Raw genomic sequence first — 57671 nt, 5'->3', positions numbered from 1 at the left:
TCTCATTTTGAGACATCCTCTTTTTTTGGGGGAGAGGCGATACTTCGTATTGTAGCTGTTTTTACTGTTTTGTTCATAAAGTGTGGGGATTTGTTCATAAGATGATTTGGCCACTAAATCCCTGCTTTTATTATTTTGAAAAACACGAACACTATGTGAACTATATTGAAATAGCTGTGAACTCCGTTGATATAACACTAATTCTCGTTGATATACTGAAGTTACTCGTTGATATAAATCAGTTACTCGTTGATATACTGCTTTTTCAAATGTTAAATCCTAAAAACTTGGGAGAATAATGAACTCCATTTAATAAAAGGCACAAAAAAACCCGCAAGGAATCCCAATTTCCTTGCGGGTTTAGTACTAATTTTTCACTAGAACATCATTTACAGGTGAGACTGGTGTTCGACCAGCCATGACCTCGATAATATTTTTAGCAGCGATCTCTGACATAGCATCGCGTGTTTCATATGTTGCATTACCGATATGGGGTGTTAAAACAACATTTGTTAGTGATTTTAGTTCTTCTGTGATTTTTGGTTCGAATTCGAATACATCTAATGCAGCACCGGCAATTACGCCGTCTTTTAAAGCAATTACTAATTCCTGCTCGTTCACTAATGGGCCTCTAGCAGCGTTTATAAAAAATGCAGTATCTTTCATTTTTGCGAACTCTTCTTTACCAAACAAATGGTGTAGCTCCTGTTTATAAGGGCAGTGAAGTGTTATATAGTCAGAAGTCTGTATTAATTCTTCTAATGATACATAAGTTGCATTTAATTCTTGTTCAAGCTCTTTACTTAATCTTCTTGGTTGATTATAAATAATATTCATATTAAATGCCTTAGCACGCTTAGCTACTGCTTGTCCGATATTTCCAAAACCAAAAATTCCAATCGTTTTTCCGGAAACTTCTGTTCCTCTAAAAAATAATGGAGCCCATCCTTCGAAACCTTTTGTGCGGCAAAGTTCATCTCCTTCGACTATTTTTCTAGAAATAGCTAAAAGAATTCCAAAAGTTAACTCCGCAGTTGCGTCCGTAGAAACCATAGGGGTGTTTGAAACATGGATTCCTTTACTAGATGCATAATCAACATCGATATTATTAAATCCTGCTCCGTAATTAGCGATAATTTTTACATTTTTAGCTGAATCAATTACTCTTTTTGTAATAGGAGTAGATAGCAAACTTAAAATTGCATCAACCTCACTAACTAATTCACACAATTGGTCCTCAGTAATTAATTGCTCGTTTTCAAAAACAGTAACATGATGATCTTTTAAAAGTTCCTCAGCCTTTTCTGGAATTTTACCTGCTACTAAAATATGTGCCAAAATAGAAACCTTCCTTCAACAATTTAATTTTATGGATGTTAACTTTTTAATTATAAATGAAGTTTTAAGTTTTTGTTTATTTAGTATTTGGCTGATTAGAGAATATATTTACTTTTTAGTTTGTTTAGTAAAAATCCACATTTATTATTTGGAGACAAAAAAAGCAGACAAAGGTCTGCTTTTTATTAATATCTATTATGATTTAAACTTGCGGTAGAGGGCGTATGGTTTACTGAATAAAACTTATTTAAAGATCGATCTACATATACCCAACCCTTCCAGCCTAAGTGAATTGTGTCTTTTAGGAAAAACTTATCGTAATCATGAGAAGAAAAATCAGCTACATGGAAACCTGCATCTCCAATTTGTTTTTTTACCTTTTTGTAATAAACCTCTCTAACTTTTTTAGGGAATCCGGCGTAATCATACCAAGGTCCATTTACTGGAACGGAAATAAACAACGCTTTAGTATGCTCTTGCTTTAATACCGCTAATACCATTTGAAGGTCATCATATTCTGGTGATACGCTATAGCTTTTATTTCGTTTAGAATTTTTAAATGTAACAAGGCGATTTTGTATATATTTTTTATAGTATTTATTATTAATCCCAAAATGGTTCGAACTGGATTGACTACGACCTATTTTATCGGCGGCTTTAGCAACTTTATTCCAGGGTAAATCTTCATACTTTGATTTTGTTAAGTGGAAATTTTTATCTGGATCCATAATAACAGTTTCAAAAAGATCTTTCTTTTCAAGTATTTTAAAATATGTGTAAGCTAGAGGCTTTTCAACAAATGCCTTGAACTTAATTTTTTTGTTAGTTGAAGTTAATGCTTTTAATTGTGTTACTAACAAAGAGTCTTTTTTTATGATAGATAGTGTTAAAAGCCTCTTTGCAGCCTGTTTCTTTACTGAACGATTAATTGTATTATTAAGAACGAATGAATAAGTTTGAAGCGCAGAATAATTTGGTGAAAAATGAGTATTATTAATTCCACGTCGAATAAACCATTGTGGAGACAAGACAAATACGATTTTTTTATTTTTTATTCCATCACCTAAAGAGGCTAAATCAAGAAAATGAACGAGACTTTGTGATCCTCCTCTACCAATTAAATATGGGGTGAATTCATTTTTTTCTCCCATAAAAAATCTAGAAGGATGGAAGGTGTCTCTTCTGGCAAGTTCAGAAGACCCAAAAATCGGTAAAAATTTCGGGTCGGTTAACATTTTATCTTGAAGTAAAGTGCCTTGAAATGTTTTAGGGTTTAAAGATGCTGCTGTGTTATTTAAACGCTCTTTTGTAATAAAAAGTTCATAAAAAGAATTTGGAAGATATAGGGCAAGTAAAAATATGAAAATAGCCGTTATCATACCAAAAAATTGGACCTTTTTCATCTTCTAGCCTCTAGAATTGAAATAATCTTATTTGGTGTTGCCCACTCCTCGCGATCAAAGTCAGAAATCGTTACGTTAATACCGATTTGTTCCTCAATTTCGACTAATAAGCTAACCGTTCCAAATGAATCTAATAATCCATCTTCGAAAATAAGTACATCTGGGTTTTCGATGACTTCATCCGTATTACATAAATCAGCTAAAATTTTTAAAACTTCTTCTCTTAAATTTTCCATTATATAGATGGCTCCTTTAGTTCACTAGATGTCCTGAAAATATTAAAAATCCAAAACAAATAAAGTGAAATGTAATAATGATCGCTAATACATGTGTTAGTTTATTATTTTTCCAAAGCTTTTTTTTCTTATTGAACTGTTCAAACCAATCAAAACTACACATCAATATTGCTTGATATAAGCCATAGAGTAGATAATTTATTTGAAGTCCATGCCATGCACCCATTACTAAAAATAGGGTGGTATATCCGATATATGAGATATTTCTTCTGTTTTTAATGATTTTTTTCTTTGTAAGTAAGAATACAATTCTCATATATATATAGTCTCGAAACCAAAAAGATAGGCTCATGTGCCAGCGATTCCAAAAATCTTTTATATTCCGGCTAATAAATGGCATATTAAAGTTTTCAGGGGTTTTAATACCTACTAAATAGCTGACACCGATCGCAAATGCACTATAGCCTGCAAAATCAAAAAATAAATACAAACTATATGCATACATATACGTCAGATTTGAAACAAATGTATGACCTAATGCAAACTGAGTTTCAAGGATGTGTGTGTTAATTAAATATCCAATTATATATTTATAGAGAAAACCAATGAATATTTTATGAATTCCAAATTGAAAATACTCACGATATTCACTAGCTGTTAGTACCTTTTGAGAATCCTGTTGAAATCTTCTAAATCGATCGATTGGACCAGAAGAAATAGTTGGGAAAAACAATAAAAACCTCAAGAAATCAGCAGTTTTAATTTCCTTTATACTTTGGTCACGAAGTTCGATAATTACTTGTGTTGTCTTAAACGTTAAATAGGATATCCCTAAAAAACCTAAGATTGTAGTACTTTCAAAGAGTGGTGATACCTTTACAATAATTAAAGGTAAAATCGATAAAAATACACTTGAGTAATAAACAAAGGAATGGTTCGCTTTCTTTCGATAAATACCATAACCTTTTATTAAAATGACTACCCAGAAGATATAGCCAACTAAATAGAATGTTTGTATTTTAGAAGAGGAAAAGATTATTAATAAAAACACAAAAGTAAGAAACGATGTGTAGTTAGTTAATCTTTTTCCTAAAAAGCCTATTATGACCGCTGGGATTAATAGAACAAATAAAATACCAAAAAACGTAAAAGTACCATATGGAATCATTGGTATACTTGCTCCAATAATTTTTTTCGATCTACTTTACCATTAGTAGTCATTGGCAAACTTGATTGATAGCTAAATTTTCTTGGTATCATATAAGTTGGCATAAATTTAGTTAATTCTTCTTTTAAAAAACGTGTTAAGTGATATTCCTTTTCGAAATTATGTTCTTTAACGACTACTAGGCAATGTAAATTTATACATTTACCATCCTTCATTTCTGGAAATACAACTGCAGAATGAATTAATGGTAATTTTCTAATGTTATTTTCAATATCTTCAATTTCAATGCGATAACCGTGTAGCTTTATTTGGAAATCAATTCTACCTTTATAGAATAGTAAACCATTTTCAAAGTAACCCGAATCACCAGTTTTATAGGCGTTCATTCCATTGATCTGGTCATAAGCTGCTTCAGTTTTTAATTGATTATTAAGATAGCCTTTACTAACACTTGGACCTGCTATAATAATTTCTCCAGTTGAACCTTCAGGTAGTGGATTTCCCAATTCATCCATAATGTAAATAACAGTATCGTCTTTTGGAGCACCAATCGGTAACGGTGAATATTTGTTGATCACTTCTTCAGTAATTTTTACAAATGTTACTGCAACAGTTGCTTCCGTTGGACCATAAGTATTATAAATCTCCGCATTAGGAAATCGAGATAAAAGCTGTTTAGCGCTATTATTCGAAAGTACTTCACCACAAAAAAGAAAAGTCTTTAATTTAGGTAGGAAGGCTTCGTTAAAATCTGGATTCATCATGCACATCTCTATAAAGGACGGTGTAGATGTCCAAACTTCGAGATTTCTTTCCATTAAATAATCGAATAATAATTTTGGTCGTTCAATCAATGATTTTTCAACAGCGATAAGTGTTCCACCTGATAATAACGAAGGATATAAATCCATCACTGATAAATCAAAAGAGAAAGGTGCTTGATTCAAAAAGCGTTGACCTTTTTGTAAATTAAAATCATTTAAAATCCATCCGGAAAAGCTGCGTAAGTTTTTTTCTGTAATTTGAACTCCTTTTGGATCGCCAGTACTCCCAGAAGTATAAATAATGTAAAATGTTTCATCGTCTTTAACGTAGAAATCAGTTAAAGAATCAATTAGATTTGTAGAACGAATAATCTTTTGTAGTTCGCCAAGATTTATGACTTTAATTGCTTCAAATTCTAATGAAAATTCCTTTGGAGTAATCAATAAAGTTGCTCCAGAGTTAGTTATCATTTTTTTGAGCCTTTCAAAAGGAATCGACTCATCAACCGGGATATAGGCACAACCTGCTTTTACACATCCTAAGAAAGTTGAAATCATCTCTAATTGCATGTGACCATACACAATAATTGGCTTATTTGTAAAATTATTTTTAACAATCCAACTAGCAATGGCATCTGATTGTTGTTTTAAAGTTTTATAAGTTAATGAATAATCACTATTTTGAAAAGCAATCGTGTCTGGGGTATTGATAGCCCATAAATCTATTTGTTCAATAATTGATTTCATCTTTTCACGTCCTAAAAATCGTTATATATATAGGTGCCAGTAAAAGCATCTTTAAATCCATACAAGTACAGTAGTGCAAGTAAAATTGATAAATAAAATGCAGTATAAAACAAAAATCTTAAGGTTTTTGAACGAAAAATATGGATTTTGTCCATTTGTTTTCACCTTTCCTAATTTTTAGCTAGACGTATTATAACACCGTAGAAAAAATAAAAAATTAACCAAACACCCTTTTAATTAAGTGTTAGATAATAAATTATTAAAATTAAGGTAAATTTTTTCTAATGAAAATATAAAGATTAATGGACGAGTTCGTTATTACAATTAAGTAAAGGTGATTTTTGTTGAAGAAGGATAGTGGTTCCTAAAAATCTCTACTCTACAGGGATGGTGGATTGATGAAAAAGTTTTATCTATTAGTGATAACTTGTTTTTTTATTGTAATGTTTCCTCTTTGTAGTTTTATCTGGCATAAAAGCCCTACTAAGGCAAAGGTTTCGAGTCACTTTAAAGAGGTTAAAACGGAATTTTCTACTAACAAAAATAAGAATACGAGAGCAATGGATACCTATTTACGGCAGATTCATTTTAACGGAGTGGTACTTGTTAGAAAAAATGAAGAAAATATTCTTAAAAAGGGATATGGATATCGAAATGTCACTAGTCAGTTACCGAATACACCAAATACTTATTATCCAGTTGCTTCGATTTCTAAATTTTTTGTTGCCACATCGTTAATGCAATTAAAAGAAAAAGGTTTGATCTCTTTTAACGATCCAATTTCAAAATACATACCGAATTTTCCGAATGGATCAAAATTAACTTTATTTCATTTAATTTCACATACTTCTGGAATTAAACTGCAAAAAGAGTTATTTAATACGATTTCATCAACCAATCTAATTAAGGAAATAGTTAAATCAAATAGTCAGTATAAACCGTTAAACAAATGGGACTATAATGACGCAAATTATATGTTACTTGCTTACGTTATTGAGAAAGTAACTGGAAAATCATATGGAGAAAATGTTAAAACAAATATTTTTGATAAAGCGAATATTACTGAAATTGGACAAGGGAATGATTTTTACAAAAATGAGAATCATGCAATAGGATATAAATTAATTCAAACTAACAGCGAACCGAAGCAATTACGACTTCCGAATTTTAGCTACCTACTAGGCTGTGGTGATATTTTTTCAACAGTTACAGGAATACAAAAAATGGACGAGGCACTCTTATCGCATAAACTAATATCCAGTAAAAGTTTTGTTCAATTTACTAAGCCATATCAACATCATTATGCTTTCGGAATTTATATTAAAGGGGGATATGTATATAATCATGGAGTATTTCGTGGAATTGATTGTATAAATGTCTTCGATCCAATCTCAAAAACAATTGTAATCGTCTTTTCTAATAGTCAAAAAATGAAACCAAATACACTTAATGTAGCAATGAAATTGTTTAAATTAGTGTAATAGAATTTGATGATTACTAGAATACTCTTATATAGATAGCAAATTATTTCATAAATCCTTTAAAAGATACTCATACTATTTTTTGATAAAGAAAGTAGGAGGAGTCTAGTGAAAAAACTTGTTTATTATTTCTTATTATTACTAATGATTGGTAGTATTAATTTGAGCTTTACTTTGTCTAGTAATGCCGAAACAAAAACACCAATCAAGGAAAATGCATTAACTCGACATATTAAAATCAGTGAACAAAAATTAAATGATGCACCTATTAAATATCCACAAATCAGTGGAGCACCTAATTCAACAGCTCAACAAACGATAAATAATCTTTTAAAACAAGGGGCAGATACAGCCAATAATAATCGTTTAAAACTATTGGAAGATGAGAAAGAAGCAAAGGCAAAATGGGATTCTAGCCAAGGTCCATGGAGACCTTATGAATATGTTTTTACTTATAAAGTACTTTATAATAATCTTGATAAATTAAGTATCATATATAAAGAATATTCATACACAGGTGGAGCACATGGAATGACAACAGGAACTACATATAATTTTGATGTTAAAACCGGTGAAATAGTTCCACTATCTAAATTAATTAACGAAAATACAAAATCAGTCCAAGAATATGCATATCAACAATTGCAAAAGAAATATAAAGGATATGTTTTAATAAAGTCGCCAAATGAGATTGACTTAAGTGATAAAAATCGACTATGGGCATTTGACCATGCAGGAATCAAGTTGATTTTTAAAGAATACGAAGTAGCTGCATACGCTGCTGGCATGCCTGAAGTCTTTATACCTGTTCAGGTTTATCAATAAACTTCACCACGAAAAAAGAACCTTCATTTTTAGACGAAGGTTCTTTGTGTTTTGTGGTGAAATATACAATGTTCAATATTGGAAAAGGGAATCTCGCCCCATGGAAAGCGAGAATTTGAACAACATACAGCTTTTATTACATTGAAACTATATTGCTGATCGATTGACAAGTTCATTTTTCAACAGCGAAAAAAGAACCTTCATTTAATAGAAGGTTCTTTCCCTTAATTATTTACTAATTTGATTTATGAAATTAGGCTTTTTCGTGAATAATGGTATAGTCTGCATTAAATCATAGTTTTGTTTTAACAATAAAAAGAATAAATTGAACAACTATATAAATAATGAATAATCTAAATTAAGTATGTACGACAGAGTGTGTAAAATCTAATCTTCAATCTGTTCTTTTAATAATAGTGCGTAAAGATCTTCAACTCGTTCGGCCATGAATCTTTGTGAGTCTTCGATTCCTTTGTTGTAAAACATTGGCCCAAGTTTTTGTGATATAAAGTCTAATAGCAGCATTGAACTTAACTCACTAAGTTCTTCGTCTCTTTCGTTTAAGAAATATGTTTGTAGTTGGTTTATCGCAAATTTCTGTTGATCAGGTGAGAGCTTTGTTGATTTAGACATAAAATTCTCCTTTTTATAGATGTAATATTAGATTTTTTATTTCCTATATATATAGTATCTTTATTTATTCTTTTTTTGTGAAAAAAAGTTACACGGAATAAAACTTTTTTGGTAAAATAGTGCACAGCTTGAAAATACTTTTTAATTGCTTTAAGATTAGAATGAGAATAAAATGAGAATGAACTTAAAATAGCCATTTTCTATTTTATAGAATTTTATTTGTATTATTATGGAGGGTGTAAAATGGGAGCTTCTACATTAAAAATAAAAGACCTTCAAGTAGCTATTGAAGGAAAGCAAATTCTTAAGGGTGTAAACCTTGAAGTAAAAGGTGGAGAAATTCACGCAATCATGGGACCAAATGGTACTGGTAAATCAACTTTATCATCTGCTATTATGGGTCATCCTAAATATGAGGTAATTGGTGGTAGCATCGAGCTTGATGGCAACGATGTATTAGAAATGGAAGTTGATGAGCGCGCTCAAGCTGGTCTTTTCCTTGCTATGCAATACCCAAGTGAAATTAGCGGTGTAACAAATGCAGATTTCTTACGTTCTGCAGTGAACGCACGTCGCGAAGAAGGCGATGAAATTTCTTTAATGAAATTTATCCGTACTTTAGATAAAAACATGGAATTCTTAGAAATGGATCCAGAAATGGCTCAACGTTATTTAAATGAAGGTTTCTCAGGTGGAGAGAAAAAACGTAATGAGATTCTTCAAATGATGATGATTCAACCTAAGATTGCAATTCTTGATGAAATCGACTCTGGTTTAGATATCGATGCGTTAAAAGTTGTTTCTAAAGGTGTTAACGAAATGCGTGGAGAAGAGTTTGGTTGCCTAATCATCACTCACTACCAACGCTTATTAAACTACATTACTCCTGACTTCGTTCACGTAATGATGCAAGGTCGCATTGTAAAATCAGGTGGTCCTGAATTAGCTGCTCGTTTAGAAGCTGAAGGATATGACTGGATTAAACAAGAGTTAGGTATCGAAGACGAGACTGTTGGGCAAGAAGCTTAATCGGATAGGAGGGATTCGCATGACAACTGGTACTACAATTCCATTTAGTCAAGAAACAGTAAAGCAGCTTTCTGCACTGTTAAACGAACCTGCATATTTCACAGAGTTCCGTTTAAATGCACTTGCAAAAGCTGAATCACTTTCTCTTCCAAAGCCAGATAAAACAAATATCTCTAAATGGGATTTCTTTGGAAAAGAATTTAATGTTACAACTGGCAATGTTCCTACGAAGGAACAATTACCGGAATCAGTAACAGCTTTAATGAATGAAGACGCTGATCAATCAGTTTACGTACAATATAATGGGTCTGCAGTATATCACTCTCTTTCTTCAGAAGCGAAAGAAAAAGGTGTAGTATTCGTAGATTTACACACTGCAATTAAAGATCATGAAGAGCTTGTGAAAAAATATTTTATGACAGAGGCTGTTAAAGTCGAAGAAAATAAATTAGTTGCTTTACATGCAGCATTAGTTAACGGTGGAGCTTTCTTATACATTCCTAAAAATGTAGTATTAGAAAAACCAGTCCAATCTATTTTCGTAGTAGATGGCGAAACTGTTCCTGCATATAACCACGTTCTTGTCGTTGCAGAAGCTAACAGTGAAGTTACTTATGTTGAAAACTATGTTTCTACATCTGCTGATTTAGATGCGGCTGTTGTAAATGTTGTAACAGAAGTAATCACTTTAGATAATGCAAAAGTTCGTTATGGTGCTGTAGATACTTTAGCTAAAGGCGTTACTGCATATGTTGTTCGTCGTGGACACGCAGGTCGCGATAGCAAAATTGAGTGGGCACTTGGACTTATGAACGATGGAAACTCAATTTTTGAAAATGTTACAAACCTAATTGGAGACGGATCTTTCGGTGACTTGAAAATGGTAACTGTAGGTCGTGGAGAGCAAACTCAAAACTTTACGACAAGTATTATCCACTTTGGTAAAGGATCTGAAGGTTGGATCTTAAAACATGGTGTATCAAAAGATGCTGCTACTTCAATCTTTAATGGTATTGGTAAAATTGAACATGGTGCTTCTAAGTCTAATGCACAACAAACTTCTCGTGTATTAATGCTTAGTGAAAAAGCTCGTGGTGATGCAAACCCAATTCTATTAATTGATGAAAATGATGTAATGGCAGGTCATGCTGCTTCAGTTGGTAAAGTAGATCCAACTCAACTTTACTACTTAATGAGTCGCGGTATTCCGAAGAAAGAAGCAGAGCGCTTAGTTATTCACGGATTCTTAGCACCTGTAGTTTCGGAATTACCAATTGAAGAAGTTAAAAAAATGCTTGTTGATGTAATTGAGAGGAAAGTTAAGTAATGGATGTTAAAGCAATCCGTGAAGCCTTTCCGATATTAAATCAAGAAGTAAATGGACATCCTTTAGTATATCTGGATAGTGCTGCAACTTCACAAAAACCAGTTCAAGTAATCGAAGCTGTTGCTAACTATTATAAAGAAATTAATTCAAACGTTCATAGAGGTGTACATACTCTAGGAACGAAAGCTACTGATGCATACGAGGGAGCTCGTGATAAAGTTCGTAAATTTATAAATGCATCATCGATTGAAGAGATTATTTTTACTAGAGGTACTACTACAGCAATCAATACAGTTGCTGCTAGTTACGGAAGAACGAACCTTGAAGCTGGAGATGAAATCGTGATTTCTTATATGGAACATCACAGTAACATTATTCCTTGGCAACAGGTTGCTAAAGCTACTGGAGCAATATTAAAATATATTCCATTAGAAGAAGATGGAACAATCAGCGTTGAGCAAGCAAGAGCTACAATTAACTCTAATACAAAAATAGTTGCGATTATGTACGTTTCAAATGTACTTGGTTCAATTAACCCTGTTAAAGAGATTGCAGCAATTGCTCATGAGCATGGAGCAATCATGCTAGTTGATGGTGCTCAAAGTACGCCACATATGAAGGTAGACGTTCAAGATTTAGATTGCGATTTTTACGCTTTTTCAGGTCATAAAATGTGTGCACCTACAGGTATTGGGGTACTTTATGGTAAAAAACAACTTCTTGAAAATATGGAGCCAATTGAATTTGGTGGGGAAATGATTGATTTCGTTGACTTACAAGATTCTACTTGGAAAGAACTACCTTGGAAGTTTGAAGGTGGAACACCAATCATTGCTGGTGCGGTTGGTTTAGGAGCTGCAATTGATTTCTTAACTGAAATCGGTATGGATAATATCGAAAAGCATGAACATGAGATTGCGAATTACGCACTTGAGCAGTTATCTACTGTGAAGGGTGTAACAATTTATGGTCCAAAGCATCGTGCAGGTTTAGTAACGTTTAATGTGGAAGATGTTCATCCACATGATGTTGCAACTGTATTAGATGTAGAAGGAATTGCTGTTCGTGCAGGACATCATTGTGCTCAACCATTAATGAGATGGTTAAAGGTATCAGCTACTGCTCGTGCAAGTTTTTACCTGTATAATACAAAAGAAGACGTAGATGCTTTTGTAAAAGGACTAGTAAAAACGAAGGAGTACTTTAGCGATGTCTATTAATCGAAATATTGATCTTGATGCATTATATCGTCGTGTGATTATGGACCATTATAAAAACCCTCGTAATAAAGGGGTAGGGGCTATATCAGAAAACGATTTAACAGTAAACATGAATAACCCGACTTGTGGTGATCGAATTGAGCTTCGCTTAAAAGTTGATGATGGAATTGTATCGGACGCTCGTTTCGACGGTGAAGGTTGTTCAATTTCAATGGCATCAGCTTCAATGATGACTCACGCAATTAAAGGTAAAAAAATAGAGGAAGCTTTAAAACTTGCTCAAATATTTTCAGATATGATGCTTGGAAAAGAATATGATGAATCGATTGATTTAGATGATATTGAAGCATTACAAGGTGTTTCAAAGTTTCCAGCTCGAATTAAATGTGCAACACTTGCATGGAAAGCGATGGAGAAGGGCTTAAAATCAGAGGAATAATCCTCTGAGCTTAATCCTACTCTTCTATTAGAAGGGAGTATGAATAATGTCTACTAATTTGCCAGATATTAGTGATTATAAATATGGTTTTCATGACCGTGACGTATCGATCTTCCGTTCAGAGCGTGGTTTAACGAGAGAAATTGTTGAAGAAATCTCACGTATGAAAAATGAGCCACAATGGATGTTAGATTTCCGTTTAAAATCTTTACAATTATTCTATGATATGCCAATGCCTCAATGGGGTGGAGATTTAGCTGATTTACGCTTTGATGAAATTACTTATTATGTAAAGCCATCAGAGAAAACAGAAAAATCTTGGGATGAAGTACCTGAAGAAATCAAAAACACTTTTGATAAATTAGGTATTCCTGAAGCAGAACAAAAGTATTTAGCAGGTGTATCTGCACAGTATGAGTCTGAGGTAGTTTACCACAGCATGAAACAAGATTTAACTGATCTTGGAATCTTATTTACTGATACAGATACTGCATTACGTGAGCATGAAGAAATTTTCAAAGAGCACTTTGGAAAAGTAATTCCACCAACAGATAACAAATTTGCTGCATTAAACTCAGCTGTTTGGTCTGGTGGATCATTCATCTACGTACCAAAAGGTATTAAAGTTGATACGCCATTACAAGCATATTTCCGAATTAATTCAGAAAATATGGGTCAATTTGAGCGTACATTAATTATCGCTGACGAAGGTGCACACGTACATTACGTTGAAGGATGTACTGCTCCTGTTTATACAACAAACTCTCTTCACTCTGCAGTAGTAGAAATCATCATTAAGAAAGATGCTTACTGCCGTTATACAACAATTCAAAACTGGGCGAATAACGTATTCAACCTAGTTACGAAACGTGCTGTTTGTGAAGCGAACGCAACAATGGAATGGATCGATGGAAACATTGGTTCAAAATTAACAATGAAATACCCAGCAGTAATCCTTAAAGGTGAAGGTGCTCGTGGTCTTACACTTTCTATTGCAATCGCTGGTAAAGGACAACACCAAGATGCTGGTGCTAAAATGATTCACTTAGCTCCAAATACTTCATCTACTATTGTTTCGAAATCTATTTCTAAACATGGTGGTAAAGTAACGTACCGTGGTATTGTACACTTCGGACGTAAAGCAGCTGGATCTCGCTCGAATATCGAGTGTGATACGTTAATTATGGATAATGCATCAACTTCTGATACAATTCCATATAACGAAATCTTAAACGACAACATTTCTCTTGAGCACGAAGCGAAAGTTTCAAAAGTGTCTGAAGAGCAATTATTCTACTTAATGAGCCGTGGTATTTCTGAGCAAGAAGCTACAGAAATGATCGTAATGGGCTTCATTGAGCCATTTACAAAAGAACTACCAATGGAATACGCAGTTGAAATGAACCGTCTGATTAAATTCGAGATGGAAGGTTCAATTGGTTAATCCATTGAATAAAGATAAACCCTGTTGCCAATTGGTAGCAGGGTTTTTTTGAGGATAAATTTTATCTTAAATGAAGTAATAGGAAAAGAACCATTGGATGCATTTGTTTTGTTTTCAGTGGTTCTTTTAGTCGTGTTAATAATTGAAAGAATCATGTCGAGTTCTGTTAAAAGTCCTCGAATTGTTAGCATTTTATGAGAATATTGACCTTAAAATAACACGCCTTCATACGATTGAGAGACATAATAATTATCTATATAATTCGAATTGTATGAAAAATCGAATGGAAGTAATTTCAATTAGAAATAGCTAAGCTTCAAAAGAAGTAATTAGTAACCGGCAATTTCAAATTGAGCCATTCAATTTTCCTCATCATTATTTTTATTATCGAGGAGTGGATTGAAAGGATGAAAAAGAAATTAAAAAAAGTTTCAACCGTTGCTCTAGGAGTAGGATTAGCTTCTAGCAGTTTACTAGCTTCATATTTGAGTACCTCTTCTAAAGTCCATGCAACTACGACAACTCAAAAAGTTATAATCAGCAATTCACCACTAGAAAATTCATCTAGAAGTTTGAATCAATCAGAGAAATTATTTAATAATTTAACTCCTGAGCAAAAGAAAGCTCTAGTAAGCTTACAATCAATTAACGATACGGGCTTACACTTAGCACCAAATATTGACAAAAATAGTTCAGAGGAAATCTCCATCATTGTTGAATTTAAACAACCTACATCAAAAGCCGCTGTATTAGAAGCAGCAACAGAAGGTAAAGTTTTAGACGAAAAAGAAGCAGATCAACTAGTAAATGATTCACATGCTTCTTTTAAAAATGATTTAGCAAAAGTATTTTCAGCAAGTGGAGCTAAGAAAGCCTCTACATACAAAGTGAATCGTACGTTTAAAACAACATTTAATGGTGTTTCGATGAAACTGCCTGCAAATCAAGTTGAAAACTTACTAAAATCCGAAACTGTTAAAGCGGTTTATAGTGATGTAGAAATTAATGCAGAACCGGCAGTTCAGACTAAAGATATTGCTCCAGAACAGATGGGGTTGGGAATGGCTGATGAGCGCTCTTATTTACAAGTGGACAAGTTACATGCTGAAGGTCATACAGGTAAAGGAATTAAAGTTGGAATTTTAGATACTGGTATGGATTATAACCATCCGGATTTAAAAGGAGCCTTTAAAGGTGGATACGACTTTATAGATAATGATAATGATCCAATGGAAACGACATACGAGGATTGGAAGAAATCAGGAAAGGTAGAAAAAAACTCAAGTGGTAATACATATTACACTGAACACGGTACGCACGTTTCAGGAACAATTGGCGGTCGAGGTGCAAATAACAGTAAATATGCAACAACAGGTATTGCCCCGGGTGCTGATTTATATGCATATCGTGTATTAGGTCCATATGGATCGGGTGTAACTAATGGAATTATCGCTGCACTTGATAAAGCGACTGAGGATGGTATGGACGTTATTAATATGTCATTGGGCTCCGCTACAAATAATCCGATGGATGTTTTAAGTATAGCGGTAAATAATGCTGTATTAAATGGGGTCACAGCAGTTTTATCTGCAGGTAATTCTGGTGATGGGATGTATATGTTAGGTACGCCAGGTGCTGCGGCATTAGCAATTACTGTTGGTGCAAGTGATGTACCTCTTACTGTGGCAAACTATAAAGGGACAATAGACACAGTCACAGCAGATTTACGTGCAATGGCGCTTGGGTATAATGATGATATCAAAAACCTAAAAGGACGATCGCTTCCAGTTGTTTATGCAGGAATGGGCGCAGCAGCTGATTTTACAGGAAAAGATGTAAAAGGAAAAATTGCTCTAATAAGCCGTGGGAATAATATTCCACTTGTTGATAAAATTACGGCTGCAAAAAATAATGGAGCAACTGCGGTGCTTTTATTCAATGATAATGCAGCAGAGGGACATATTCCTGCTTATTTAGCTGAAGGACAAAATTACATTCCAACATTTTCATTAAGCAATGTGGACGGATTAGCATTAAAAGAGAAGGTAGATGCTGGTAAAACTAGTTTCACTTTTGGTGAGATGAAGGAACTAAAAACCCAAGGTGATAATTTGGCTACATTTAGCTCTAGAGGACCTAGCCTAACTAATTATGATATAAAACCAGAAGTAGTTGCACCTGGAGTGACGATGATGTCTACGGTTCCATCTGATGTGGTAAACGGTGATAAAGGAGATAATTATGATAATGCTTATGCACGCTTATCAGGCACATCAATGGCATCTCCAGTTGTTGCTGGTATATCTGCACTTTTACTAGAATCAAATCCTAATTTACAGCCATCTGACGTTAAAAGTATTTTAATGAATACTGCAGATTCATTAAGCAAACCATATAGTGTTTTTGAGCAAGGCGCAGGACGTGTGGATCCATATGAGGCGATTCATTCAACTATAGAAATTACAGTTAAAGATAAAGCAAATACGATTGAAAATGGAGAAACGAAAGTAATTAATGAAGAAACAGGTGGACTTAGTTTCGGGAGAGCAGTTTTAACAGGAAAAGACATATCAGATTCGCGTTCCGTAAAGATTAGTAACAACGGGGAAAAAGCTAAAACATTTGATGTAAAAGTACAATATCAAACAGATTTAAGAGGATCAAAAGACGCAGAGAAAAACGGAGTTAAGGTTCTAACTGAAAATTCTATAAAAGTAAAAGGGAATAGTAGTAAAAAAACATCCGTGTTTTTATCGATTCCAAAAACCGCCGAAACAGGCATCTATGAAGGCTATGTAATCTATACTAACAAGAATAACCCTGCGGAAGTGTACCAAGTACCGTTTGGTGTAGCATATGAAGAAAACAAATTTGAAGCATTCGACATTTTAGGAACGCATGCAATTGCTGCAAACTCCACTTTTGATCAAAGTGTATTTTCAGTAAGTGGTTTTTTTGTGAACTTTAAATTAAAAGGACATGTAAAACGAATTGATTTCTTATATTTGGATCCAAAAACTGACAAAATCTTGGGACATTCAGGGTATGTTAGTGGAACTGGCCTAAATCCCAATACAAGCTATAATACGGCAAACCTAGGGTTTAGTACACCATTTACAGGTGATCAAAGTAAGCCGTTTTCTTCTGACCCTGGATATATGTCATCTCAATTTTATCATTTTACAGAATTTATTAAACATGGAAACTATAAATTTAGGGCAATTGCAACAGATGATCAAGGGAATACATTTAATTCAGACACTTATTTATTTGTAGATAATACTGCGCCAAAATTTAATATCACTTCTCTTCCTCATGGTGTTTACGAATATGAAGATGGACAAAAATCAGTTCTAGTTACGGGATCAATTGACGAAGACAATATTAAAGCGATGAATGAATATGGCTTTGCTAAGGATCAAACTGCAAATAAAGTAGCGTTTTATTATAATAGAGATTTACTAAAACCAGACAAAACAGCAAATACTGCAAATGGTAATGTTCCTTTAAATCCAGATGGTACGTTTAATGCGATGATGCCAATTGATGATACGATCCCAATTCTTCCAGTTCGTTTCTTTGGTGTAGGTGTATCAAGTGCAGTTGATTATCCGAACGCACAAGTAACCTATTTTGTAAAAAAAGGAACTCAATACGTAGCTGCTAAGCCAGATTATGTTAACCCAACGATGGGAGATACAGTTACTTACACACTAACAGCAAATAATGTTAAAAATTTAAATGATCAAACATTTACTTTTGATTATTTAGGGAAAAATTTTGAAATAGAAAGTGTATCTGTTCGTCCGGAATTGCTGAAAAAATCATCTAACGTACAGTTAGAACATAAAGAATTAGCTAGTAATGGAGAGTTGAATAAACATAAGATACATGTAGCAATAAATAATCCAGATGGCATAACTGGAACAACTCCAATGGTAGACGTTAAAGTAAAAGTAAAGAATGAAGAGTATTATGAAGGGATTTTACAATTACAAAATCTTACTTCTACTTATGTAAATACAGATAAAGCGGAAATTTCGGTACCTAGTTTATCGGTAGAATCTTATGTGAAACCATCGTTCTCACAATTAACATTTTCTCCTATTGCTGAAGGATTACATTACACGTTTGTTGGAAACCACGTAGACATGAGGGATTATACAAATATAGGTGCGACTGCATATGTTACCGATTCTAATAACAAAGTATACAATGGTACTGTAGTGTCTAATACTGTCACATCATCGATTTATGGGACATACCTATGGCCTAAAGCAACAATTAAGCTGCCTGTCACAAATAAAGAAATGATGTTCACTATTCATGTGCCAGGTCATTTTAAATATAGTAGACCAATTACATTGTTTAAACAAGCGGGTGATCAGTATCGTGGTGAATTGAACAATATGTATGGTGAAGTCCAATTAGAAGCCGGGGATGTGAACGGTGACCAAGTTGTTGACGTTATGGATGCAATTTATATGCAAACATATTGGGGTACGAATAAGCGTGCTACGGATATTAATTTTGATGGCAAGGTTGATATGACAGACTTTGCGTTTATTGAAAAAAATTACAAGTTAAAAAATCCATCAATGACTAAAGCACCAGAACCTAAATTAAAATATAAGGGTATGACAATAGACAAAATAAAAGCAGAATTAGAGAAAATGGAATAGTATTTAGTTTAGAAACAAACATGTTTAAACTTTTATGTTAGGACCCTACAGCTTAAAAGCATGGCAATCTTGCCGTGCTTTTTCTATTTTCATTGCTTTATGGTAATTTTTACGAATTTTCTAGTTTGAAAGATTAAAATGGTATTTTATAAATTAAATTAGTTAATTTATGGTAAAATTTACTTGGCAAGAAAATAGATTTGTAAAAAACATAATTTGGAGGATGTTTTTATGAATTTTAACCTAAAAGAAGCAATTGAAGTTTTAGAAAGAACACCCAAATCATTAGAATCATTTTTATCTGGTTTATCTCAATCTTGGTTAAACTGCAATGAAGGTGAGGGAACGTGGAATGCATCTGAGGTAATTGATCATTTAATTGAGTGTGAAAAAACAAATTGGATTCCGAGGTTAAATTGCATCTTATATAAAGAAGGTAACAGCCACTTTCCTCCGTTCGATCGTTTTTCGCATTTAAATGAAAAACATGAGAAATCAATCGAAGAAAGACTACTTGAATTCAAGAATGTAAGAACAGAAAATATAATTAAACTACAATTATTAGTTGATTCGAAAGAACATCTAGAGTTAGAAGGGATTCATCCAGAGTTTGGGCAAGTTAAGTTAAGAGAATTACTGTCTACTTGGGTCGTGCATGATTTAACTCATATCACACAAATTGCTAGGGTAATGGCAAAAAGATACAAAACTGATGTAGGACCATGGATTGCAAATTTGAGTGTTTTAAAATAAAGGTTAAGAAATAGTATTAACTTGCTTTAGATTACACTCGGAGATATCCGAGTTTTTTTATGCTAAACTAGTATTTAAAACATAGAGAAAAGTATATTTTTACATATTGAAGGAGAGAAGTTAGGTTGGATATCGTTCTACAAATTCTTATTTTAGTCAGTATAGGACTAGCTGCAGGAACAGTCGGTTCATTGATCGGATTAGGCGGGGGCATTATTATTGTGCCAATGCTGCTTAATATTGATCACTTTTTATCTGCTTTTTCGACTGTGCCGATTCATGTTGCGGTTGGAACTTCACTGATTACAATTGTGTTTTCTTCGCTCTCATCCACCCTTTCGTATCATAAGCAAAAACGAATTGATTATAAGAGTGGTATTTTATTTTTAATTGGTAGTGTTCCAGGTAGTTTATTAGGTACATATATCAATTCGCTTTTAAATACAGAGCGGTTTACGTTATTTTTTGGAATATTTTTAATCTGTATTTCAATCTTTCTATTTATTTCATCTAAATTAAATAAAAAATCGAAGGAAGTACATAAAGGGATTATACGTACATATACAAATGATGAGGGCGAAGCATATACATATAGTTATAGTCTATCACTCGCAATTTCATTATCGATTTGTGTTGGGATCATTTCAGGATTATTTGGAATTGGTGGAGGGATATTATTAGTCCCAATGATGGCATTTTTATTCGGTTTTCCTCCTCAATTGGCCGTTGCTACATCAATGTTTGTTGTAATGTTTACAACTCTTGGAAGTTCAATTTCATATATTACTTTAGGAGAAGTAAATTTCTATTACATCCTTTTACTTATACCAGGTGCATGGTTTGGTGGAAAGATTGGGGCATTTATTAATCAAAAATTAAAAACTGAAACGATTGCACTTATTTTGAGGTCAGTTGTGTTATTATATGGAATAAAATTAATTGTAGAAAATATTTAGATTAGGGATGGTGGAACAATGGAACCAAGTCAGACAATAAATATTCGATTGTTCCATACAAATGATATTCACAGCCACTTTGAAACGTGGCCAACAATTGTCGGTTTGCTTAAGTCTAAAAGAGAACTAGCTAAAGGAAAAGGCGAGGCGACACTTACTTTTGATATTGGCGATTTCGTTGATCGTTTTCATCCAATTTCGGAGGCGACATTAGGCAAGGGGAATGTGGAGCTTTTAAATGCTGCTCAATTTGATGCCGTTACAATAGGGAACAATGAAGGGATTACTTTATCTAAAAGTGAGCTTTTAAATCTTTACGCGGATGCAAAATTTGAGGTGTTGCTAGGTAATTTAACAATCTCAGATGTAGATACTAAGAGTTTTAGTAAACCTTATAAAATATATGAAAAAAGTGGAGTAAAGATTGGTGTAATTGGATTAACAGTAGCTTATCCTGTGTTTTATGAAACTTTAGGTTGGAGTATAAAAGATCCATTCGAAGCGTTGAATGAAATTCTCCCAATTGTAAGAGAACAATCAGATCTAGTTATTATACTTTCTCATTTAGGTATGAGGGATGATCAGAGAATCGCCGAGCAATTTTCGGGAGTTGATATTATTTTAGGCGCACATACTCATCATTTATTTCCAAATGGTGAATATGCTGGGGAAACTTTACTTTGTGGCACGGGTAAACATGGTAACTATTTAGGCGAAGTTTTAATTACTTTAAATAAAGAGTCGAAAAGTATAATAAATACTGAAGCTTCTGTTACTGAAGTACATAAAGAACCTAAATATTATCAAGATGAAACGACGAAAGTAGTGTTGGCTAATTTAATGAGGTTAAGTGGGGAAATTTTAAGTGAACCTGTGACACAGCTAACGAGTAACATGAATGTGAATTGGTTTAAAGATAGTCCATTGCCGAAATTATTAGCAAGTGCTCTTCGACAATGGACTAAGGCGGATGTAAGTATACTGAATTCAGGTATTTTGCTTGATGGATTAGCACAAGGTCATGTTAATAAGGGCGACATTCATCGGATATGCCCGCACCCAATTAATCCTTGTATCGTCCATTTATCTGGCAAGGAATTACTTGAAGCTTTAAATCGTTGTGAAGATAAAGAGTTAACTCATTTGAAGATGAAGGGCTTTGGTTTTAGAGGGAAAGTAATTGGAAGAATGGTCTACGATGGAATCATGATTGTTGATCGTGATAAGAAGAAGCACTTCAATCAAGAAGATATCTTCATAAACGGAGAAGGATTAGATTTAAATCGCAAATATATAATCGGAACTTTGGATTTATTTACTTTTGGTCATTTAATTCCGCAAATCCGTGATGCCGATCATAAAAGATTTTTCATGCCAGAATTTATTCGAGATGTATTATTTTGGGCTTTAAAAAGTGTATAAAATTTATCAAGATTAGACAGGCTTCAAATTCGTTTTTTTCTCATATTTTAGAATGAGAAAGGAGCGTTGAACTTGATCAATTTAAGCCCAATTACAATCGATAATCATACATTTAATGCTGTTACAGTCTTACTTCCAAAAACTACTTTATTGGTCGTCATGAATGACAACGGTTATATAATGTGTGGAGCATTAGATGTAGCTTTATTGAATGATAGATTACGCGATCGCAAAATTATTGCTGGCCGTGCAGTTGGCGTAAAAACAATAGAAGAATTATTAAATGCGCCTTTGGAGTCAGTTACGATTGAAGCTGAGAAATTCGGCATTCAAAAAGGAATGATTGGAAGAGACGCGTTATTAAAAATGGTATAAAAAGCCACTAAATTTTAGTGGCTTTTAGTATGTAGACAAGTACAAATAAATTTGATTTTCCATACTGTTGAGAAAAGAACAAAAAGAATCAATGTATTAACTGTTACGGTGCGCCATATATTTAATTAAAAAGTAGTCCAGGGAGAAATCTATGAGAGTTGTCGAAACATCAACACTTGTTCCGGGTATGATTTTAAGAAAACCAATATACAATGAACATGGAAACAAAGTCGTTAGTGCGAATATTCCTTTAACGGAAAAGATGATTAAGCGGTTACATGAATTAAATGTACTATACGCATTTGTACATGCTCTAAAATCAGAAAGCATAAAAACAGAGACTGCAATTTCAGACGAAATGCACGTTGATAATATAAAAAAAATAAATGACACTTTCGTTAAATTCAAAAACGAAGCACATTATCTAAATTGGCTTTCATTAGAAAAGGTTGCACCTAAACTTAAAGGTAGAATAGAATCATTTCTAAATGAATTAATACTTAATAAAGATGTTCTAGCTTTATTGTCGAGCGTATTATTGTATGATGAAAACATATTTGCACATTCATTAAATGTAACGCTATATTCATTAGCAATTGGAATCAAGTTAGAACTAAATACAAGCGAGCTAGATTTATTAGGATTAGGTGCTCTTTTACATGATGTTGGGAAAATGGCTGTTCCAAAAAAAGTCTTAAATAAACCGGACCGTTTGACTGAAGAAGAATATGAGTTAATTAAACAACATACATTTGCAGGATACGAATTGTTACGGGATACAATAAATCTTCATCCAATAGTTGCACAGTGTGCATTACAACATCATGAAAGGATTAACGGAAGTGGTTATCCAAATGGTATTCCTGGCAAGGATATACACCTATTTTCAAAAATAATTGCGGTTGCTGACTTTTATGATGCTGTTACTTCAAACAGAGTTTATAGACAAGCAATGCTACCGAGTGAAGGATTAAATCTTTTAAATAGCGGTATTGATAAATTATTTGATGCTAAATTAGTCGGGATATTTAAAGACATACTAACGATCTATCCGACCGGATTAAATGTAAAGTTAAGTGATGGAAGAAGTGGGATTGTTACAAGACAAAACGAGGCAGTTACAGATCGTCCAATAATTCGAATTAGTGAAGAAAACAGTAAAAAGTTAAGTATTCCTTACGAAGTGAATCTAATGAATGAATTAAGTTTGATAATTATCGAATGTGATCAAACGTTAAAACAAAGAGTTTATCAATAATCGAGATGTTTCAATGAAATAGTTGGAACATCTTTTTTTGTGCTCTAAATACTATAAGAATGAACAGGCAGTGACATGCATACCCATTAGTAAGGGGGCATGGATACAATGAAAAAATTTAAGTATAGACGTGTTCCAAAGAAAAAAATTTTTGTTTCAAAGAATAAATCATTAGTTGGTTTTAAATTAGGACCTACTCAAATTTTTCAATCAATAAATAAAGTACTCCCTAATAAATATGTTGTGATTAGCATTGTCTTTTTAATCTTCTCTATCTATTCATTTTGGAAAATTGATAAAATGTTCTCACCTACAATTTTAAAGTATTCTGAGAAACAAACGAGACGAATTGCCTCTTCAATTGTAAACGAAGCATATGAATCTGCTTCTAAGGAATTAAAGGGACAGGATATTATCGTTAGAGATGTAGATGGAAATGGAAAAGAAGTGATTAGTACGAATACATATTTAATCAATAAGATTATTGGTTCTACTACACGACATGTTGAAGAAAACATACGTAGAGTTGAAAATGGGGATCTTTCATTTTTATCCTTATCGAGTGCAGAAAAGAAAAAAATGAAGACAGACCATGACGGACTCTATTTAAAGGTTCCAATAGGTGTCGTTACAAATACAGTACTATTAGGTAAACTCGGACCTACCATTCCGGTGCGCTTTTCTGTAGTAGGCGATACGGTAGCAAATGTTTCGCAGAAAGTTAAGCCTTTTGGATTTAATAATTCTGTAGTTGAAATTATTATGAATGTGGAAGTAAACATGAATGTAATTATTCCATTTAGTACAAAATCAACAAAGGTTAAAGTTGAAGTACCGATTGCTACTGAAATTATTGATGGAGAAGTACCAAATTATATTCCATTTACACCGAATACAAAACAAATACCGTCAATAACAAATGGAAAAAAATAAACTATTCAAAAGAGCGTAAGGGTGTCCTAAAAGGTCAGAGGATCTGACTATTGGATGCCCTTTATTCACGTTCCACATGCTTACTTTCAATAAAAAGAGGATGCCCATAAAAAAATAATCATGGGGCAGCCTCTTTTTATGTTATTTTTTATTTCTATTTTGTCGTTCCCACAGTCGAAGTCTAGGATATGGATCATAAGACCATTCACCATAGCCGTTATCTTTGTATATGCCATAATGTAGATGAGGTGGGAACTTCCCTGATGTGCCAGGAGGTCCATAGCCAGTACTTCCAACATAGCCAATTAGTGTACCAGGCTCAACTATTTGCCCCCTTTGAATATCTTTATTAAAACCACCTAAGTGAGCGTAGTAATGATAGTTATTATTTAAGTCTCGAATTCCGATTCTCCATCCTCCAATTCGATTCCAACCTTTTGTTTCAATAACTCCATAGCAGGTTGATCTCACTGGCGTCCCATAATTTGCGAATATATCGGTCCCTTCGTGAACTCTTCGTCCACCGAAACTTCGAGGAGCACCCCAAGTACTACGGTAACTATGTGTACTATTAATTGGTAATGGGAAAGCATTTCCTTCAATATTTAATTTTCCAAAGTATTGATATATTCGAGCATACTCATCGATCATATCAACAGTTATTGCTCTTTGGTAATAATCCCAAAGCATCATTCGAATATATTGTCTTGTTGGTCCATAGAAATGTAAACGATGAATAAAAGTGTATAAGATATCCTCATCATCCTCTACTGATGCTTTACCATCATTATTTCCATCTAAACCAATCCCACTAAATAAATGAATAGTAGGAGCGTAAGTGTCTTTCTTAACTGGATTTGAAAGTCCGCTCCAATCCTCAGGCTTAATATAGATTGAAAGGACTCCATTTTCACGTTTTGGTATATCTCTTCTTACACTTCGTACATTTCGTTCATATGTATCGATAGCCGCAAAATAATACCAAGGAATAAAGGTTAGTGTTTCACCTTTTTTATATAAGGCCATTCGTTCTTTATTTAGCTCGGCTTGATCAATTTCTTCTGCATTTGTAAATGATGGTACTATGAAGATAACCACCATACAAAAAAGTACAATTATTTTTTTCAAAACCATCATCCTTTAAATTGATTTATATTTATATTTATAGTTTGGTTAAAGGAGCAACTTTCATAAATGGAAATTATAGGGATAATCAAACGAAAGTTTTTCATATCGACGAAAAATGTAGTAATATATATACTATTGGAAGAAAAAATGAAATAAGTCGTTAACGAATAAACGTTGGAGGAATTTCAAATGGCATCAAAAAAGGAAGAATATTTAAGAAAGCCAGAGTGGCTAAAAATAAAGTTAAATACAAATGAATCTTACACAGAATTAAAAAAAATGATGCGTTCAAAAAATCTTCACACTGTTTGTGAAGAAGCTCGTTGTCCAAATATCCACGAATGTTGGGCAGTTAGAAAAACAGCTACTTTTATGATTTTAGGGGCTGTTTGTACTCGTGCTTGTCGTTTTTGTGCTGTAAAAACTGGCTTACCAACTGAACTTGATTTACAAGAGCCAGTACGTGTAGCTGAATCAGTAACACAAATGAACTTAAAGCACGTTGTAATTACAGCGGTTGCTCGTGATGATTTAAGAGATGGTGGAGCAGCTGTATTTGCTGAAACAGTTAAAGAAGTTAGAAAAGCGAATCCATTTACTACAATCGAAGTTTTACCTTCTGATATGGGTGGGAAATTTGAAAACCTTAAAATGTTAATGGATGCAAAACCAGATATTATGAATCACAATATTGAAACGGTTAGAGAGTTAACTCCACGTGTTCGTGCAAGAGCTACGTATGACAGATCACTTGAATTTTTACGTAGAGCAAAAGAGATTAACCCTAGCATTCCTACAAAATCGAGCATCATGCTTGGTCTTGGTGAAACAAATGAACAAATTTACGAAGCAATGGATGATTTACGTGCAGCAGGTGTAAATATCATTACTTTAGGTCAATACTTACAACCAACAAAAACACATTTAACTGTAAAGAAATATTATACTCCTGACGAGTTTGCAGCACTGAAAGAAATAGCATTAGGAAAAGGCTTCTCGCATTGTGAAGCTGGACCATTAGTTCGTTCTTCATATCATGCTGACGAACAAGTAGAGGCAGCTAAACAAGCATAATAATAAAGCACTAGCAATTTATGCTAGTGCTTTATTCATTATTTTGAAATTTGATCAAAATGCATGCTTTGTTTACTTATGTCAAAGCCGTCAGCCAGTTCTTGTATATTTTGTTCTAATTGTCCATCATTAAGTTGGCCGTACTTATTTAAATCCTCGATACTATTTATATTTTTCATTGAATTAGAAGTATAGATATGATAATAAGTAGGTAGTGCAGATTGTGCCGTTTTTTCGACCTGTGATTTAATTAGTGCTTTATCTCCAGTTGCTCGATAAGCAATCAAAACTTCTTGGTCTGTCACTAATGTAGCTGCATCATCTATATCTGGTAACTTTACAACTAAATATGAGATGAATTTTGATACTTCTTGTTTATCAATTGTTAGTGTATAATCACCATCTTTACCTAAAACATCTTGCTTTTGTAGTCTAGAAAAGCCATAATCTTTGTAAGAGTTATTTGACATTTTAGCGTTTACATCACCTAAGTCCATTGGCTTTGTATTTAATTGTTTAGGTGTTGGATTTGATCGATGTTCACTTTGATATGTTACGTCTTGATAATCTAATTGTCTTGATTTACTTGGACCTAATGAACAGCCAGTTAATAAAAATAAAGTTAACAAACAAACTAAATATTTTCGCATATTAATACCACCTTTTAATAATCAATGTAAAATTAGTATGCCAAAAATGTTGGTTACATATTTATGGGAGTAAAAGGAAGGAGAATACAATTTGGTTTGCGTACAGAATATTTGTTATGAAATAGTTGAAGATTACCGTGAAGGATTCAATGAAGAAGCCTTTAAAGCTAGATATGCTGAAATCCTGTCAAAATACGATTACATCGTAGGAGACTGGGGCTATGAGCAGCTTAGACTAAGAGGATTTTTTGATGATTCTCAAAAAAATGTCCCTTATGATTCTAAAATCAGCACGTTGCGTGAATATATTTATGAATACTGTAATTTTGGATGTAAATATTTTGTTGTAAAAAAAGTAAAAAACTGATGGCTCTCCATCAGTTTTCTTTATTTTCTAGCTGTGGATAAAATTATTTTTTGATTTTTTTAAACAGTATGAACCTTGTGGATAAGTTTGAATCTTTCAACAAAAATGTGTATAAGTGAGGACTTAATCACAAAAAAAGTGGACAACTTTATAGTTATCCACTTTTTTCTGATTATTTAATAAAAATAGTTTATTTATCCACAAGAAATTAGTAAATGATTTCATTTAAGAAATCTAATAAATCAGCAGCCTTTTCTTCAGAAATTCCAAAAGCAAATTCTAAATATCCTTCTTCTTTTAAATCATCTTGTCCAATAATTGCAAATCGGTTACTTAGCATATCTAAAACGATAACTTTTCCATAATGACGATCTGAATAGATTAAAGCAAGATCATGTCTTTGTTCTTCCCCCATATAGCTTACAAAACGGGTTTTTGCTTGAGTAGTGTCATCATATAAGAAAAAACGATCAGACATTTTTAATTCCTCCATTATACTAAATTAAGATGATGATGATATTTAATATGTCACACAATTTACGTCTTATTTCTCATTCTAATTGAATGAGCTTCGACTAAATTACTGCATAAAGTTTCCTTCTAGTAATTCACCCGAAGTAACTTTTAAAGCAATATAAAATGCATCATCACACTTTATAAAACATTTTAAATTGCATATAGGGCTATTTTTCTTCATTATTCAAAGGTACTAAACGGGCTTTTATGTTTCAACCTTATAGTACAAATTCATACTTCAAAAATTAACCCGAAAAAATATTCACCTATATAATATAACAAAATTCGGTAAGAAACGCTTTCATTTGTCGATTTTTTTCGAATTTAGCTATAAAATAAATATATGTCCGTAAAATGTAGAAGATAGAATTGAGAAGGAAGTGTACATATGTACTTTGTAAATCGTCAAAACATATTAGATCGAATTGAAGTAATAAACTCAATGCTTGAATTTTATGAGTCAAATAGCCAACCAAAGAATAAAACAGACGAGTTAGCTTTGGAAAGAATGACACATCTATTAATTGACAGTATGTTAGATATTGGTAATACAATGATTGATGGCTTTATAATGAGAGATCCAGGAAGTTATGATGATATTGTCGATATTTTAATGGATGAAAAAGTAATTACTACTTCTATTGGAGATTCAATAAAAAAATTAATTCTGATTCGAAAACATTTATTACAAGACTATACAGTTAAAATTACTGAAAATATAGTAATTACATTAAGTGAAAATATAGAAGCATACAAAGAATTCCCGATTGCGGTTCAAACTTTTTTAGATAAAGAGCTAGGTGTAATCAATGCTTTTAGTAGCGATGAAGAAAAATAAATTATAGTTTGTTTACATTCTTTCGAAGTGAACAGTCTGACTAGTAAGGAGTGTCAAAATGAAACAATATAAAGGATACTTGATCGACTTAGATGGTACTATGTATCGTGGAGAGGAACAAATAGAAGAGGCGAGTCATTTTATTAAGGCTCTGAAGGAAAAAAATATTCCTTATCTTTTTGTAACAAATAACTCTACACGTAGACCAGAACAGGTAGCCGATAAACTTAATTCGTTCAATATACCAACTACAAAAGAACAAGTATTTACAACAAGCAATGCAACGGCAAACTTCATAAAAGAGAAAAAAGCAGATGCAACTGTTTATATGATTGGTGAAGAGGGCTTAGAATTTGCTTTAGAAGAAGTTGGTTTGACAATTACAGATGAGAATCCTGATTTTGTTATTAGTGGTCTAGATCGAGATATTAATTATGAGAAATTAGCTAAAGCATGTATCGCGGTAAGAAATGGAGCTACGTTTATCTCAACCAATGGTGATATCGCTATTCCTACTGAAAGAGGTTTATTACCAGGAAACGGTTCATTAACTTCCGTAATCGCTGTATCGACTACAGTAAAACCAATTTTTATAGGGAAGCCAGAAGCAATCATTATGGAGCAAGCATTAAAAGTATTAGGAGTTGCTAAAGAGGATACTTTAATGATTGGGGATTACTATGATACTGACATCATGGCAGGGATCAATACTGGTGTGGACACATTAATTGTTCATACTGGTGTTACGACTAGAGAGATGCTTTCAAGTTACGAAAAGCAACCTACATATTCAGTAGATTCATTAGAAGAGTGGATTAAATACATTTAATACTATAAAAAGGACTCATAAGTAATTAGCTTATGAGCCCTTTTTTTATTCATCCCCAGCTTTAAGTTGATCAGCTTTTTTATGCGCTGCGCGATGCGCAAGACGACTAGATGCAGCAGCTGCAATAGCTCCAACAATATCATCTAAAAACGTATTCACTAAACCAGTTGATTTGTCATTTAATCGTTCTAAAATACCAGGTTTTAATTTATCAATATAACCGTAATTTGTAAAACCAATTGAACCATATACATTTACAATTGATAAGGCAATTATTTCATCAATGCCATAAAGGCCTTCATCTTTTTTAATAATAGCTAACAAAGGCTCCTGAAGTTTATCTTGCTCTGCTAAGATATCTAATTCAATACCAGTAATGATAGCATTTTGTATCTCACGTTTTGTTAAGACTCGTTCAACATTGTGTTTACACTCATCCATAGATAAGTTTTCATGGTATTTATTTTGTAAAAAGTATACTAAATCAGCAATATCATCGAGTGTTACACCTCTTTTTTCTAACAACGATAATGCAGTCTTTTCTAAATCGTGATTTAAATAATCCATGTCATCACCTTTTCCTTATCGATTAATTTAATTACTGTAAATTCTCGGGACTTTGTCTACACACTGAATTGTTACTTTATTTAATTAAGAAATAAGAGGATTAATTATATATGATTCGATACCAGAACATTATTCCCCTTTATAAAAAAAGCTAATAATAGATAAAAAATTATGAAGCGTGTTAATTGCATATGTGGCTAGCAACTTACTACTACTTTTCGAGATGTCTAGTTGCGACGGGGAGCCCTGTTAGGTCATAAGCCAAACCCAAATAAAGGTTAAAAAGCAACGGCTTGTCATGGCTGAGCAACCCGCTTCCACTTTTCTAATATACTACGTCATTTTCTCCTTTTTTGTGTATGGCCATTCGGTTTATCTGTTGAAAGTAAAAAGTATGGTACAGGTTTTGGGATTTGTGACATATATATTAATAAGTAGTTTATAGAAGGATGTGAGTGATGATGTTTATTCGCAACCAAAACATCATTCAAGACATGTTTCATCATTATCAAATTCAACCAGCAGAATTACTTCAAGTACAGTCATATTACATGTTTTGGCAGCGGAATAGGGTGTATTTTTTAGCTCCTATTGGCAGTTTAAAAGAGGACGATTTGCAGGAGATGAAAGGCTTAAGTGACTTTATGAGCTCAACAGGAGATCAGTCAGTCGCAACTTTTGTTCAAAATGTTCAAGGGTATTATGTGAGTAAAATTGATGGGAATAATTATTCCTTATTTAAAAGTACGAGACAAAACGAACGCAGTAATAATTATGGGGAAGAACTAGCAACGTTTCATTTGAGAGGCAGAAAATATTCAGAGGAATTAAAAAGGTTAAATAGGATTGGTCAGTGGAAGAATTTATGGGAGAAACGGCTAGAGCAATTAGAAAGATTTTGGCAAAATAAAGTAAATAGCCACCCAGATAATTTTTTTGAACAAATTTTTATTGAATCCTTTCCTTATTATCTTGGAATGACCGAGAATGCGATCCAATATGTTGTAGACACTGAATTAGATGATACCCCTCAAGTTGTTGATGCAGCAACAATCTGTCATCAAAAAATGACGGAGCGTCGACTAAAAGAGATTCATTTTGCAAAAGTTCCAATTGAGTGGATTTATGATCATCCGAGCCGTGATCTTGCTGAATGGGTGAGAGATGAATATCTAGAGAACACGGATAATTATCAAAAGAAAATCCTTTCATTTTTTTATGGTTATGAAAAGAAAAGTCCTTTATCAACGTTTGCTTGGCGGTTATTATTTGCTAGGTTACTTTTTCCAGTTCATTATTTTGAAACAGTCGAAGGCTACTATTTGGCTAGAAGTGATTCAGAAAGAAAGAGGTATGAACGCAAGCTAGTTTATTATCTTGAAAATACAAAGGAATTTGAGTCTTTTTTAGGTGGGTTTTATGATTTAATCGGATTACCAACATCAAAGTTAGGTATCCGAGAAATTAATTGGTTAAAATAGCAGATTCAGACTGTGAAAAACAAAAAAGAGAGGGGAATTCCCTCTCTTTTTAATATGGTAAATATTAGAATACTTGTTCTACTTCGATTACGCCAGGTACTTCTTCTAATAAAGCTCGCTCAATACCAGCTTTTAAAGTGATTGTTGAACTTGGGCAGCTACCGCATGCGCCTAAAAGGCGAAGCTTAACAATTCCATCTTCAATATCAACTAAATCAACGTCTCCACCATCGCGTAATAAAAACGGTCTTAATTTATCTAAAACTTCTTGTACTTGTTCTTTCATGTCCATTCATATCGACTCCTTTCACTAATTTTATTATAATCAGTTAAGAGGAAAAAATCTATTACAGAGTACTTTTGTGTGTTTGAAAATATTGGGACACACATTTATTGTATGCTAGGAGGAGAAAATGAGTAATAAAATTTTAGTGGAAGTTTTTGGGGCTGAAGTAATTTGTGCTAGTTGTGTAGGAATGCCGTCCTCAATTGAAACGTTTGAATGGCTTCAAGCTGCACTTCAAAGAAAATATCCTGACTTATCGTTTGATTTTCAATACGTTGATATATTTAATGTTGAGAATAATGAAAAAGAAGATTTTGCCGAACGTGTAAGAAATGACGAGTTTTTCTATCCGGTTGTATTAGTAAATGGAAATGTAGTTGGTGAAGGTAATCCAAAATTAAAAGATGTTTATAACGCAATTGAACAGTAATGATCTTTAACTCCTTACAAAATGTAAGGGGTTTTTTTGAATTGATTTTTCTCGAAAATTAAAATGTTTTAATAAAATTCAATATTTTTATGCAAAAAGCTTAAATTTACATGATAGAATAGAAGTGTAAAATAAATTACAATTTTTGGCATATATATAGAACTGGGAGGAGGGGTGGAATGGTTGCGCTTTACTTGTTTGTAATTGGGGTTTTATTAATTATTATTGAAATGTTCTCATTAACTTTTGTTTTCTTATGGATTGGTATTGCGAGCATTCTAGCATCAGTTGTAAATTATTTAACAGATTCAAACACCTTTACTTTTATTGTTTTTATTATTAGTGCAATAATTTTATGGCTTAGTACAAAGAAATTTGCTAAGAGAATCCACCAGCATAAAACGATCGAAAATGGGGTGTATGCATTACTTGGCAAAGAGCTCATCGTAGCTTCTGTAGAAGTTGTTGATGATAAAGTAGGTACGACTAAAGTTTATGGAGATGAATGGACAATCCGTTCGACAGAGCCATTAACTTTAAATGAAAAGGTAGTTGTAACAAAAATAGAAGGTGCAACTTTGTATGTGACAAATAAATTAATTGAGGAGAAATGATATGTCTGATGTAGGCTCTATGGTTGGTCCAATTATAATAGGTATTATTGTTTTATTCGTTATAATACTTTTGTTATCAAGTATTCGAATTGTAAGACAATCTGAAGTATATTTAGTGGAACGATTAGGTAAGTTCCATCGTAAATTAGAGAGTGGTATTCATATAGTAATGCCATTTGTTGAACGTGTAGCTAGTAAAAAAACCTTACGTGAGACTGTTGTAGATTTTCCACCACAATCAATGATTACAAAAGATAATGTTAGTATTCAAGTTGACTCAGTTGTCTTTTATCAAGTAACTGATGTTGTCCGTCATGAATATGAAATTGCTAATCCTTTGTCTGCGATTTCTAATCTGACTGCTACTACTTTACGTAACTTAATAGGTGAATTAGATTTAGATGAGACATTAACAAGTCGTGATACAGTTAATAATAAACTTCGTGCTATTCTTGACCAAGCAACTGACAAATGGGGTATGAAAGTTAATCGTGTCGAAATAAGAAATATCATTCCCCCTGTTGATATCCAAAATGCGATGGAGCGACAAATGCAAGCTGAGCGTACACGTCGTGAAAAAGTATTAAATGCACAAGGTGAGAAAGAATCGAAAATCCTGAAAGCAGAAGGAGAAAAGCAATCAAAAATTCTTGAAGCTGAAGGGGAACGCTTAAGCCAAGTTGAAAAAGCACGAGGAGATAAAGATTCTCAAGTTTTACGAGCTGAAGGGGAAGCAGAAGCAATCATTAAACTTGCTGAAGCTAAAGCTAGAGGAGAACAGCTTGTATTAGACGTTTGGCGAAATGCAGAACCAACGAAGGAAATGGTTCAATTACGTTCAATGGAAGCATTAGAGAAAGTAGCTTACGGTCATGCATCAAAACTTGTCATTCCAACAGATGCTACAAAGCTTTTAGGAATGGTTGAAAGTGTAAAAGAAGTTATAAGACCTGACAAGACAGAATAATAAAAAAAGCCCCTTAACAATCAATTTAGTTAAGGGGTCTTTACTATATACATAAAGAATGTGTATTAATCAACCATTGTGATATTTATATAACCATAAGATTCCAGATTTAATCAATCTTGGAACTCGTCCGATAAGTGGGCGTTCATTAAATAGTCCAAAACCATGTTTTTTACCTAATGATCCCATAATACCTTTTAATTTGATTTGAGGCATTACCTCTGGAAGGTCTTCACCTGCCCATTTTTTTTGTAAAACCATTACGATTTGTTCAGCTTGAGCTTCTGCTAACTGTGCTGAAGGTGCATATGGTAATGCAGCACAATCCCCAACTACATAAACATGTTCATCATTTGGCATGTGATGATATTTCGTTACGACGATTCTACCAGTATTGTCTTTCTCTACCTCTAAGTTGCGGACAACTTCGACTGGTTGAATACCTGCTGTCCAAATAACAGCGTCACAATGAATCGCATCATCATGATTAAATAACGTATTTTGCTCAACTTTTGTAATGTTTGAATTGCTAATAATTTTAACATCGTGCTCAATAAACCAGTTTTGTACATAATAACTAAGTTTTTCTGGAAACATTGATAAAATACGGCTTCCGCGGTCAAAAAGTAAAATTTGTAAATCGCTTCTACTTTCTCTTAGTTCACTTGCAACTTCTACACCACTTAAGCCAGCTCCAACAACACCTATTACAGAATTTGGTGGTAAACTGTTAACGTTTTCGTATGCGTTTCTTGTTTTTTCAATTGTTTGGATACTATAAGTATGTTCCATTGCACCAGGTACATTATGGTACTTATCCTCGCAACCTAAACCGATAATTAAATCATCGTAAGAAACTGATTTTCCGTTGCTTAATTCTACGTTCTTGTTTGCCGTATCAATTGTTGTAATATCCCCATATACAACCTTTAATTTCTCGTGAGTTGGTAATGGTATTCTAATGTGCTGTTCTGGAACTGTACCTGCAACTAATGCATAGTATTCAGTTTTAAAGCAGTGATAAGAATTTCGATCGATCAATGTGATTTGAACATCCTCAGGCAAATCAGATGTTAATAGACGTGACAAAACACGAATATTTCCATATCCGGCTCCTAGTAATACGAGGTTTTTCATAGTTGATGTTCCCCTTTAGTTTTATTAGCGTTGAATGAAAAAAATTTTCTATTTTTCGACAATTATATTATATATATTTTATGCTAAAATAACAACGCTTAACTCGGTAAAATAAAGCACCTTCCATTTATTCTCAAAAGGATTGACGTTTTAAGAAAAAAAGAGTAACTTTATGAAGAGCAAGGAGTGAAAAATAGTGAGACCTTTAGTCGAATTTTGTATAAAAAACCTATCTGACGGAGCGCAAAAAGCGTTAGAGCAACTTGAACGTGATCCAAATCTAGACATACTAGAATATGGTTGCCTTGGATATTGCGGAAAATGTAGTCTGTCACTTTTTGCACTTGTTGAAGGTGAAGTTGTAACTGGTGAAACTGCTACTGAGTTAGTTGATAATATTTATATTTTCTTAGAAGAAAATATGTTAATATAAAAAGCACTGTTAAAAATTAGCAGTGCTTTTTGTTTTTTTTTCGAGCAATTTCAACAATAAAACCCTCTGTATTACAACTTACCCCATTTTTTACTTTTCTATCTCTTACTATTTATGTTTACAAATAACAAATTTTATTTTCATGAGTACACTATTTTTGAATTATATAAAAGTGAATAATAAGGACAAAAAAAATGAGCATTCACTTTAGTGAAAGCTCTTAAAATGTTTCTATATCGAGAAACGGGGGATGTTCTTATTGTGCTCAATTCATTTAAATTCTATACTTATATTAATAAAAAAAAATAGGGAGTCATGAAAATGAATTCTTTTCGTTATACAAAGATGCATGGACTAGGGAATAATTATATATATGTAAATATGTTTGAAGAAAAACTAAAAGAAGAAGAACTTTCTAATCTTGCAGTTGAGGTTTCAAATGTTAATACAGGAATTGGTAGTGATGGATTGATCTTAATTTGTCCTTCAGAAGTTGCAGAAGTAAAAATGCGAATATTTAATAATGACGGTTCAGAAGCTAAAAATTGTGGCAATGGTTTAAGATGCGTTGCAAAGTATGCATTTGAAAATGGCATTGTAAATAATTCTTCATTTACGATTGAAACGATTAGTACAATTGTAAAAGCAACAGTACATGTTGAAAATAATGTTGTTAATCAAGTAACAGTCAATATGGGCAATCCAGTATTTCAACGAACTCAAATTCCAATGACCGGTAATGAACAAGAATTTGCTAAAGATAAAATTTTATTTGAAGAAGAATACTATGAGTTTTCAGCTGTTTCAATGGGAAATCCTCATGCCGTTTTTGAAGTAAATGATATAAGGAATGCACCATTAACAACTTTAGGCCCATTTGTTGAAAAACATGAATTATTCCCAGAAAGCGTAAATGTTGAATTTATCGAATGTTTGCCGCATAATGAGATAAATTTCTCTGTATGGGAGCGCGGTTCTGGAGTAACTCAAGCATGTGGAACAGGAGCTTGTGCTGCAGTAGTCGCGATGGTCCAAGAAGGTAAATATAAACGAGATGAACCGATTAATGTTCACTTACAAGGTGGAGATTTACAAATAACTTGGTCTACTGATGGTGATGTTTTGATGAAAGGCCCAGCAGTTACAATAACAGAAGGCATATACTATACTCAAAGAGGAGTGAAATAAATGATTACAGTTACTGAACAAGCAGGCTTAAAAATAAAAGAAATGATTGAAAACGAAGAAGATCAAAATACGTTTGTACGCTTAGGTGTAAAAGGTGGAGGTTGCTCTGGACTATCATATGGTCTTGGTTTCGATCCACAAAAAAATGACGATGATATGGAGTTAGAATATCATGGCATTAAGTTTTTAGTTGATAATGAAAGTGCTCCAATTTTAAAAGGAGTTGTCATTGATTTTAAAGAGTCATTATTAGGTGGAGGATTTACAATCGATAATCCTAATGCAATTGCATCATGTGGATGTGGCTCTAGCTTTAGAACAGCTTCAAATGCTGGTACTCCTGAAGAGTGTTAATCTAGACTGCCCGCCAAACGCGCGCTTTCTTCGTTGCTTCGACTGCCTGCGGTGCTTGTTACCGTTTAGGGTAACTCCGCTCCTCATCAGTCTTCGCGCCTCGAAAGACAAGCGTTTTCGATCAGTCTTAGAAACATATTTATCGGACATTTTCTTGTGATAGGATACTTTTGTATCCTATTTTTTTCTATTAAACAAACTAGACTAATTTCTTATTTGTTAATATTTTTACAAATTTAGGTTAAATTGTTGAATCTTTTTTTAAGTAAGGTACTATTATATAGTGTAGATAAAAAAATGAAATGAATTTTTATGAAGTTGGTTGTGAAATGGTTCACTAATTTTGGATTGTATTGTTCAATACATCACAAACACTCAAAAAAAAGACTGCCTATTTAGACAGTTCTTTGAATCATTAATTTTATTATTAGAACATTGAGGAACTATGGCCTGGTTGTACTTTCGCAGATGGATCAATGTACGCTTTCGCATGATTGATTGCGGTAGGTGCTTCACCAAAGCCAGAAGCAATTAGTTTAACTTTTCCATCGTAAGTACAAATATCCCCGGCAGCATAAATACCTGGAATATTTGTTTCCATGCGTGAGTTAACAACAATGTTATTCTTTTCGATCTTTAAGCCCCAATTTTTTATTGGTCCTAAAGAAGAAACGAAACCATAGTTAACGATTACATCATCAACTTCTATTTCTAGACGTTCTTTTGATTTCTCATTTTGAAGAATAACTTTTTCAATACGTTCTGTACCAACGATTTCAACAGGTACAAAAGGAGTTGATACTTCTACCTTAGAGTTCATTAAGTTTTCTACGCTATGTTCATGAGCTCTAAATTTATCACGACGGTGAACTAATGTTACTTTTTCAGCGATTGATTCAAGCATCAACGACCAGTCAACAGCAGAGTCTCCGCCGCCGAAAACAACAACTCGTTTACCAGCAAATTTATTCATGTCATCTACGTAGTAATGTAAGTTTGCTTTTTCAAAACGTTCAGAACCATCAATTTCAAGTTTACGTGGTTGGAATGCACCATTTCCAGCAGTTATGATAATAGCTTTTGTATAGTGCTTAAATCCATCATTACAAATTAAATGGAATACTCCATCATCACCTTTTGTAATTGAATGAACCGATTGCTCTAAACATATAGTAGGTTCAAATTTTTTCATTTGTTCTTTTAAGTTATTAATCAACTCTTGAGCGCGTACTTTTGGAAAGCCGGCTACATCATAAATGTATTTTTCAGGGTAAAGTGCAGATAATTGACCGCCAAGTTGAGGTAAGCTTTCAATAATTTTTACACTAGATTGTCTCATTCCACCATAAAAAGCAGTAAATAAACCAATTGGTCCTCCACCAATTATTGTAATATCATATACTTTTTCATCTTTCATAACGGAATAACCCCCTTATGCATAAATGATCGTTATCTATTATAAAATAGTATCATATTTTATGCTGATAAAATAAAATTGGGTCATTAAATTACTGTAGAAATTTTTTTAGTAAAACTGGGGGATCGATTAAGAATTAATTAAATTGGCTTAATATTTTGATAATTCTAGCGTTTAGATTATGCTTGAAATTCTATGCAAAAAACTTTAATATTGTTATAGGCTAATTGTTAACATTTTGTGACAATTATTACGAAATATTTAGACAAATATCCCTATATAGTAATTTGCTCGTTAATGTACTAAGTTATAATGAATTAGATTGCTCACTACTGAGCTTACTTATAAATTTAGAGATATTAAAGCAAATTGAAAGTACTTAATATAATTTAAAAGGATGGTATGTATATCATGAATAAGCCTAAGATTGTAATCCTTGGAGCTGGGTATGGTGGAATCATTACTGCGACTCGACTTCAAAAAACATTATCTGCAAATGAAGCGGACATTACACTAGTAAATAAAAATAGCTACCACTACCAAGCAACATGGTTACATGAAAATGCAGCAGGTACATTACATCATGACCGTACACGTCTTGATATTAAAGACGTGATTAATCAAGATAAAATTAACTTCATACAAGATACTGTTACTCAAATCAAACCTGAAGAGAAGAAAGTAATTCTTTCTAGCGGCGAATTAAACTATGATTACTTAGTTGTTGGACTTGGTTTTGAGTCAGAAACTTTTGGAATTAAAGGTTTAAAAGAACATGCATTCTCAATTGCTAACATAAATGCTGCTCGTCAAATTCGTGAGCATATTGATTACAGCTTTTCTAAATACTACAACACACCAGTTGAAAAGCGCGATGATTTATTAACGATTATCGTTGGTGGTGCAGGATTCACTGGTATTGAATTTGTAGGTGAACTTGCAAACCGTGTTCCAGAATTATGCAAAGAGTATGATATCGATCGTGAAAAAGTTCGTATTATTTGTGTAGAGGCTGCTCCAATGGTATTACCAGGTTTTGATCCAGAATTAGTTGATTATGCAGTTTCTCAATTAGAGAAAAAAGGCGTAGAATTCAAAATTGGTACAGCAATTAAAGAATGTACTGAAGAAGGAATCATCGTTGCTAAAGGCGAAGTAGAAGAGAAAATTAACTCTGCAACAGTTGTTTGGGCAGCGGGTGTACGTGGAAATGCATTAGTAGAACAAGCTGGTTTTGAAGCAATGCGTGGACGTGTAAAAGTTACTAAAGATATGCGTGTTCCAGGATACGATGATGTATTTATCGTAGGAGACTCAGCTTTATTAATTGATGAAGCAAGTAACCGTCCATATCCACCAACAGCACAAATTGCAATTCAACAAGGATTTAACGTTTCACACAACTTATCAGTATTAGTTCGTGGAAGAGGCGAATTAGAAGAATTTAAACCAGACATTAAAGGTACTGTATGTTCATTAGGACATGACGATGCAATAGGTGTAGTTTATGGTAAAAAATTAACTGGTTGGAAAGCTTCATTTATGAAAAAAGTAATCGATAACCGTTACTTATTCGTACTTGGCGGACCGATGTTAGTTCTTAAAAAAGGTAAATTAAACCTTCTATAAGTAAAATAGCTCGACTTAGGTCGAGCTATATTTATAGGCGTCAAAATAAAAAAGAGATCAAACTGATTAAAAATGCTTGTCTAAAAAGGTGCAAATGCTTGTTGGAAAGCGGAGTTACCAAAGAAGGTAATGTGCGCCGCTTAAAGCAAGTGATGCAACGAAGAAGACGAGCGCTTAGTGGTCAGTCTAAAGCTCGACTTAGGTCGGGCTTTTTCTTTGTCTAAAAAGGTGGTTAACATTAATGAGTAAAAGAGGCAATGTATGGCTAGGAGTAGCGGGGTTAGTTAAAGACTCTGCCGGAAGATGGTTAGTTGTAAAGAAAAAATATAGTGGATTAAAAGGTTTGTGGTCTTTACCAGCAGGGTTTGTAAAGCAAGATGAAACGGTTGATCAAGCAGTGCTAAGAGAGATTAGTGAAGAAACTGGTGTAAAAGCAACTTTAATTGGATTAATAGGTGTAAGAACTGGCGTTATTCGTGAAGAAATCAGTGATAATATGCTAATTTTTTTACTCCAAGCAGATGATACAACTATTTCGATTCAAGAGGAAGAATTATCAGATGCACGATTTATATCGGAAGATGAACTACTTAATGATCCTACATCATCATTACTAATTAAATATTTAATTGAAAATCCACCCAATGAACCAATGGGAGTAGTAAAAGGATTAAATCCGGGGGATCAGTTCCAATATACAACTTATCATTTTATCAAGTAATATTTTTAAAGTTAGAATATTTAAAAAATTGACGACAAGGCGAGAAGGTTTTACACTGTATATAGAAAAAATGTGGGGTGTGTTTTTTATATGGTGATGAGTATACCAGTTTTACTAATTTCTATACTGTTATTTTTCGTATTAGCATTTGGAATTGGCTTCCTTGCAAATATGCTTTTTCGAACGACTTGGTTCATGGTAGTAATCTATCCTCTTTTAATTGTGATGATTGTGGACAAGATTAGTACAATAAAGTATTTTACTAATACTTCAAGTGCTTTTGAGACATTAAAAACGAACTTTATGGCAGTTGGAACAGGTGATATTGTTATTTTATCAGCTGGTCTAGTGGGAGCGATTATGTCAGGTGTTGTAATACTGTCATTAAGAAAAAATGGATATCAAATGTTCTAACTTTCTCTAGCTGGAGAAAGTTTTTTTTATATTTTTTTTGTTTTAGGGAATGATGAAAAGATGAAAAGGAGTGAAATGATTCATTGGGTATAAGTAAAAAATTATTTAGTCGAGTTATTTTATCTATTTTATTCATTATTGCTTTGTTTTCGTCTTTTAAAATCCTTGCTAATGTTCAAATAGCTACTATAAGGGATTGGTTTAGTGACGCTATTGTAATAAATAAAGTTTTTGCTGAAGAAAATAAATCAACGATTACAAATGAAAGCATAATGAAAACAATGGCAAAAAACATCGAACATAATACGAATTGGAATAATTATAAAAAGGTAACAGTTACAGCAACAGGATATACAGCTGGAAGAGAATCGACAGGGAAAAGTCCCAAGGACCATTCATACGGAATTACTTATTCAGGAGTGGAAGTAAAGAGGGATTTATTTTCAACTATAGCAGCTGACTTAAATATCTTTCCGATTGGAACAATCTTATTTATTCCTGGATACGGTTATGGCGTCGTAGCTGATAAAGGTGCGGCTGTTAAAGGACATCACTTGGATTTATACTTTCAAACCGTTGGAGATGTATTTGAGCATTGGGGAAAGAAAAAATTAACTGTTTATATCATAAAACAAGGATCTGGAAGATTTACTGAATCAGATTTAAAAGGATTGAATGAACAAAATTCGTTACAAGTATTTAGACAGCAATCAAAAAATTAGGTTGGTGATGGACTATGTCAAAAACAACTAATTATAGCTTAACTATTAATGCACCGATCGAAGCTGTTTTTGAAGTAATTGACTCAGATGAGCACATGAAAAAGTGGATGGACGGGTTTATTGAGAATCAGTATGATGAAAATTATAATAGAGAAAATCCAGTGGGGCATAAATTTAAGCAAAAGCTAAAAGAGGACGATGAGATTCAAGAATACGAAGGAGAAATCATTTCATATAAACCTCCAACAGAGCTTAGTGTCCGTTTAAAGCATTCTAATTTTACTGTTGATGCCATCTATCACCTATCTTCTATAGGAGCTAATCAAACCAATTTAGACTATGAGTGTAAATTGGAAATGGAATCAATGATGGGTTTCATATTCAGTTGGTTTGAAAAACGAACTTTAGTTAAACAATTAGATCGTTTAAAAAAATATGCAGAAGAACGGTTTGATGGTGTACTCTAAACAAAAAAAGCCCCTTGCAATTTTTAGCAAGGGGTATTATAACGTAGACCTGGTTATTTTCTTGTTTCAAAGGAAATTCTTTTGATTATCTCGAATTTAAAATAAGTGAATTTTTATTATAAAATAGAAGTAGTTGAATTTATGTGCCCAACTACTGGTATTAAAACAGAAATGATAAACGAGAGGCGGAGAATAAATGGAGGAGAAAATGACCTTAATGCATGCTTTAGGTATGACGATCGAGTCGGTTGAAGAAGGCAAAGTAGTGATGAAAATGGAAGTAACTGAAAAAGTACATCAACCATTCGGTTATTTACACGGAGGTGCTTCAGTTGCTTTAGCTGAAACAGTTGCAAGTGTCGGGACGTTTTCGATGATTGATCAAGAGAATCAACTTGCTTTTGGTCTTGAAATAAACGCAAATCATCTTAGATCTGTACGTGATGGGGTTGTAACTGCTATTGGAACTGCAGTACATACTGGTAAAACGACAATGGTTTGGGATATTAAAATCTATTCTGAGGATGAGCAATTGATTTGTATCTCAAGATGTACAGTTGCGATTAAAGATAAACGAAATTAATTTAATGTGCTGTTAAATTACTTTTGTAATTTAGCAGCTTTTTTTGTACATTCAACGAACAAGTCAATTCATACCCAAAGACGAAATTTAAAAGGACTAATTCTTAAAAGAAAAAAATCGTCAAATTTATGACAAACTTATGGTAAAATAATTAAGTTGTGTATATAAAATTTCGAAGAGAAGCGAGACATCCTCTACTTAAGGATTTGATAGTTTAAAAACTTCTTGAGATAGAGAAGAAAGGAGACATTCGATGAAAAATATATATTACACAGGCTTTAATGCACTTTTATCAATACTTATGTTTACAGTCGCTATTACACTAAACTTCTTTCAATTGGCTATAAACTTCTTATCAGTATCTGGTATTCTACAGCCACTTACAGATATTCTTCCAGAAAAGGAAATTAGAATTCTTACATTTATAGGTATCGCATTTCTTTTCTACTTAATTTTGAGTGGATTCAAATTAATTTCTGATATGATTTGGCAATTTGCTTTACTTCTATTTTCGAAGGATAACGAAGGAGTAGACTTATTAGCAACTAAAAAATACTCTTTTGTCTTTTTAATAGGTGGATTAATTGCTATATTTTTAAATAAATCTTTAGTGTATATTGCTATTGTTTTAATAGTAGCAGTAATTGCATTTTATATCTTATTTTTAATTAAGCAAAAATCTAACTACACAATTATAGGGGTTATAGGTTTTATCATGATCCAATTAATCATTTGGGGATTAGTTGGTAGCGGAGTAGTATATGGCGCATTTACACTTTTAGCTAAGGCTAAAACTTCAATGCCATTTTAAAAAAAGTAGCACTTTTGAATGAATCAAAAGTGCTACTTTTTTTGTTTGTTTATAGATTAATATAGTCGACCATTTACAATGATATTTTGCCAAATTCGTTGAGTAGGTGGGTAAGAATAGTTTTTTGGTATTGGAATTCTTTGCTTATCATTACCAATCCACGTACCAACCGTATAATTTGAGGTTAATCCCATGAACCATAGATTCGTATTATCGTTCGTTGTACCTGTTTTACCACCTATATAGTTCAGTGGCATATAAATATGTCTAGCAGTACCGTCTTTTACTACAGAGTTTAACATGCTTCTCATTGTTTCGTTCGTTGACGGATTGTACACACGAACTGATCTTGGTTCGTTTTCGTATAAGACTGTGCCATCTCTTAAGGTAATCTTTTTAATCGCACTATTTTGATAGTATACGCCATTATTACCAAATGTGGAGTATGCTCCTGTCATTTCTAAAGGCGACATACCGATATTGAAACCACCAAGAGCACGGCCTAGTTCCATTCGGTCTTCAGTTGTAATCTTGTTAAAACCATATTTATCTAAATATGTGTATCCAACACGTGGTGTAAGCTGTTCATATAATCTAACTGCAGCAGTATTATACGAGTTCTGCATAGCAGTACGGATCGTTACATCTCCGTATTCTTTCTTACTATCATTTTTCGGACAATATGTGCCTTTACAATAGTTATCTGCATTTACTTTTGTATCTGGTGTAGCACCAAATGTTTCTATATATGGCGCATATACTAATAATGGTTTAATTGTCGAGCCCGGCTGTCTATAAGACTGGAACGCTCTATTTAGACTATGAGGTTCATAGTCTCTTCCACCAGAAATTGCAACAATTTCATGTGTATCATTTTTTACGACAACTGCTGCGCCCTGCGTATTCGTTGAAATTGTTCCTTGATTAACCGCGTTGACCGTAACTTGTTGTATTGATGGATTTAAGCTTGTATAGATTTTCAAGCCCTGATTTTGTAAATATAACGCTCTTTCATCAGGCGTTTTTAGTTTCTTTAACTCAGTTTGCTGTGCTGCTGATAGTTTACTAGTATTAAATTTTCCTTTATTACCAGCTAAAATTCTTTTAAGTTCAGAATCTACATAAGAATAATAATCAGGATATTCCTGTGTTTTACTATCTTTCTTTAAAGTGATCTTTTCTTTCATTGCAGCTGTATATTGTTTTTCAGTTATTTTCCCTTGATCTCTAAGTATACCTAAGATTCTTTCTTGGCGTTTTTTAGCATTATTAAAGTTTCTCAAAGGATCATATAAAGTCGGGTTATTTGGAATTGTACAAACGAAAGCCGTTTGAGCAATACTCAAATCTTTAACTGATTTACTGAAATATGCTTTACTAGCAGCTTCAATTCCATAATTTCGGTTTGCAAAATAAATTGTATTAATGTACATTTCTAAAATTTGATCTTTAGAGTACTGTTTTTCTAATTGAAGTGAGATTTGAATCTCTTTTATTTTGCGTTCTACAGTTCGTGCTTGAGTTAAATATAAATTTCGTGCAAGCTGCTGTGTAATCGTACTAGCTCCTTGTTCTATTCCACTGTTGGACACATTCACCATAAATGCCCTAGCAACACCAAATAAATCAATACCCTTATGTGAATAAAAATATCGATCTTCGGTAGAAATAAAAATATCCTTTACTAGCTGAGGAATTTCACTGCTTTTTAAATTTATTCTATTATCACCAGAAGCAGGTATATAAAAAGGATTGTTGTTTCGGTCATAAAAAACACTGTTCTGTGATAAAGAAACTACAGGTAATTCTTCAACCTTCTTTTTGGGAATATTTTTTGAAGTCTCAAATGCCATCATAGCTTGCTGAGATGTGAAATAAAAGACAAGAAAGCTTATTATAATAATAATAAATCCAATAATTTTCTTCATAAAAGCCCTCTATTTACTTTCGATTTTTTAATTCGTTTTAAATTAATTAAACGAACGTATATTATTTTAACACGATTTTTCATATTGATGGGCATCTTATGTTATTTTTTACACAAATTGGTTGTATTAATAAAATAAGTAAATAAGTAGAAAATAGTCAAATTGTCTTACTTGAATATTCGTTAATCATATAAGACAATAAGGAAAAATCAGAAAATTTATTTTTCTGGAGGTGAGGTAATGAAAGAGCAGTTCCTATTTATTGATTTTGAATTTACAATGCCAGATGGAAAATCAAAAGGAATCAAATTTTTTCCGGAAATTATTGAAGTTGGTTTTGTAAGTGTTATTAATGATGAGATTAATCAAACTTATTCTTCTTTTGTTAAACCGCTTCAGTTTCCATTGTTATCCTCAAGATGTAAGAGGTTTCTAAGTATTTCACAAGAGAATGTTGATAATGGAATACAGTTAAAAGAACTTGGTGAAATATTAAATGAAGCGACAAAGAATTATAGAACGACAGTCATCACTTGGGGCAACATGGATATGAGAGTACTAAAACACAACTGTGAAGCTGCATCTATTTCGTTCCCAATTAATGGTGAAGTAAGAGACTTATGCCTCGAGTATAAAACTTTCTTTGGAAACCAAAATCAAACGGGTCTATGGAACGCAATGAAAGAATATGGAAAAGATGGAACTGGAAATCACCATAAAGCACTAGATGATGCTTTAACTACGTATCATATTTATAAATTAGTAGAAAAAGATAAGCAATATATGAAAAAACCTGCTCCTGCGACTTTAGGAGACTTAGTTGACTTTTCATTATTAAAGAAAAGAATATCTTCATATTAAAAACCAATTGATTTTAAATCAGTTGGTTTTTTATTTTGTTGATCGAGAAGTTAGATTATTCGTTGATAATTAAGTTGAGTCTTGTAGATTTCCACTACAGGATGCTCGCTTTCCATGGGGCGAGACCTAAGCCTCGGCTGTGCCTGTGGGGTCTTAGGCTTCCCGCATTTCCCATAGGAGTCGAGCACCCTTTCGTTCCAATCAATCATACAAAAAAAAGTTTACAATAAAATGCTCTAGAAAAATTACTAACTTAAATAAAATAGTATTTATTTTGTCCCATCTTAGGCGACTTATTTTTTAATTAAATTAATTTAAAAAGCTTTTTCGGGATAGATTTTTTTAATTAGAGAATACTCATTTTACTTTGATTATTTTAGAATACTTTGTATAATTGCAGTGGGAGTGATGGGACTATGATGGAGTTTTTATATTTTCCTGAAGATAAGACAGAGTATATTCCTGCCGTTATTTCATTAATTATTTTTATGATTGGTGCTTTTATTACGTTTTATCTAATTAAAAGAGCATCGGCAAAGGAAGAAAAGCGTATAACAGAATTAATGGAATCAAAAGAAAAAAAAGCATTGCGTGAATAAAATAATTCAAAATGGGGACTTACTAAGGAAGGTCTCTTTTTTTTGGAGAAGTTTATCACATTTTCATCACATCTATGTGTTAGATTGTTTTTGTCATTTTATTTTGCTATATAGATATTTTCTCGTTCGAGTTTACTTTAAAACTGTTTAAAACAATAAGATAAGTGATCTGTTTAACTCGGCAGAATTATAGGAGGTAATACATATGAAAAAGGTACTAAGTTTATTAATTGCCAGTATTATGATGACTGCAGGTTGTTCTAACGCGAAGAATCAAGATGCAGTCGAAAAACCAGTTGATGTAAATATTCTTCTTCCTACATCAGATATTAATTTAAATAAAGAAGTTACACTCCGTGCTGAAGTGAGCCAGAATAATAAGGCAGTTACTGATGCAGATGAAGTTCAATTTGAAATTGGTAAAACAGGTGAAGATAGTATGGCTATGCTAGATGCAAAGAATGGTGCAGATGGTATTTATTCAGCAAACTATAAATTTACAGATCCAGGTGATTACTATGTAATTGCTCACGTGACTGCTAGAGATCAACATTCGATGCCTAAAATGGACTTTAAAGTTCCTGCTACTAATTCAACTAATAGTGGAACTGGAAAAAGTGAACATGAATCTCATAGTGGAGATGACCATCATAGCGATCTAATGATTCATTTAATGGGTACCGAGAATCTTGATGTAAACAAAGAAAATGTTTTTACGATTCATTTGATGACGAATGATGGAAAAGCACTTGAAAAAGCGAACGTTCGAATTGAAACATGGAAAGATGAGAATGGAAAGCACGATTATACAGATGCAAAAGAAGTTGCACCTGGTGAATATGAGGTTAAGTATACGTTTAAAGATAAAGGAACAAACACTGTAAAGGTTCATGTTGAAAAAGGCGAATTACATGACCATACTGAAAAAGAAGTTACAGTAAATTAAATAAGAAAGAAGGCTATCCTATCTTTGATAAAAGGATAGCTTCTTTTATATGATTACTTTATGGGGGGAAGTATTTTGAAACGAATTGCTTTCGTTAGCACACTCGTTCTTTTCTTGTTCTGTACGGGCTGTTTTCCAAATAAAATGTCGCATATCAAGGATTCTGAAAATGTACTTATCTCGATAAATAAAAAAGTAGGTAGTTTAACTTTTCTTGATCCACATGACTTACATAAAGTAGCAGATTGGGATTTAAATAGAGATGTAAGTGGAGCGGCTTTATTGCAAAATGGAAAGGATATTGCAGTATATCATCCAGCAGATCCTAATATAGATATTTACCATCTTTCAACTGGTGATAAGATCAAGAGTTGGAAGGCCGGTGTTGGTATTACGAATATGATTTCTTTAAAGAGTAATCATACGATTGCTGTAACGAATGGAAAAAAGAATACGATAACTTTTTTTGATCAAAAGGGTAACGTGCATAAACAATTGAAAATAGGCAAAAATCCTATATCTATGGTTGAAGATACGGCTCACCATAAACTATTTGTTAGTTTATTTAACGAGAGAAAAGTGATTGGTATTAACTTAGACCACTATGAAGTAGAACAAACGATTGAAGTACCAAATACATCAATTGGCCTAATATTAAATAATGATGCTTCTGAATTATTCGTTGGTGGACACGGAAATGGCGAAAGTGAAAATGAAGATGTGAAAGTATACTCGACTACTACTGGTAAGAAACAAAAGTCACTTCATACCCCTCTAATGCCAATATCTTTTTTTAAAAATGATGACGGATTGTTTACAATAGCTCATGGTACAAATCAAATTTATAAGTTAGATCCTACCGTTGTAAATCAGACTAAATTTATTGAAGTTGGCTCCAACCCATATGCAGCAATTGGATTTAACCATTCAGCGTATGCAGCTAGTTATGATTTAAATAAATTGTACCAAATAAATACTATAACGATGAAAATTGAAAAAGAAGCGGCAGTAGGGAGAGGACCTTTCCAATTATTGTTAAGAGAGGGCATTCGACATGAGTGATAGAAGGATATTAATTGTTGATGATGAACAAGAAATTTGCCAATTAGTTGGAATGTATTTAGAAAACAGCGGGTATAGTTGGGACCAAGCAAGTAATGGTGAAGCAGCATTAAATAAAATTAGTCAATCAAACTATGATTTAATTATTTTAGATATTATGATGCCGATTATGGACGGATGGGCACTTTGTAAACAAATTAGAGAGACATCAAATGTTCCTGTTATTTTCTTAACTGCAAAAGGTGAGGAATGGGATAAGGTAAATGGGTTGAAAATGGGAGCGGATGACTACATCGTAAAACCATTTAGCCCCAGTGAATTAATTGCAAGAGTTGATGCTGTGCTGAGAAGAACAAAAAACACGGATTCTTCTATATTTCATATTGGTCAGATTAAAATCAATGAAAAAGCCCGGAATGTATTTGTATCTGATAAACCATTATCACTTACGTTGAAAGAATATGATTTATTGCTCTTTTTTTGCAAGCATCAAGATTATGTTTTTAGCCGCGAACAAATTTTAGAAAAGGTTTGGGGATTTGATTATTTCGGAACAGCAAGAACAGTTGATACACATATTAAAACATTGAGAATTAAGCTTGGACAGGATGCAGATTATATTTCTACAGTTTGGGGTGTAGGATATAAATTTGGGATAAATGGATGAAAAAAATCGTAAATTCTCTTTCATTTTTACAGAAGCTATGGCTAACAATCTGCTTAATGGTAATCTGTACAACGATCTTTTTCTTTTTAATGTTTCAGTTTGCATATAAGCAACTATATGTTTCTTATGTTCGTTCAACTTTAATTCAGGAAGGTACTAACTTAGTAAAACACTATCATAAAACAAATAATGTTGATGACTTTTCGAAATTTGTTTCAAAATTTAATGCTGTTTCAAATGCAAGTGTTTTATTTATTAGTAATCCGAGAGACTTAAGTGCATGTATCCCATACAATGTCAGCCATGAATCGTTTATCACTGAAGACGATCGCGAAACTTTATTAAAAGGAAAAGTAATTACAAAGACAGGATTTGAAAAAAGATTTAAGCATCAAATAATCGGTGTCGTAGTTCCAGTTGTAAAAAAAGAAAAACTTGAAGGGATTATTTATTTAAATCTACCTTTAAGGAGTATTACTGAACTAATCCAACAATCAAAATGGATTTTTATGATTAGTACATTGCTATTTGCTTTCATTATCCTTTTAATCGGCAGAAGTATAATTAAACAAATGATTAAGCCGTTATCTAGAATGGAACAAATCTCATATAAAATGGCAAATGGTGATTACACGGAGCGTATCCACTATAATAGTGGTGATGAAGTAGGTAAACTAGCTTTTGCTTTTAATTCAATGTCTGATTCTTTACAACAAGAAGATGAAAATAGAAAAGAGTTTTTAGCTAATGTTTCTCACGAACTAAGAACGCCGTTAAGTTATGTAAAAGGATATAGTGAAGCAATATTAGATGGAGTAATAAAAAAAGAACAACAACTAAAATATGTTGGTATCATTCAAAAAGAAGCAAGTCGAATGCAAAGATTAGTAAGGGACCTTCTTGATTTAGCTACTTTAGATGGACAACAGTTTCCTCTAAATAAAGAGCCGAACGTAATTGCGCAATTAATTGAAGATACAATCGAAACATATTCACAAATACTAATAGAGCGGGGTATTACAATTCAAAAGAATTTAGATGAGTCGATCATTGCTAACGTTGATCCAGACCGTTTCCAACAAGTTATACACAATTTAATTGATAATGCAGTTCGTTATACACCTTCGGGAACAAACATTTATATCAATTTATCTCAAGATAAACAAGTAACTCTGGAGATTATCGATGAAGGTAAAGGAATTCCAGTCGAAGAGATTCCGCATTTAGGGGAAAGGTTCTATCGTGTAGATAAAGCAAGGTCTAGAAATGAAGGTGGAACAGGATTAGGACTGGCGATCGTAAAGCATATTATTGACCAGCACAACGGTAAAATAAAATTTATGAATAGTGACGGTAAAGGTTTAAAGGTTATTATTACTTTGCCAGTATTTGAATTATAAAAGACATATTCAAGCTCTAAAAAGTTCTCTGGATGGACTGGTTAGATCCTCCAGTTTAAAAGCTAACGTGCACAATCAAAATTTAGATACAAAAATCAGTTATTATTACAATAAAAAAGGGGTGTCTATATGTCAGTTTACCTGACTTATGAGACAGCCCTTTTTAACTTATATAAAATTTGATATACGATCATAAATATGTTCGGGAATTTCTTCAGGAATTAAGTGTCCGGCTTCTGGATAAGTAAATAATGTTGAATGTTTTAAATCACGGTGTAATCTTTCCCCAACTGCTAATGGAACTACTTTATCTTTTTCACCCCAAATTAAAAGTGTTGGTACAGATATATCTTGTAAATCTGCTGGACTCAAATCTCCTTCTCGATCACGGATCATCTTAGTTAGCGCTCTAAAAATTTCATCTTGCATAAAAGGTTCCTGGTAGCCATTAATCATTTCATCATCGATTAGCTTTTGATCATGAACAACTGATATTAGAGAATTAACTACTCCTTGTTTTGCTAAGTTCCTCTTTATATAAAGATAGAAAAAAGGAAAATATGATGAAATGATTAGATGAGGATTTGCTCTGCCTAAATAACCAGAGCTACATAATAAAATCACTTTGTTAACAAGCTCTGGTTTTTTCTTCGTTACATATAATGCAATCTGTCCGCCCATAGAATGTCCGACTAAATTGATGTTTTCCAGCTTCAAATGATTCACAAGTGAGATTACTACATTAGCGAAGTTATCGTACGAATATTTAAAGTTTAATTGCTTACCACTTTTACCAAATGGAGGAAGGTCGATAACGACAACAACATGTTCTTTTGAGATAAATGGTATTAGCCTACGATAACTAAAGCAAGATGACAAAAAACCGTGAATTAATACAAATACTTTTGATTCTTGCTTATTAAAATTGTGGTATCCGTATAGTTCATAATAAACATCAAGACCAGAAATCTTATATGTCGACTGTATTGTTCCAGAATGATTCATCATCCAAACTCTCCTTTAAGTTTTTGGATTATTATGTCCAAACGGAAGGAATACATTCTAATCTTTATAATGCTCCGTATGTCACCATATGTTATGTAAATCACTAAAATACTTTTAAATTATAAGTTTTTAGTCAATTCTAATAAACATAAGTAATTATTTAAAAAAAATGAAATAGCCCAACCTTTAAAGTGACTATAATACAATAAGGGAACTTCAAAGGTAGTATCGTATATAAGCCTTATAGCAAACTTTAAAAGTTGGTCTGTGTGTGCTAAAATTTAGTTAGTGGAATTGAACGAAAATTAGGAGTGTTTTGAATGGCACAAAACTACAATATTGGAAAAGTTTACACTGGTAAAGTAACAGGGATTCAAACGTATGGTGCCTTTATTTCACTTGATCACCAAACACAAGGACTAGTACATATTTCCGAAATTATTAATGGATATGTTCGAGATATTCGAGACTATATTTCTGTTGGGCAGTTAGTAAATGTACGTGTACTGTCTATTGATGAGATGACGGGAAAAATTAGTTTGTCTTTAAAAGGAGCAAGTATCGATCAAGGATTTAATGGTGAAGAAAACTTAAAACATGCAGCTCGATTATTAAGAGAATTAAAACCAGATGGATTTAGCACCCTGCATAAAAAGTTAAATGAATGGCTTCATGTTGAGATGAAGAAAGAAAATATGACGAATTAAAAAGGAAGGGGGATCCCTTCCTTTTAATTTTTACTTTCAGACTGGAGAGTCCGAATCTATCTTACTTCGTTTGTCTCAGGATGTGTTCCTAGCTCTTCTGAAGGTTTGAATAGTAAGCCAAGGTTAATTAGTCCTGAAATACCAACGATACCATATATAATTCGAGCAAAAGCAGAATCAGCACCACCAAAAATTGCTGCTACTAAGTCAAATTGAAAAAATCCGATTAATCCCCAGTTTATAGCTCCAATAATTGTAAAAATAAGTGCAATACGTTGTAATGTACTCATATAGGTTAACCTCCTTTTTATGACCTTCAAAAATAGTATCTCTCATTTCATTTTGATTATGTACATAAGTAAAAAATTATCATTCTGTTTCTTGTTAAAATTTTCACATAAATTTAATCTTATTTACTTGCTTTCAATTATTTAATTAGGTACATTGTAAAGGTATTACAACTATTTAAGGAGGTTTGATGTATGACTTCTCATATTAAATTTGACTATTCAAAAGCAAAAATGTTTTTTCAAGATCACGAAATTTCATATTTAAGGGATGCAGTGAAGTTATTTCACCATACGATTCATGAAAAAACTGGTGCAGGTAGCGACTATCTAGGATGGGTAGAGTTACCGAATGACTATGACAAAGAGGAATTTTCTCGAATCCAAAAGTCAGCAGAGAAAATCAAATCAGATTCAGACGTTCTTTTAGTAATCGGAATTGGTGGATCATATTTAGGTGCACGTGCAGCAATTGAAATGTTACAGCATTCGTTTTTTAACATTGCATCTAAAGAAGAAAGAAAAGCACCTCAAGTGTTCTTCGTAGGTAACAATATTAGTTCTACATACATTCATGATTTAATTCAAGTTTTAAAAGATAAAGATTTCTCAATCAATGTTATTTCAAAATCTGGGACAACTACTGAACCAGCAATTGCATTCCGTATTTTTAGAAAGCTGTTGGAAGAAAAGTATGGCGTTGAAGAAGCTAAACACCGTATTTATGCTACAACTGATAAAGCGCGCGGTGCATTAAAAACTGTTGCGGATGAAAAAGGATACGAAACATTTGTTATTCCTGATGATGTAGGTGGACGCTACTCAGTTTTAACAGCAGTAGGTTTATTACCAATCGCAGCAGCAGGTATTGATATTGAACAAATGATGAAGGGTGCTCAAGATGCATATAAAGAGTACGGCACTTCAGAATTAGAAGATAATCAAGCTTATCAATATGCAGTTGTAAGAAATGTTTTATATAACAAAGGTAAAACAATTGAGATGCTTGTTAATTATGAACCATCATTACAATACTTTGGTGAATGGTGGAAGCAATTATTTGGAGAGAGTGAAGGGAAAGACCAAAAAGGGATCTATCCATCTTCAGCTAACTTTTCAACAGATTTACATTCTCTTGGTCAATATGTTCAAGAAGGTCGACGTGATTTATTTGAGACAGTTGTATCTGTTGAAAAGCCACGTCATGAATTAACAATTGAACTTGAGGATAACGATTCAGACGGATTAAATTATCTTGCAGGTAAAACTGTAGATTTTGTAAATAAAAAAGCTTTTGAAGGTACAATATTAGCTCATGCTGATGGCGGAGTACCAAATCTAATCGTGTCACTACCAAAATTAGATGAATATACATTCGGCTATACAGTTTACTTCTTTGAATTAGCTTGTGCGATGAGCGGATACTTACTTGGAGTAAATCCATTCGATCAACCAGGCGTTGAGGCATACAAGAAGAATATGTTTGCTTTATTAGGAAAACCAGGATTTGAAGAACTAAAACAGCAATTAGAAGAACGTTTAAAATAATAAAAAAACCGTTGTTAAATTTACTTTGACGACGGTTTTTTTTATGGATTTAAAATTAAAATTCATGTTTTTACTTAAGTAAGAAAATACTATTCAAAAAGGAGGAGAAAAGCATATGTATCCTTTAAAGTCAAAATTAGAGAATGAAATATTTCCACTTAATGATATTGAGGGGAAATTAAAAAATCATGGGTTTGTTATTGGCGCAAATTGGGACTACGATCATGGAAGTTTTGATTTATTAATGCGAGATGACGACGGGTATCAGTACTTACGTTTACCCTTTAATGTTACTTCAGGTTCATTAGATATGAATGGAGCAGTTATTCAATTTGAGTCTCCATTTTTACTAACTCACGTTTATAATGAGGGTCTTGATGATAATATTGGTTATGAAGGGAATTTAACTGGATCTTTAAACCAGTTTCAAGAACCGATAGATCCAGATGCTAAAGTGCCTAGAAAATATCAAATTAAAGGGTTTGAAATTCTTAAGAAAATTGAAGATGAACTTTTATAAAAAAAAGAGCCAAATCATGAAAATATGATTGGCTCTTTTTTATTAAGTAGAAATGATGTTTAAGTAAGTAAGATTAGGAAATCTTCTTTAGCAATCTGAATACTTTTATCAGGTTTTATAATTGTTTGTTTATCCCGGATTATGCCAATAATCATTTTATCGTTGTCTAATTCTTCTATTACAATGTCATAATAGAATTTTCCAATCATTTTTTGATCAACATTTAATATTTTAACTGTAAATGATTCTAATTGATTTGTTAGTTTAAGTACTACATCTGAGTAACCTTTATGCATTATCGATCCTGACATAACAAAAGAAGTTAGTAAATGTGCTTCAATAATTTCATTGGCACCAGCGCGATATGCGTTTATTACTTGATTTTTCGTTAAGATTTCTGCGATACAGTGAATCGATTGATTAACGCCTTTTGCAGCAATGATTGTTAAAATTGTTTGCATATCAGCTTCTTGTTCATTTTTATTTTGATCTGCTGTAATTAATATCGTATTAGCAAATTTAAAATTTGCCTTTTCTAAAACTGAATCGTTGGAAGCAGAGCCTTTTACAAAATGCACTTTCCCTAACTCTGGAGGTAATAGTTCTAGGCTTTCATCGATTAATACGATATGGGTAGAAATTGAAGAAGCGTGCAATTGGTTAATTACATTCTTAACTCGTTCGTTCCAACCAACGATGACAATATGGTTCTTTTTTGTAAATGTAAGTACACCTCTAAAATCTGCGTCTTGATTTCGGAAAGTTTGAGCTGTGAATGAAATCATATAATAGGAACCGACCCCGGTACCTAATAAAATTAATATAACGGCAAAAAAACGTCCAACTGGAGATAGAGGTACATAATCACCATAACCTACTGTAAACGTAGTAACGATTGACCACCACATTCCATCCCAAACAGTTGGAAACGTAAAAGGTTCTGCATAATGAATAATTGTTCCAAATATAGCAATCAATGATAATAAAATGACTGTAATTTTAAATAATGTATAGGATTTAAAATAGATAGGTTGGTTACGAAATACTTTCAAGCTTATTCCTCCATCGCAATTTCGTAACACTTATTTTTACCAATAAATAATAAGTTATCACTATTATATACTCTCTATTTCAATTCCACGGATATTCTCTATTTGTTCAATGTCATAATAGATTTCTGTCGTTCTTCGTTTATTAAACACTAGTAATTTCATTTGTATATAGTGCTCATCATTATTTAAGCCCTTTATTTTAATATTTTTAACTGTAATATCTTGTGCAGTTATTTGATCAATCACAATATTAATATTTTCTTTTCCTATAACTGTTAGCTTTAGGCTTATATCTCTTTCTTTTAATTTTTTTGGACCAAGTTTGTTTATTAAATAAGGAATTAATTCAACACTGATAATTAATAACCCGACTCCAGCAAATGCTGCGGCATAAAAACCAGCCCCAACAATTATTCCGATACCTGAAGCTCCCCAAATCATGGCAGCTGTTGTTAGGCCAGCGATCGTATCGTTACCTCTGCGAAGAATAACGCCAGCTCCAAGAAAACCAATTCCCGATACTATTTGGGCTGGTAAGCGTAATGGATCCATGGAGATATTTAAAAAGTCGCTGCTATGGAATGTATAGGCTGAACTAATTGAAGCGATTGTTAACAGGCAACTCATTATTGAAATGACTAGGCATGTTTTTAAACCAAGAGGTTTTCTTTTTAATTCTCTTTCTAATCCAATAACGGAACCTAGCATTGCTGATATAAGCAATTTTACGAGAATGTCTGGTTGTAGATCCATTTTCTAAACCCCTTTTCTATATAGTTTATGGCTAATTCGACATGTGGTATTACACTTCCTTCGTAGTTAAAATAAATTTTTTTCTTTTTTTATAAAAAAAACAAAAAAAGGGCTTGTCATATTCTAAATGCGATGTTATATTTATATACGTCGCCAAGATGGTTCGACAAAAAGAAACAAAGAAATAAAAAAAATGAAAAAACATGTTGACTCGATGTTGAAGAGATGTTAATATGAAAAAGTCGCTAAAGACGCGACGGTTTGAACTTTGAAAACTAAA

60 protein-coding genes are annotated in these 57671 nt (G+C 32.9%); 41 read left to right on the top strand and 19 right to left on the bottom strand.

What is annotated here, in order from left to right; genetic code table 11:
* Positions 1–366: 366 nt before the first annotated feature.
* The 6 genes from CN601_RS08625 to dltX all read right to left on the bottom strand — a co-directional run bounded on the left by CN601_RS08625 (position 367) and on the right by dltX (position 5811).
* Positions 367–1338: a 2-hydroxyacid dehydrogenase family protein gene (locus CN601_RS08625; RefSeq protein ID WP_098170790.1), complete on the bottom strand. Its 972-nt coding sequence runs from the start codon at positions 1336–1338 to the stop codon at positions 367–369.
* A gap of 185 nt (positions 1339–1523) precedes the next feature.
* On the bottom strand, positions 1524–2741 hold the full coding sequence (dltD, locus tag CN601_RS08620; protein WP_098170789.1) for a D-alanyl-lipoteichoic acid biosynthesis protein DltD: 1218 nt from the start codon (positions 2739–2741) through the stop codon (positions 1524–1526).
* Complete coding sequence (dltC, locus tag CN601_RS08615; RefSeq protein WP_098118603.1) at positions 2738–2977, bottom strand: D-alanine--poly(phosphoribitol) ligase subunit 2; 240 nt, start codon at positions 2975–2977, stop codon at positions 2738–2740. The genes dltD and dltC overlap by 4 nt, the downstream gene beginning before the upstream one ends.
* 16 nt (positions 2978–2993) lie before the next feature.
* On the bottom strand, positions 2994–4145 hold the full coding sequence (gene dltB, locus CN601_RS08610; RefSeq protein ID WP_098170788.1) for a D-alanyl-lipoteichoic acid biosynthesis protein DltB: 1152 nt from the start codon (positions 4143–4145) through the stop codon (positions 2994–2996).
* Positions 4142–5656, bottom strand: coding sequence for a D-alanine--poly(phosphoribitol) ligase subunit DltA (dltA, locus tag CN601_RS08605; protein ID WP_098170787.1), 1515 nt, complete (start codon positions 5654–5656; stop codon positions 4142–4144). The genes dltB and dltA overlap by 4 nt, the downstream gene beginning before the upstream one ends.
* A gap of 11 nt (positions 5657–5667) precedes the next feature.
* Positions 5668–5811, bottom strand: a complete 144-nt coding sequence (gene dltX / locus CN601_RS08600; protein ID WP_098118600.1) for a teichoic acid D-Ala incorporation-associated protein DltX — start codon at positions 5809–5811, stop codon at positions 5668–5670.
* Between the two features lie 243 nt (positions 5812–6054).
* On the opposite strand from dltX, the gene CN601_RS08595 reads away from it, so the two are divergent.
* Entirely contained in the window at positions 6055–7137 is a 1083-nt protein-coding gene (locus CN601_RS08595) for a serine hydrolase domain-containing protein (protein ID WP_098118599.1), read from the top strand.
* A gap of 108 nt (positions 7138–7245) precedes the next feature.
* Positions 7246–7962, top strand: coding sequence for a DUF3298 and DUF4163 domain-containing protein (locus CN601_RS08590; RefSeq protein ID WP_098118598.1), 717 nt, complete (start codon positions 7246–7248; stop codon positions 7960–7962).
* A gap of 387 nt (positions 7963–8349) precedes the next feature.
* On the opposite strand, the gene CN601_RS08585 is transcribed toward CN601_RS08590, so the two are convergent.
* Positions 8350–8595: a DUF2164 family protein gene (locus CN601_RS08585; RefSeq protein WP_098118597.1), complete on the bottom strand. Its 246-nt coding sequence runs from the start codon at positions 8593–8595 to the stop codon at positions 8350–8352.
* 243 nt (positions 8596–8838) lie between these two features.
* Here CN601_RS08585 and sufC point away from each other — a divergent pair, with 243 nt between their 5' ends.
* The 12 genes from sufC (at position 8839) to yunB (ending at position 24433) form a co-directional block, all read left to right on the top strand.
* Positions 8839–9624, top strand: coding sequence for a Fe-S cluster assembly ATPase SufC (sufC, locus tag CN601_RS08580; RefSeq protein ID WP_091023520.1), 786 nt, complete (start codon positions 8839–8841; stop codon positions 9622–9624).
* Between the two features lie 19 nt (positions 9625–9643).
* Positions 9644–10951, top strand: a complete 1308-nt coding sequence (gene sufD / locus CN601_RS08575) for a Fe-S cluster assembly protein SufD (protein WP_098170786.1) — start codon at positions 9644–9646, stop codon at positions 10949–10951.
* Positions 10951–12171, top strand: a complete 1221-nt coding sequence (locus CN601_RS08570) for a cysteine desulfurase (protein WP_098118595.1) — start codon at positions 10951–10953, stop codon at positions 12169–12171. Before sufD ends, CN601_RS08570 begins: the two co-directional genes overlap by 1 nt.
* A complete protein-coding gene (sufU, locus tag CN601_RS08565; RefSeq protein WP_098118594.1) occupies positions 12161–12610 on the top strand; it encodes a Fe-S cluster assembly sulfur transfer protein SufU in 450 nt (149 codons plus the stop codon). The genes CN601_RS08570 and sufU overlap by 11 nt, the downstream gene beginning before the upstream one ends.
* A gap of 46 nt (positions 12611–12656) precedes the next feature.
* Complete coding sequence (gene sufB, locus CN601_RS08560) at positions 12657–14054, top strand: Fe-S cluster assembly protein SufB (protein WP_098118593.1); 1398 nt, start codon at positions 12657–12659, stop codon at positions 14052–14054.
* Positions 14055–14461: 407 nt separating this feature from the next.
* Positions 14462–18736 carry a S8 family serine peptidase gene (locus CN601_RS08555; RefSeq protein ID WP_098170785.1) on the top strand — a complete coding sequence of 1425 codons (4275 nt, stop codon included), beginning with the start codon at positions 14462–14464 and terminating at the stop codon, positions 18734–18736.
* Positions 18737–18967: 231 nt separating this feature from the next.
* Positions 18968–19489 carry a DinB family protein gene (locus CN601_RS08550; protein ID WP_098170784.1) on the top strand — a complete coding sequence of 174 codons (522 nt, stop codon included), beginning with the start codon at positions 18968–18970 and terminating at the stop codon, positions 19487–19489.
* Positions 19490–19614: 125 nt separating this feature from the next.
* A complete protein-coding gene (locus CN601_RS08545; protein ID WP_257131650.1) occupies positions 19615–20445 on the top strand; it encodes a sulfite exporter TauE/SafE family protein in 831 nt (276 codons plus the stop codon).
* Positions 20446–20463: 18 nt separating this feature from the next.
* On the top strand, positions 20464–21867 hold the full coding sequence (locus CN601_RS08540) for a bifunctional metallophosphatase/5'-nucleotidase (protein WP_098170783.1): 1404 nt from the start codon (positions 20464–20466) through the stop codon (positions 21865–21867).
* Positions 21868–21939: 72 nt separating this feature from the next.
* Positions 21940–22242 carry a YunC family protein gene (locus CN601_RS08535; protein WP_098119625.1) on the top strand — a complete coding sequence of 101 codons (303 nt, stop codon included), beginning with the start codon at positions 21940–21942 and terminating at the stop codon, positions 22240–22242.
* A 151-nt stretch (positions 22243–22393) separates the two neighbouring features.
* Positions 22394–23500, top strand: coding sequence for an HD-GYP domain-containing protein (locus CN601_RS08530; RefSeq protein WP_098170782.1), 1107 nt, complete (start codon positions 22394–22396; stop codon positions 23498–23500).
* Positions 23501–23608: 108 nt separating this feature from the next.
* On the top strand, positions 23609–24433 hold the full coding sequence (yunB, locus tag CN601_RS08525) for a sporulation protein YunB (RefSeq protein ID WP_179865496.1): 825 nt from the start codon (positions 23609–23611) through the stop codon (positions 24431–24433).
* 141 nt (positions 24434–24574) lie between these two features.
* On the opposite strand, the gene CN601_RS08520 is transcribed toward yunB, so the two are convergent.
* Positions 24575–25567 carry a M23 family metallopeptidase gene (locus CN601_RS08520; protein ID WP_098119622.1) on the bottom strand — a complete coding sequence of 331 codons (993 nt, stop codon included), beginning with the start codon at positions 25565–25567 and terminating at the stop codon, positions 24575–24577.
* A gap of 183 nt (positions 25568–25750) precedes the next feature.
* Between CN601_RS08520 and lipA the strand changes: the two genes are divergently transcribed.
* Positions 25751–26635, top strand: coding sequence for a lipoyl synthase (lipA, locus tag CN601_RS08515; protein ID WP_098119621.1), 885 nt, complete (start codon positions 25751–25753; stop codon positions 26633–26635).
* Positions 26636–26673: 38 nt separating this feature from the next.
* Here the strand turns inward: lipA and CN601_RS08510 are convergent, their stop codons facing one another.
* Positions 26674–27285, bottom strand: coding sequence for a YhcN/YlaJ family sporulation lipoprotein (locus tag CN601_RS08510; protein WP_098119620.1), 612 nt, complete (start codon positions 27283–27285; stop codon positions 26674–26676).
* A gap of 91 nt (positions 27286–27376) precedes the next feature.
* Between CN601_RS08510 and CN601_RS08505 the strand changes: the two genes are divergently transcribed.
* Positions 27377–27652, top strand: a complete 276-nt coding sequence (locus tag CN601_RS08505; protein ID WP_098119619.1) for a YutD family protein — start codon at positions 27377–27379, stop codon at positions 27650–27652.
* Between the two features lie 208 nt (positions 27653–27860).
* Here the strand turns inward: CN601_RS08505 and CN601_RS08500 are convergent, their stop codons facing one another.
* Positions 27861–28130: a DUF3055 domain-containing protein gene (locus CN601_RS08500; RefSeq protein ID WP_098170780.1), complete on the bottom strand. Its 270-nt coding sequence runs from the start codon at positions 28128–28130 to the stop codon at positions 27861–27863.
* Positions 28131–28556: 426 nt separating this feature from the next.
* Here CN601_RS08500 and CN601_RS08495 point away from each other — a divergent pair, with 426 nt between their 5' ends.
* Both CN601_RS08495 and CN601_RS08490 read left to right on the top strand, forming a co-directional pair.
* The gene (locus tag CN601_RS08495; RefSeq protein ID WP_098119617.1) at positions 28557–29006 is read left to right on the top strand and encodes a DUF86 domain-containing protein; all 450 of its coding nucleotides are present in this window, start codon (positions 28557–28559) and stop codon (positions 29004–29006) included.
* A 58-nt stretch (positions 29007–29064) separates the two neighbouring features.
* Positions 29065–29835, top strand: a complete 771-nt coding sequence (locus CN601_RS08490; protein WP_098170779.1) for a TIGR01457 family HAD-type hydrolase — start codon at positions 29065–29067, stop codon at positions 29833–29835.
* 45 nt (positions 29836–29880) lie between these two features.
* Here CN601_RS08490 and CN601_RS08485 read toward each other — a convergent pair whose 3' ends face one another.
* On the bottom strand, positions 29881–30402 hold the full coding sequence (locus CN601_RS08485; protein WP_098119615.1) for a phosphatidylglycerophosphatase A family protein: 522 nt from the start codon (positions 30400–30402) through the stop codon (positions 29881–29883).
* A gap of 482 nt (positions 30403–30884) precedes the next feature.
* Between CN601_RS08485 and yutH the strand changes: the two genes are divergently transcribed.
* Positions 30885–31883: a spore coat putative kinase YutH gene (yutH, locus tag CN601_RS08480; protein ID WP_098119680.1), complete on the top strand. Its 999-nt coding sequence runs from the start codon at positions 30885–30887 to the stop codon at positions 31881–31883.
* Between the two features lie 64 nt (positions 31884–31947).
* Here yutH and CN601_RS08475 read toward each other — a convergent pair whose 3' ends face one another.
* A complete protein-coding gene (locus CN601_RS08475; protein ID WP_025671774.1) occupies positions 31948–32175 on the bottom strand; it encodes a NifU family protein in 228 nt (75 codons plus the stop codon).
* 121 nt (positions 32176–32296) lie between these two features.
* On the opposite strand from CN601_RS08475, the gene CN601_RS08470 reads away from it, so the two are divergent.
* The 3 genes from CN601_RS08470 to CN601_RS08460 all read left to right on the top strand — a co-directional run bounded on the left by CN601_RS08470 (position 32297) and on the right by CN601_RS08460 (position 34180).
* Complete coding sequence (locus CN601_RS08470; protein ID WP_098119614.1) at positions 32297–32599, top strand: DUF1462 family protein; 303 nt, start codon at positions 32297–32299, stop codon at positions 32597–32599.
* Positions 32600–32778: 179 nt separating this feature from the next.
* On the top strand, positions 32779–33213 hold the full coding sequence (locus CN601_RS08465) for an NfeD family protein (protein WP_098119613.1): 435 nt from the start codon (positions 32779–32781) through the stop codon (positions 33211–33213).
* A gap of 1 nt (position 33214) precedes the next feature.
* Positions 33215–34180, top strand: a complete 966-nt coding sequence (locus tag CN601_RS08460) for an SPFH domain-containing protein (RefSeq protein WP_218923237.1) — start codon at positions 33215–33217, stop codon at positions 34178–34180.
* Positions 34181–34249: 69 nt separating this feature from the next.
* Here the strand turns inward: CN601_RS08460 and CN601_RS08455 are convergent, their stop codons facing one another.
* Complete coding sequence (locus CN601_RS08455; RefSeq protein WP_098119612.1) at positions 34250–35317, bottom strand: NAD(P)/FAD-dependent oxidoreductase; 1068 nt, start codon at positions 35315–35317, stop codon at positions 34250–34252.
* 196 nt (positions 35318–35513) lie between these two features.
* Between CN601_RS08455 and CN601_RS08450 the strand changes: the two genes are divergently transcribed.
* The 3 genes from CN601_RS08450 (at position 35514) to CN601_RS08440 (ending at position 37292) form a co-directional block, all read left to right on the top strand.
* Positions 35514–35750 (top strand): YuzB family protein, encoded by a 237-nt coding sequence (locus CN601_RS08450; RefSeq protein WP_216853911.1) that lies wholly within the window; start codon positions 35514–35516, stop codon positions 35748–35750.
* 321 nt (positions 35751–36071) lie between these two features.
* Positions 36072–36938 carry a diaminopimelate epimerase gene (gene dapF / locus CN601_RS08445; protein ID WP_142317320.1) on the top strand — a complete coding sequence of 289 codons (867 nt, stop codon included), beginning with the start codon at positions 36072–36074 and terminating at the stop codon, positions 36936–36938.
* The gene (locus CN601_RS08440; protein ID WP_098119609.1) at positions 36939–37292 is read left to right on the top strand and encodes a HesB/IscA family protein; all 354 of its coding nucleotides are present in this window, start codon (positions 36939–36941) and stop codon (positions 37290–37292) included.
* Positions 37293–37719: 427 nt separating this feature from the next.
* Here the strand turns inward: CN601_RS08440 and CN601_RS08435 are convergent, their stop codons facing one another.
* The gene (locus CN601_RS08435; RefSeq protein ID WP_098170777.1) at positions 37720–38709 is read right to left on the bottom strand and encodes an NAD(P)/FAD-dependent oxidoreductase; all 990 of its coding nucleotides are present in this window, start codon (positions 38707–38709) and stop codon (positions 37720–37722) included.
* Positions 38710–39120: 411 nt separating this feature from the next.
* Between CN601_RS08435 and CN601_RS08430 the strand changes: the two genes are divergently transcribed.
* The 7 genes from CN601_RS08430 to CN601_RS08400 all read left to right on the top strand — a co-directional run bounded on the left by CN601_RS08430 (position 39121) and on the right by CN601_RS08400 (position 44056).
* Complete coding sequence (locus CN601_RS08430; RefSeq protein WP_142317319.1) at positions 39121–40338, top strand: NAD(P)/FAD-dependent oxidoreductase; 1218 nt, start codon at positions 39121–39123, stop codon at positions 40336–40338.
* A 241-nt stretch (positions 40339–40579) separates the two neighbouring features.
* A complete protein-coding gene (locus tag CN601_RS08425) occupies positions 40580–41059 on the top strand; it encodes an NUDIX domain-containing protein (protein ID WP_098119607.1) in 480 nt (159 codons plus the stop codon).
* Positions 41060–41155: 96 nt separating this feature from the next.
* Positions 41156–41473: a YuiB family protein gene (locus CN601_RS08420; protein ID WP_098119677.1), complete on the top strand. Its 318-nt coding sequence runs from the start codon at positions 41156–41158 to the stop codon at positions 41471–41473.
* An 83-nt stretch (positions 41474–41556) separates the two neighbouring features.
* Positions 41557–42195, top strand: a complete 639-nt coding sequence (locus tag CN601_RS08415) for a 3D domain-containing protein (protein ID WP_373604963.1) — start codon at positions 41557–41559, stop codon at positions 42193–42195.
* Between the two features lie 14 nt (positions 42196–42209).
* Complete coding sequence (locus tag CN601_RS08410) at positions 42210–42662, top strand: SRPBCC family protein (RefSeq protein WP_098119606.1); 453 nt, start codon at positions 42210–42212, stop codon at positions 42660–42662.
* 196 nt (positions 42663–42858) lie between these two features.
* A complete protein-coding gene (locus tag CN601_RS08405; RefSeq protein ID WP_304362837.1) occupies positions 42859–43245 on the top strand; it encodes a PaaI family thioesterase in 387 nt (128 codons plus the stop codon).
* A gap of 253 nt (positions 43246–43498) precedes the next feature.
* A complete protein-coding gene (locus CN601_RS08400; protein WP_098119604.1) occupies positions 43499–44056 on the top strand; it encodes a DUF5366 family protein in 558 nt (185 codons plus the stop codon).
* Between the two features lie 56 nt (positions 44057–44112).
* Here the strand turns inward: CN601_RS08400 and CN601_RS08395 are convergent, their stop codons facing one another.
* The gene (locus CN601_RS08395) at positions 44113–45984 is read right to left on the bottom strand and encodes a transglycosylase domain-containing protein (protein WP_098119603.1); all 1872 of its coding nucleotides are present in this window, start codon (positions 45982–45984) and stop codon (positions 44113–44115) included.
* A 240-nt stretch (positions 45985–46224) separates the two neighbouring features.
* Here CN601_RS08395 and kapD point away from each other — a divergent pair, with 240 nt between their 5' ends.
* The 6 genes from kapD to CN601_RS08365 all read left to right on the top strand — a co-directional run bounded on the left by kapD (position 46225) and on the right by CN601_RS08365 (position 51519).
* A complete protein-coding gene (gene kapD, locus CN601_RS08390; RefSeq protein ID WP_098119602.1) occupies positions 46225–46845 on the top strand; it encodes a 3'-5' exonuclease KapD in 621 nt (206 codons plus the stop codon).
* A 416-nt stretch (positions 46846–47261) separates the two neighbouring features.
* Positions 47262–47444 carry a hypothetical protein gene (locus CN601_RS08385; RefSeq protein ID WP_098119601.1) on the top strand — a complete coding sequence of 61 codons (183 nt, stop codon included), beginning with the start codon at positions 47262–47264 and terminating at the stop codon, positions 47442–47444.
* A gap of 205 nt (positions 47445–47649) precedes the next feature.
* Positions 47650–48390, top strand: coding sequence for a FixH family protein (locus CN601_RS08380; RefSeq protein WP_098170776.1), 741 nt, complete (start codon positions 47650–47652; stop codon positions 48388–48390).
* 75 nt (positions 48391–48465) lie between these two features.
* The gene (locus CN601_RS08375) at positions 48466–49452 is read left to right on the top strand and encodes a YncE family protein (protein WP_098170775.1); all 987 of its coding nucleotides are present in this window, start codon (positions 48466–48468) and stop codon (positions 49450–49452) included.
* On the top strand, positions 49445–50119 hold the full coding sequence (locus CN601_RS08370; protein ID WP_098170774.1) for a response regulator transcription factor: 675 nt from the start codon (positions 49445–49447) through the stop codon (positions 50117–50119). The genes CN601_RS08375 and CN601_RS08370 overlap by 8 nt, the downstream gene beginning before the upstream one ends.
* Positions 50116–51519, top strand: a complete 1404-nt coding sequence (locus CN601_RS08365) for a sensor histidine kinase (RefSeq protein WP_098170773.1) — start codon at positions 50116–50118, stop codon at positions 51517–51519. The genes CN601_RS08370 and CN601_RS08365 overlap by 4 nt, the downstream gene beginning before the upstream one ends.
* A gap of 168 nt (positions 51520–51687) precedes the next feature.
* On the opposite strand, the gene CN601_RS08360 is transcribed toward CN601_RS08365, so the two are convergent.
* Positions 51688–52524 (bottom strand): alpha/beta fold hydrolase, encoded by an 837-nt coding sequence (locus CN601_RS08360; RefSeq protein WP_373604964.1) that lies wholly within the window; start codon positions 52522–52524, stop codon positions 51688–51690.
* A 320-nt stretch (positions 52525–52844) separates the two neighbouring features.
* Between CN601_RS08360 and CN601_RS08355 the strand changes: the two genes are divergently transcribed.
* On the top strand, positions 52845–53231 hold the full coding sequence (locus tag CN601_RS08355) for a CvfD/Ygs/GSP13 family RNA-binding post-transcriptional regulator (protein ID WP_098119595.1): 387 nt from the start codon (positions 52845–52847) through the stop codon (positions 53229–53231).
* Between the two features lie 56 nt (positions 53232–53287).
* Here the strand turns inward: CN601_RS08355 and CN601_RS08350 are convergent, their stop codons facing one another.
* A complete protein-coding gene (locus tag CN601_RS08350) occupies positions 53288–53521 on the bottom strand; it encodes a DUF378 domain-containing protein (protein ID WP_056468643.1) in 234 nt (77 codons plus the stop codon).
* Between the two features lie 192 nt (positions 53522–53713).
* Between CN601_RS08350 and CN601_RS08345 the strand changes: the two genes are divergently transcribed.
* Positions 53714–55066 carry a glucose-6-phosphate isomerase gene (locus CN601_RS08345; protein WP_098119594.1) on the top strand — a complete coding sequence of 451 codons (1353 nt, stop codon included), beginning with the start codon at positions 53714–53716 and terminating at the stop codon, positions 55064–55066.
* A gap of 115 nt (positions 55067–55181) precedes the next feature.
* Positions 55182–55586 carry a YugN-like family protein gene (locus tag CN601_RS08340; protein WP_098119593.1) on the top strand — a complete coding sequence of 135 codons (405 nt, stop codon included), beginning with the start codon at positions 55182–55184 and terminating at the stop codon, positions 55584–55586.
* 59 nt (positions 55587–55645) lie between these two features.
* Here the strand turns inward: CN601_RS08340 and CN601_RS08335 are convergent, their stop codons facing one another.
* Positions 55646–56638 (bottom strand): potassium channel family protein, encoded by a 993-nt coding sequence (locus tag CN601_RS08335; protein WP_179865494.1) that lies wholly within the window; start codon positions 56636–56638, stop codon positions 55646–55648.
* 63 nt (positions 56639–56701) lie between these two features.
* Positions 56702–57391, bottom strand: a complete 690-nt coding sequence (locus tag CN601_RS08330) for an MgtC/SapB family protein (RefSeq protein ID WP_098119591.1) — start codon at positions 57389–57391, stop codon at positions 56702–56704.
* Between the last annotated feature and the right edge of the window lie 280 nt (positions 57392–57671).

Source organism: Bacillus sp. AFS017336, assembly GCF_002555445.1.
In the GTDB taxonomy this organism is placed as follows: domain Bacteria; phylum Bacillota; class Bacilli; order Bacillales; family Bacillaceae_G; genus Gottfriedia.
The sequence above is the reverse complement of the archived record's forward strand: the minus strand, read 5'-3'. Positions and strand labels throughout refer to the sequence as shown.

Excerpts from the sequence above, each read along its gene's own strand:
- CN601_RS08365 (WP_098170773.1), top strand. The coding sequence starts at position 50,116 with ATGAAAAAAATCGTAAATTCTCTTTCATTTTTACAGAAGCTATGGCTA.
- dltC (WP_098118603.1), bottom strand. The coding sequence starts at position 2,977 with ATGGAAAATTTAAGAGAAGAAGTTTTAAAAATTTTAGCTGATTTATGT.
- CN601_RS08360 (WP_373604964.1), bottom strand. The coding sequence starts at position 52,524 with ATGAATCATTCTGGAACAATACAGTCGACATATAAGATTTCTGGTCTT.
- CN601_RS08440 (WP_098119609.1), top strand. The coding sequence starts at position 36,939 with ATGATTACAGTTACTGAACAAGCAGGCTTAAAAATAAAAGAAATGATT.
- lipA (WP_098119621.1), top strand. The coding sequence starts at position 25,751 with ATGGCATCAAAAAAGGAAGAATATTTAAGAAAGCCAGAGTGGCTAAAA.
- CN601_RS08520 (WP_098119622.1), bottom strand. The coding sequence starts at position 25,567 with ATGGTTTTGAAAAAAATAATTGTACTTTTTTGTATGGTGGTTATCTTC.
- CN601_RS08500 (WP_098170780.1), bottom strand. The coding sequence starts at position 28,130 with ATGTCTGATCGTTTTTTCTTATATGATGACACTACTCAAGCAAAAACC.
- CN601_RS08455 (WP_098119612.1), bottom strand. The coding sequence starts at position 35,317 with ATGAAAAACCTCGTATTACTAGGAGCCGGATATGGAAATATTCGTGTT.
- CN601_RS08530 (WP_098170782.1), top strand. The coding sequence starts at position 22,394 with ATGAGAGTTGTCGAAACATCAACACTTGTTCCGGGTATGATTTTAAGA.
- dltX (WP_098118600.1), bottom strand. The coding sequence starts at position 5,811 with ATGGACAAAATCCATATTTTTCGTTCAAAAACCTTAAGATTTTTGTTT.
- dapF (WP_142317320.1), top strand. The coding sequence starts at position 36,072 with ATGAATTCTTTTCGTTATACAAAGATGCATGGACTAGGGAATAATTAT.
- CN601_RS08435 (WP_098170777.1), bottom strand. The coding sequence starts at position 38,709 with ATGAAAGATGAAAAAGTATATGATATTACAATAATTGGTGGAGGACCA.
- CN601_RS08585 (WP_098118597.1), bottom strand. The coding sequence starts at position 8,595 with ATGTCTAAATCAACAAAGCTCTCACCTGATCAACAGAAATTTGCGATA.
- CN601_RS08595 (WP_098118599.1), top strand. The coding sequence starts at position 6,055 with ATGAAAAAGTTTTATCTATTAGTGATAACTTGTTTTTTTATTGTAATG.
- CN601_RS08540 (WP_098170783.1), top strand. The coding sequence starts at position 20,464 with ATGGAACCAAGTCAGACAATAAATATTCGATTGTTCCATACAAATGAT.
- CN601_RS08395 (WP_098119603.1), bottom strand. The coding sequence starts at position 45,984 with ATGAAGAAAATTATTGGATTTATTATTATTATAATAAGCTTTCTTGTC.
- CN601_RS08420 (WP_098119677.1), top strand. The coding sequence starts at position 41,156 with ATGAGTATACCAGTTTTACTAATTTCTATACTGTTATTTTTCGTATTA.
- CN601_RS08465 (WP_098119613.1), top strand. The coding sequence starts at position 32,779 with ATGGTTGCGCTTTACTTGTTTGTAATTGGGGTTTTATTAATTATTATT.
- CN601_RS08510 (WP_098119620.1), bottom strand. The coding sequence starts at position 27,285 with ATGCGAAAATATTTAGTTTGTTTGTTAACTTTATTTTTATTAACTGGC.
- CN601_RS08410 (WP_098119606.1), top strand. The coding sequence starts at position 42,210 with ATGTCAAAAACAACTAATTATAGCTTAACTATTAATGCACCGATCGAA.
- yunB (WP_179865496.1), top strand. The coding sequence starts at position 23,609 with ATGAAAAAATTTAAGTATAGACGTGTTCCAAAGAAAAAAATTTTTGTT.
- CN601_RS08370 (WP_098170774.1), top strand. The coding sequence starts at position 49,445 with ATGAGTGATAGAAGGATATTAATTGTTGATGATGAACAAGAAATTTGC.
- CN601_RS08430 (WP_142317319.1), top strand. The coding sequence starts at position 39,121 with ATGAATAAGCCTAAGATTGTAATCCTTGGAGCTGGGTATGGTGGAATC.
- CN601_RS08345 (WP_098119594.1), top strand. The coding sequence starts at position 53,714 with ATGACTTCTCATATTAAATTTGACTATTCAAAAGCAAAAATGTTTTTT.
- CN601_RS08425 (WP_098119607.1), top strand. The coding sequence starts at position 40,580 with ATGAGTAAAAGAGGCAATGTATGGCTAGGAGTAGCGGGGTTAGTTAAA.
- CN601_RS08460 (WP_218923237.1), top strand. The coding sequence starts at position 33,215 with ATGTCTGATGTAGGCTCTATGGTTGGTCCAATTATAATAGGTATTATT.
- CN601_RS08400 (WP_098119604.1), top strand. The coding sequence starts at position 43,499 with ATGAAAAATATATATTACACAGGCTTTAATGCACTTTTATCAATACTT.
- CN601_RS08495 (WP_098119617.1), top strand. The coding sequence starts at position 28,557 with ATGTACTTTGTAAATCGTCAAAACATATTAGATCGAATTGAAGTAATA.
- CN601_RS08340 (WP_098119593.1), top strand. The coding sequence starts at position 55,182 with ATGTATCCTTTAAAGTCAAAATTAGAGAATGAAATATTTCCACTTAAT.
- CN601_RS08570 (WP_098118595.1), top strand. The coding sequence starts at position 10,951 with ATGGATGTTAAAGCAATCCGTGAAGCCTTTCCGATATTAAATCAAGAA.
- dltD (WP_098170789.1), bottom strand. The coding sequence starts at position 2,741 with ATGAAAAAGGTCCAATTTTTTGGTATGATAACGGCTATTTTCATATTT.
- CN601_RS08555 (WP_098170785.1), top strand. The coding sequence starts at position 14,462 with ATGAAAAAGAAATTAAAAAAAGTTTCAACCGTTGCTCTAGGAGTAGGA.
- CN601_RS08380 (WP_098170776.1), top strand. The coding sequence starts at position 47,650 with ATGAAAAAGGTACTAAGTTTATTAATTGCCAGTATTATGATGACTGCA.
- kapD (WP_098119602.1), top strand. The coding sequence starts at position 46,225 with ATGAAAGAGCAGTTCCTATTTATTGATTTTGAATTTACAATGCCAGAT.
- CN601_RS08385 (WP_098119601.1), top strand. The coding sequence starts at position 47,262 with ATGATGGAGTTTTTATATTTTCCTGAAGATAAGACAGAGTATATTCCT.
- CN601_RS08355 (WP_098119595.1), top strand. The coding sequence starts at position 52,845 with ATGGCACAAAACTACAATATTGGAAAAGTTTACACTGGTAAAGTAACA.
- dltA (WP_098170787.1), bottom strand. The coding sequence starts at position 5,656 with ATGAAATCAATTATTGAACAAATAGATTTATGGGCTATCAATACCCCA.
- sufD (WP_098170786.1), top strand. The coding sequence starts at position 9,644 with ATGACAACTGGTACTACAATTCCATTTAGTCAAGAAACAGTAAAGCAG.
- CN601_RS08405 (WP_304362837.1), top strand. The coding sequence starts at position 42,859 with ATGGAGGAGAAAATGACCTTAATGCATGCTTTAGGTATGACGATCGAG.
- sufU (WP_098118594.1), top strand. The coding sequence starts at position 12,161 with ATGTCTATTAATCGAAATATTGATCTTGATGCATTATATCGTCGTGTG.
- sufB (WP_098118593.1), top strand. The coding sequence starts at position 12,657 with ATGTCTACTAATTTGCCAGATATTAGTGATTATAAATATGGTTTTCAT.
- CN601_RS08490 (WP_098170779.1), top strand. The coding sequence starts at position 29,065 with ATGAAACAATATAAAGGATACTTGATCGACTTAGATGGTACTATGTAT.
- CN601_RS08330 (WP_098119591.1), bottom strand. The coding sequence starts at position 57,391 with ATGGATCTACAACCAGACATTCTCGTAAAATTGCTTATATCAGCAATG.
- CN601_RS08350 (WP_056468643.1), bottom strand. The coding sequence starts at position 53,521 with ATGAGTACATTACAACGTATTGCACTTATTTTTACAATTATTGGAGCT.
- CN601_RS08475 (WP_025671774.1), bottom strand. The coding sequence starts at position 32,175 with ATGGACATGAAAGAACAAGTACAAGAAGTTTTAGATAAATTAAGACCG.
- sufC (WP_091023520.1), top strand. The coding sequence starts at position 8,839 with ATGGGAGCTTCTACATTAAAAATAAAAGACCTTCAAGTAGCTATTGAA.
- CN601_RS08470 (WP_098119614.1), top strand. The coding sequence starts at position 32,297 with ATGAGTAATAAAATTTTAGTGGAAGTTTTTGGGGCTGAAGTAATTTGT.
- dltB (WP_098170788.1), bottom strand. The coding sequence starts at position 4,145 with ATGATTCCATATGGTACTTTTACGTTTTTTGGTATTTTATTTGTTCTA.
- CN601_RS08485 (WP_098119615.1), bottom strand. The coding sequence starts at position 30,402 with ATGGATTATTTAAATCACGATTTAGAAAAGACTGCATTATCGTTGTTA.
- CN601_RS08550 (WP_098170784.1), top strand. The coding sequence starts at position 18,968 with ATGAATTTTAACCTAAAAGAAGCAATTGAAGTTTTAGAAAGAACACCC.